Origin of the sequence: Rhizobium sp. S96 (assembly GCF_030382195.1) — a bacterium.
GTDB lineage: Bacteria > Pseudomonadota > Alphaproteobacteria > Rhizobiales > Rhizobiaceae > Rhizobium.
In genome coordinates this window covers 432,056-487,579 of sequence record NZ_JAUDRY010000003.1, presented here as the reverse complement: position 1 = coordinate 487,579, position 55,524 = coordinate 432,056, and the positions used below count along the sequence as shown (strand labels likewise).

54 protein-coding genes and 1 pseudogene (2 of these 55 only partly in view) are annotated in these 55,524 nt (G+C 62.3%); 25 read left to right on the top strand and 30 right to left on the bottom strand.

Features of this window, described 5'->3' with window-relative positions:
• The 3 genes from QTL94_RS03395 to dnaN all read right to left on the bottom strand — a co-directional run.
• Positions 1-90, bottom strand: partial view of a histidine phosphatase family protein gene (locus QTL94_RS03395; protein ID WP_065692473.1) — the start only. 498 nt of this gene lie to the left of the window's left edge; the window shows 90 of its 588 coding nt (coding positions 1-90); the start codon lies at positions 88-90; the stop codon falls past the left edge of the window.
• 1 nt (position 91) lies between these two features.
• Positions 92-685 (bottom strand): phospholipid N-methyltransferase PmtA, encoded by a 594-nt coding sequence (gene pmtA / locus QTL94_RS03390; RefSeq protein WP_065692472.1) that lies wholly within the window; start codon positions 683-685, stop codon positions 92-94.
• A 113-nt stretch (positions 686-798) separates the two neighbouring features.
• On the bottom strand, positions 799-1,917 hold the full coding sequence (gene dnaN, locus QTL94_RS03385; protein WP_065692471.1) for a DNA polymerase III subunit beta: 1,119 nt from the start codon (positions 1,915-1,917) through the stop codon (positions 799-801).
• A 328-nt stretch (positions 1,918-2,245) separates the two neighbouring features.
• Here dnaN and rsmI point away from each other — a divergent pair, with 328 nt between their 5' ends.
• The 9 genes from rsmI to QTL94_RS03340 all read left to right on the top strand — a co-directional run bounded on the left by rsmI (position 2,246) and on the right by QTL94_RS03340 (position 11,282).
• Entirely contained in the window at positions 2,246-3,103 is an 858-nt protein-coding gene (gene rsmI, locus QTL94_RS03380) for a 16S rRNA (cytidine(1402)-2'-O)-methyltransferase (RefSeq protein ID WP_065692495.1), read from the top strand.
• Positions 3,096-3,464, top strand: coding sequence for a YraN family protein (locus QTL94_RS03375; protein WP_065692470.1), 369 nt, complete (start codon positions 3,096-3,098; stop codon positions 3,462-3,464). Before rsmI ends, QTL94_RS03375 begins: the two co-directional genes overlap by 8 nt.
• Before the next feature lie 126 nt (positions 3,465-3,590).
• Entirely contained in the window at positions 3,591-4,889 is a 1,299-nt protein-coding gene (locus QTL94_RS03370) for an extracellular solute-binding protein (RefSeq protein WP_065692469.1), read from the top strand.
• A gap of 81 nt (positions 4,890-4,970) precedes the next feature.
• Positions 4,971-5,948 (top strand): ABC transporter permease subunit, encoded by a 978-nt coding sequence (locus QTL94_RS03365; RefSeq protein WP_289800591.1) that lies wholly within the window; start codon positions 4,971-4,973, stop codon positions 5,946-5,948.
• Positions 5,949-5,961: 13 nt separating this feature from the next.
• Positions 5,962-6,804 (top strand): sn-glycerol-3-phosphate ABC transporter permease UgpE, encoded by an 843-nt coding sequence (gene ugpE / locus QTL94_RS03360; protein WP_289800590.1) that lies wholly within the window; start codon positions 5,962-5,964, stop codon positions 6,802-6,804.
• 11 nt (positions 6,805-6,815) lie between these two features.
• Positions 6,816-7,916 carry an ABC transporter ATP-binding protein gene (locus tag QTL94_RS03355; protein ID WP_289800589.1) on the top strand — a complete coding sequence of 367 codons (1,101 nt, stop codon included), beginning with the start codon at positions 6,816-6,818 and terminating at the stop codon, positions 7,914-7,916.
• Positions 7,917-8,036: 120 nt separating this feature from the next.
• The gene (locus QTL94_RS03350) at positions 8,037-8,528 is read left to right on the top strand and encodes a cupin domain-containing protein (RefSeq protein WP_502944102.1); all 492 of its coding nucleotides are present in this window, start codon (positions 8,037-8,039) and stop codon (positions 8,526-8,528) included.
• A 95-nt stretch (positions 8,529-8,623) separates the two neighbouring features.
• On the top strand, positions 8,624-9,571 hold the full coding sequence (gene gshB, locus QTL94_RS03345) for a glutathione synthase (RefSeq protein ID WP_065692464.1): 948 nt from the start codon (positions 8,624-8,626) through the stop codon (positions 9,569-9,571).
• A gap of 178 nt (positions 9,572-9,749) precedes the next feature.
• Positions 9,750-11,282 (top strand): YifB family Mg chelatase-like AAA ATPase, encoded by a 1,533-nt coding sequence (locus tag QTL94_RS03340; protein ID WP_289800587.1) that lies wholly within the window; start codon positions 9,750-9,752, stop codon positions 11,280-11,282.
• A 53-nt stretch (positions 11,283-11,335) separates the two neighbouring features.
• Here the strand turns inward: QTL94_RS03340 and cysK are convergent, their stop codons facing one another.
• A complete protein-coding gene (gene cysK, locus QTL94_RS03335) occupies positions 11,336-12,298 on the bottom strand; it encodes a cysteine synthase A (RefSeq protein WP_065689216.1) in 963 nt (320 codons plus the stop codon).
• 133 nt (positions 12,299-12,431) lie between these two features.
• On the bottom strand, positions 12,432-13,049 hold the full coding sequence (locus QTL94_RS03330; RefSeq protein ID WP_289800586.1) for a LysE family translocator: 618 nt from the start codon (positions 13,047-13,049) through the stop codon (positions 12,432-12,434).
• 200 nt (positions 13,050-13,249) lie between these two features.
• On the opposite strand from QTL94_RS03330, the gene QTL94_RS03325 reads away from it, so the two are divergent.
• Positions 13,250-13,768 (top strand): Dps family protein, encoded by a 519-nt coding sequence (locus QTL94_RS03325; protein ID WP_065689218.1) that lies wholly within the window; start codon positions 13,250-13,252, stop codon positions 13,766-13,768.
• Between the two features lie 3 nt (positions 13,769-13,771).
• Here QTL94_RS03325 and QTL94_RS03320 read toward each other — a convergent pair whose 3' ends face one another.
• Positions 13,772-14,668, bottom strand: a complete 897-nt coding sequence (locus QTL94_RS03320) for a DMT family transporter (RefSeq protein ID WP_289800585.1) — start codon at positions 14,666-14,668, stop codon at positions 13,772-13,774.
• Positions 14,669-14,779: 111 nt separating this feature from the next.
• Between QTL94_RS03320 and QTL94_RS03315 the strand changes: the two genes are divergently transcribed.
• Positions 14,780-15,235, top strand: a complete 456-nt coding sequence (locus QTL94_RS03315; RefSeq protein ID WP_065689220.1) for an Lrp/AsnC family transcriptional regulator — start codon at positions 14,780-14,782, stop codon at positions 15,233-15,235.
• On the opposite strand, the gene QTL94_RS03310 is transcribed toward QTL94_RS03315, so the two are convergent.
• Together QTL94_RS03310 and dut are read right to left on the bottom strand one after the other, a co-directional pair.
• Positions 15,232-16,131: a GNAT family N-acetyltransferase gene (locus tag QTL94_RS03310; RefSeq protein ID WP_289800584.1), complete on the bottom strand. Its 900-nt coding sequence runs from the start codon at positions 16,129-16,131 to the stop codon at positions 15,232-15,234. The two genes, QTL94_RS03315 and QTL94_RS03310, sit on opposite strands and share 4 nt — an antisense overlap.
• Entirely contained in the window at positions 16,131-16,601 is a 471-nt protein-coding gene (gene dut, locus QTL94_RS03305; RefSeq protein WP_289800583.1) for a dUTP diphosphatase, read from the bottom strand. The genes QTL94_RS03310 and dut overlap by 1 nt, the downstream gene beginning before the upstream one ends.
• 90 nt (positions 16,602-16,691) lie before the next feature.
• On the opposite strand from dut, the gene QTL94_RS03300 reads away from it, so the two are divergent.
• Positions 16,692-18,275, top strand: coding sequence for a peptide chain release factor 3 (locus tag QTL94_RS03300; protein WP_289800582.1), 1,584 nt, complete (start codon positions 16,692-16,694; stop codon positions 18,273-18,275).
• A 56-nt stretch (positions 18,276-18,331) separates the two neighbouring features.
• The gene (tsaA, locus tag QTL94_RS03295) at positions 18,332-18,856 is read left to right on the top strand and encodes a tRNA (N6-threonylcarbamoyladenosine(37)-N6)-methyltransferase TrmO (protein WP_289800581.1); all 525 of its coding nucleotides are present in this window, start codon (positions 18,332-18,334) and stop codon (positions 18,854-18,856) included.
• On the opposite strand, the gene QTL94_RS03290 is transcribed toward tsaA, so the two are convergent.
• From QTL94_RS03290 to QTL94_RS03280, 3 genes are read right to left on the bottom strand one after another with little or no spacing between them, the layout of a single operon-like run.
• The gene (locus QTL94_RS03290; RefSeq protein WP_289800580.1) at positions 18,857-19,066 is read right to left on the bottom strand and encodes a TOBE domain-containing protein; all 210 of its coding nucleotides are present in this window, start codon (positions 19,064-19,066) and stop codon (positions 18,857-18,859) included.
• Positions 19,067-19,123: 57 nt separating this feature from the next.
• Positions 19,124-20,638: a choline-sulfatase gene (gene betC / locus QTL94_RS03285; RefSeq protein WP_289800579.1), complete on the bottom strand. Its 1,515-nt coding sequence runs from the start codon at positions 20,636-20,638 to the stop codon at positions 19,124-19,126.
• 21 nt (positions 20,639-20,659) lie between these two features.
• Positions 20,660-21,610: a choline ABC transporter substrate-binding protein gene (locus QTL94_RS03280; protein ID WP_289800578.1), complete on the bottom strand. Its 951-nt coding sequence runs from the start codon at positions 21,608-21,610 to the stop codon at positions 20,660-20,662.
• A 98-nt stretch (positions 21,611-21,708) separates the two neighbouring features.
• Here QTL94_RS03280 and QTL94_RS03275 point away from each other — a divergent pair, with 98 nt between their 5' ends.
• On the top strand, positions 21,709-22,614 hold the full coding sequence (locus QTL94_RS03275; protein ID WP_289800577.1) for a choline sulfate utilization transcriptional regulator: 906 nt from the start codon (positions 21,709-21,711) through the stop codon (positions 22,612-22,614).
• A gap of 7 nt (positions 22,615-22,621) precedes the next feature.
• On the opposite strand, the gene otsA is transcribed toward QTL94_RS03275, so the two are convergent.
• From otsA to QTL94_RS03245, 6 genes are all read right to left on the bottom strand, one after another.
• On the bottom strand, positions 22,622-23,998 hold the full coding sequence (gene otsA, locus QTL94_RS03270) for an alpha,alpha-trehalose-phosphate synthase (UDP-forming) (RefSeq protein WP_289800576.1): 1,377 nt from the start codon (positions 23,996-23,998) through the stop codon (positions 22,622-22,624).
• 46 nt (positions 23,999-24,044) lie between these two features.
• The gene (gene otsB / locus QTL94_RS03265) at positions 24,045-24,842 is read right to left on the bottom strand and encodes a trehalose-phosphatase (RefSeq protein ID WP_289800575.1); all 798 of its coding nucleotides are present in this window, start codon (positions 24,840-24,842) and stop codon (positions 24,045-24,047) included.
• A 59-nt stretch (positions 24,843-24,901) separates the two neighbouring features.
• Complete coding sequence (locus QTL94_RS03260; RefSeq protein WP_289800574.1) at positions 24,902-26,419, bottom strand: S10 family peptidase; 1,518 nt, start codon at positions 26,417-26,419, stop codon at positions 24,902-24,904.
• Between the two features lie 82 nt (positions 26,420-26,501).
• Positions 26,502-27,791: a CynX/NimT family MFS transporter gene (locus tag QTL94_RS03255; RefSeq protein ID WP_289800573.1), complete on the bottom strand. Its 1,290-nt coding sequence runs from the start codon at positions 27,789-27,791 to the stop codon at positions 26,502-26,504.
• Positions 27,788-28,465, bottom strand: coding sequence for a FadR/GntR family transcriptional regulator (locus tag QTL94_RS03250; RefSeq protein WP_289800572.1), 678 nt, complete (start codon positions 28,463-28,465; stop codon positions 27,788-27,790). The genes QTL94_RS03255 and QTL94_RS03250 overlap by 4 nt, the downstream gene beginning before the upstream one ends.
• Positions 28,466-28,965: 500 nt before the next feature.
• Positions 28,966-29,877, bottom strand: a complete 912-nt coding sequence (locus QTL94_RS03245; RefSeq protein WP_289800571.1) for a pirin family protein — start codon at positions 29,875-29,877, stop codon at positions 28,966-28,968.
• 262 nt (positions 29,878-30,139) lie between these two features.
• On the opposite strand from QTL94_RS03245, the gene QTL94_RS03240 reads away from it, so the two are divergent.
• A complete protein-coding gene (locus QTL94_RS03240; protein WP_289800570.1) occupies positions 30,140-30,949 on the top strand; it encodes a class II glutamine amidotransferase in 810 nt (269 codons plus the stop codon).
• Here the strand turns inward: QTL94_RS03240 and coaBC are convergent.
• Entirely contained in the window at positions 30,939-32,147 is a 1,209-nt protein-coding gene (gene coaBC / locus QTL94_RS03235; RefSeq protein WP_289800569.1) for a bifunctional phosphopantothenoylcysteine decarboxylase/phosphopantothenate--cysteine ligase CoaBC, read from the bottom strand. The two genes, QTL94_RS03240 and coaBC, sit on opposite strands and share 11 nt — an antisense overlap.
• Positions 32,148-32,272: 125 nt before the next feature.
• Here coaBC and QTL94_RS03230 point away from each other — a divergent pair, with 125 nt between their 5' ends.
• Together QTL94_RS03230 and QTL94_RS03225 are read left to right on the top strand one after the other, a co-directional pair.
• The gene (locus QTL94_RS03230) at positions 32,273-32,680 is read left to right on the top strand and encodes a hypothetical protein (RefSeq protein WP_289800568.1); all 408 of its coding nucleotides are present in this window, start codon (positions 32,273-32,275) and stop codon (positions 32,678-32,680) included.
• 65 nt (positions 32,681-32,745) lie between these two features.
• Entirely contained in the window at positions 32,746-34,116 is a 1,371-nt protein-coding gene (locus QTL94_RS03225) for a PepSY-associated TM helix domain-containing protein (RefSeq protein ID WP_289800567.1), read from the top strand.
• 96 nt (positions 34,117-34,212) lie between these two features.
• Here QTL94_RS03225 and QTL94_RS03220 read toward each other — a convergent pair whose 3' ends face one another.
• Positions 34,213-34,962: an SDR family oxidoreductase gene (locus QTL94_RS03220; protein WP_289800566.1), complete on the bottom strand. Its 750-nt coding sequence runs from the start codon at positions 34,960-34,962 to the stop codon at positions 34,213-34,215.
• 105 nt (positions 34,963-35,067) lie between these two features.
• A complete protein-coding gene (locus tag QTL94_RS03215; protein WP_289800565.1) occupies positions 35,068-35,832 on the bottom strand; it encodes an SDR family oxidoreductase in 765 nt (254 codons plus the stop codon).
• Positions 35,833-35,955: 123 nt separating this feature from the next.
• Between QTL94_RS03215 and QTL94_RS03210 the strand changes: the two genes are divergently transcribed.
• Positions 35,956-36,861 carry a LysR family transcriptional regulator gene (locus tag QTL94_RS03210; RefSeq protein ID WP_289800564.1) on the top strand — a complete coding sequence of 302 codons (906 nt, stop codon included), beginning with the start codon at positions 35,956-35,958 and terminating at the stop codon, positions 36,859-36,861.
• On the opposite strand, the gene QTL94_RS03205 is transcribed toward QTL94_RS03210, so the two are convergent.
• Positions 36,862-37,734 (bottom strand): LysR family transcriptional regulator, encoded by an 873-nt coding sequence (locus tag QTL94_RS03205; RefSeq protein WP_289800563.1) that lies wholly within the window; start codon positions 37,732-37,734, stop codon positions 36,862-36,864.
• A gap of 95 nt (positions 37,735-37,829) precedes the next feature.
• On the opposite strand from QTL94_RS03205, the gene QTL94_RS03200 reads away from it, so the two are divergent.
• Both QTL94_RS03200 and QTL94_RS03195 read left to right on the top strand, forming a co-directional pair.
• Positions 37,830-39,113, top strand: a complete 1,284-nt coding sequence (locus QTL94_RS03200; RefSeq protein WP_289800562.1) for an MFS transporter — start codon at positions 37,830-37,832, stop codon at positions 39,111-39,113.
• A gap of 9 nt (positions 39,114-39,122) precedes the next feature.
• Complete coding sequence (locus tag QTL94_RS03195; RefSeq protein ID WP_289800561.1) at positions 39,123-39,509, top strand: VOC family protein; 387 nt, start codon at positions 39,123-39,125, stop codon at positions 39,507-39,509.
• Between the two features lie 17 nt (positions 39,510-39,526).
• Here QTL94_RS03195 and QTL94_RS03190 read toward each other — a convergent pair whose 3' ends face one another.
• Positions 39,527-40,507 (bottom strand): DMT family transporter, encoded by a 981-nt coding sequence (locus tag QTL94_RS03190; protein WP_289800560.1) that lies wholly within the window; start codon positions 40,505-40,507, stop codon positions 39,527-39,529.
• Positions 40,508-40,606: 99 nt separating this feature from the next.
• On the opposite strand from QTL94_RS03190, the pseudogene QTL94_RS03185 reads away from it, so the two are divergent.
• Positions 40,607-41,032, top strand: a pseudogene (locus QTL94_RS03185) (ester cyclase).
• On the opposite strand, the gene ertB reads toward QTL94_RS03185, so the two are convergent.
• The 8 genes from ertB to ubiE all read right to left on the bottom strand — a co-directional run bounded on the left by ertB (position 41,019) and on the right by ubiE (position 51,144).
• Entirely contained in the window at positions 41,019-42,680 is a 1,662-nt protein-coding gene (gene ertB / locus QTL94_RS03180) for a thiourocanate hydratase (RefSeq protein WP_289800559.1), read from the bottom strand. The pseudogene QTL94_RS03185 and the gene ertB sit on opposite strands and share 14 nt — an antisense overlap.
• Before the next feature lie 13 nt (positions 42,681-42,693).
• A complete protein-coding gene (locus QTL94_RS03175) occupies positions 42,694-43,245 on the bottom strand; it encodes an Imm42 family immunity protein (protein WP_289800558.1) in 552 nt (183 codons plus the stop codon).
• Positions 43,232-44,338, bottom strand: coding sequence for a thiohydantoin desulfurase (gene ertC / locus QTL94_RS03170; protein WP_289800557.1), 1,107 nt, complete (start codon positions 44,336-44,338; stop codon positions 43,232-43,234). The genes QTL94_RS03175 and ertC overlap by 14 nt, the downstream gene beginning before the upstream one ends.
• Positions 44,339-44,396: 58 nt before the next feature.
• A complete protein-coding gene (locus QTL94_RS03165; RefSeq protein WP_289800556.1) occupies positions 44,397-45,644 on the bottom strand; it encodes a Zn-dependent hydrolase in 1,248 nt (415 codons plus the stop codon).
• On the bottom strand, positions 45,641-47,023 hold the full coding sequence (ertD, locus tag QTL94_RS03160) for a hydantoin-5-propionate amidohydrolase (protein ID WP_289800555.1): 1,383 nt from the start codon (positions 47,021-47,023) through the stop codon (positions 45,641-45,643). Before ertD ends, QTL94_RS03165 begins: the two co-directional genes overlap by 4 nt.
• Positions 47,024-47,052: 29 nt before the next feature.
• The gene (locus tag QTL94_RS03155) at positions 47,053-48,636 is read right to left on the bottom strand and encodes an aromatic amino acid lyase (RefSeq protein ID WP_065689248.1); all 1,584 of its coding nucleotides are present in this window, start codon (positions 48,634-48,636) and stop codon (positions 47,053-47,055) included.
• A gap of 94 nt (positions 48,637-48,730) precedes the next feature.
• Positions 48,731-50,305, bottom strand: a complete 1,575-nt coding sequence (ubiB, locus tag QTL94_RS03150; RefSeq protein ID WP_289800554.1) for a 2-polyprenylphenol 6-hydroxylase — start codon at positions 50,303-50,305, stop codon at positions 48,731-48,733.
• A 62-nt stretch (positions 50,306-50,367) separates the two neighbouring features.
• Positions 50,368-51,144 (bottom strand): bifunctional demethylmenaquinone methyltransferase/2-methoxy-6-polyprenyl-1,4-benzoquinol methylase UbiE, encoded by a 777-nt coding sequence (gene ubiE, locus QTL94_RS03145; RefSeq protein ID WP_289800553.1) that lies wholly within the window; start codon positions 51,142-51,144, stop codon positions 50,368-50,370.
• A gap of 150 nt (positions 51,145-51,294) precedes the next feature.
• Here ubiE and mutM point away from each other — a divergent pair, with 150 nt between their 5' ends.
• From mutM to dnaA, 4 genes are all read left to right on the top strand, one after another.
• Complete coding sequence (gene mutM / locus QTL94_RS03140) at positions 51,295-52,185, top strand: bifunctional DNA-formamidopyrimidine glycosylase/DNA-(apurinic or apyrimidinic site) lyase (protein WP_289800552.1); 891 nt, start codon at positions 51,295-51,297, stop codon at positions 52,183-52,185.
• A 23-nt stretch (positions 52,186-52,208) separates the two neighbouring features.
• On the top strand, positions 52,209-52,982 hold the full coding sequence (locus QTL94_RS03135) for an enoyl-CoA hydratase (RefSeq protein WP_289800551.1): 774 nt from the start codon (positions 52,209-52,211) through the stop codon (positions 52,980-52,982).
• 185 nt (positions 52,983-53,167) lie between these two features.
• Complete coding sequence (rpsT, locus tag QTL94_RS03130; RefSeq protein WP_065689253.1) at positions 53,168-53,446, top strand: 30S ribosomal protein S20; 279 nt, start codon at positions 53,168-53,170, stop codon at positions 53,444-53,446.
• An 826-nt stretch (positions 53,447-54,272) separates the two neighbouring features.
• A protein-coding gene (gene dnaA / locus QTL94_RS03125; protein WP_289800550.1) for a chromosomal replication initiator protein DnaA crosses the window boundary here: on the top strand, positions 54,273-55,524 show its 5' portion. 299 nt of this gene lie beyond the right edge of the window; only the first 1,252 of its 1,551 coding nucleotides appear in the window; its start codon is at positions 54,273-54,275; the stop codon falls past the right edge of the window.

The following is a 55,524-nucleotide window of genomic DNA, read 5'->3' as shown; positions in this document are numbered from 1 at the left end:
CGCGGCGCCCAGATCCGACAGTCCCCATTTTGGCACGGGAACGTCGGGATCGATCTTTACTTGCGGATGGGTGATGTAGAGGCCGAACACCTCAGCCGCGCCGGTAGATCCAGAGCTGAGCCGGCGGAATGTTGCGCACGATGAAGTCGAAATGCTGGATATGGTAGCGATCCGGACGTGCGATGATCGGCGATACCGGGCCGTAGGAGATCTGTACCACGGGGCGCCCCGCCGGCAGGCGGTCGAGCAGGCTTTCCAGCATGGCGATGCGCGCCTGCATTGGAAAGTTCAGGAGGGGCACGGCCGACACGACGGAATCGAAGGTCTGGCCTTCCATGTGAGCCAGCGTCTTGTCGAGATTGAAGGCGTCGCCGTTGATGAAGTTCACGCCGGGGTAGAGGCGCATCAGGTGTTCGTAGAAGTCCGTCGAATACTCGATGGCGACGAGGTTTTCAGGCTTCACGCCGCGTCCGAGAATGGCCTTCGTGATCGCGCCGGTGCCGGGACCGAGTTCGAGAACCGGCAGGCCGGAATGCGGGTTGACGACGCTGGCCATCTTGCGCGCGGTGATGGAAGAAGTGGGGACGATGGAGCCGACCGTCTTCGGTCCCTGCATCATTCCTTTGAAGAAGCGGATCTCTTCGTCGAACTTCTTTCCCAGCCGTTCCTTCAGGCGCAATGCCATGCCGTCCTCCTTGATTCAACAAACACCCCCGCACCTAATTGCAGGCAGTCGACGTGAAAAACAAGCCCAAACGTCGCAATCGGCAAAGTTTGTGAAGCAAATGCGACGTCGTCCTAGACGCGCATCGGCATCAGCACGTAGAGCGCATCGTCGCCGGCCGTGTCGCGAATGAGCGTCGGCGAACCGGCGTCCGCGAGCAGGAAGATTGCCTCGTCGCCGGAAAGCTGGGCGGTGATGTCGAGCAGATATTTGGCGTTGAAGCCGATTTCCATGGCGTCGGTATCGTATCCGACGGCGACTTCTTCCGTGGCACTACCGGAATCAGGGTTGTTGACCGTCAGCAGCAGCTGGCCGTCCGACAGGGCGAGTTTCACGGCGCGGCCACGCTCGGACGAAATCGTCGAAACGCGGTCGACGGCCTGCGCGAAGCTCGTGCAATCGACGCGCATTTCCTTGTCGTTGCCGGTCGGGATGACGCGCTGATAATCCGGGAAGGTGCCGTCGATCAGCTTCGAGGTCATGACGATCGAACCAATGGAAAGGCGGATCTTGGCGTCGGACACTTCGACGGTGACCATGGCCTCCGGGTTGTCGACCAGTTTCTGCAGTTCGCCGACCGTCTTGCGCGGAATGATGATGCCGGGCATGCCTTCCGAACCCGACGGCGCCTTGACGTCGGCGCGGGCGAGGCGGTGACCGTCGGTCGCCACGGCGCGCAGCTTCAGGTCGCCCTCGCTTTCGATCGTATGGAAGAAGATGCCGTTCAGGTAATAGCGGGTTTCCTCGGTCGAGATCGCAAACTGCGTGCGATCGATCAACATCTTCAGGTCGGTCGCCTTGAGCTTGAACGTGTGGCTGAACGTGCCGGCGGTCAGATCCGGGAAGTCGGATTCCGGCAGGCACTGCAGTGAGAATTTCGAGCGGCCGGACTGCACGCTCATCGACCCGCCATCGGTGCTCGTCGCCAGCAGAACCTCGGAACCGTCAGGCAGCTTGCGCACGATGTCGTAAAGAAGGTGGGCGGGAACCGTCGTTGCGCCGGCTTGCTCGACATTGGCGGGCGTCGCTTCCGTCACTTCCAGATCGAGGTCGGTCGCCTTCATGTCGAGGTTCTGGCCGTCAGCACGCAGCAGGATGTTGGACAGGATCGGGATCGTGTTGCGGCGTTCGACCACGCGGTGCACGTGGTTCAGCGACTTCAAAAGGTTGGACCGCTCAATAGTAATACGCATGGGATGCTACCGCTTTCGACCGTTACTGTCCGGGCGCGCGCCGCGCGCCTGAAGAATGCCTTTGCCCAAACATGGGACCGGAGGAGTGGACGGGCAAAATGGCAGAATTTTGCGGCCGAATGCAAGAGGTGCGAACGCGCCGGTTGCTGCATTTGCGGTTTTCCCCGCAGATGCTCACAGAAATCGCCACCCCTTGCGGGGCGGCTGCCCCTTGCCGAAGAGTGGGGCCTCGCCCATAAAGGCCGGAAGCCAGAAAGGGCAACAGATCTTGAGCAATGACGACGCGACGATAGAGGGCGGCAGGCAGCGCAGCTTCCGCCTGCATAACATGGCCGTTCCCGCCCGGCCGCAGGAGCCTGGACTTTATCTTGTCGCGACGCCGATCGGAAATCTGGGCGATATCACGCTGCGCGCGCTGGAGACGCTGGCCGGTGCCGATGTACTGGCCTGCGAAGATACCCGCGTCACCCGGGTTCTCCTCGATCGCTACGGCATCCAGAACCGGCCTTACGCCTACCACGAGCACAACGCCGACGAGGCGGGGCCGAGATTGCTGGCGGCACTCGAGGCCGGGAAGTCGGTGGCACTCGTTTCCGACGCGGGAACCCCTCTGGTCTCCGATCCCGGCTACCGCCTGGCGCAGTCGGCGATCGAGGCGGGCTATCGCGTCGTGCCCATTCCGGGCGCCTCGGCACCGCTTGCCGCCCTGGTCGGTTCCGGCCTTCCCAACGATGCGTTCCTGTTCGCCGGCTTCCTGCCGACCAAGGACAAGGCACGCCGGGACCGTCTGGCGGCGTTTGTTGCGGTCCCCGCGACGCTGATGTTCTTTGAATCGCCGCACCGCATCGCCGCCACGCTGGTTGCTGCCGCCGATGTTCTGGGCGGCGACCGGGCGGCCTCGGTTTGTCGCGAACTGACCAAGAGCTTCGAGGAGTTTCGTCGCGGCACCCTGGCCGAGCTCGCGGCGCATTATGCCGAGGTCGATAACGTCAAGGGCGAGATCGTCCTAGTCATTGGCCCGCCGCCGGAGAGGCCAGTCGAGCAGGCCGATGTCGATACCATTCTTGCGGACCTCGCGGGGACGATGCCGACGGCAAAGGCCGCCGCGGAGGCGGCTAGGCTGACCGGGCTGCCGCGCAAGGAGCTCTATCAGCGGTTGCTCGACATGAAGGGCAGCGATGGTTGAAGGGGGCGCCGCCAGCAATCGCCGCAGGGCGCTTCGTCGGGGTCATGTCTCCGAATATCTGGCTGCTCTCTTTCTCATGCTCAAGGGCTACCGCATCGTCGCGCTCCGCTACCGCACGAAGCTCGGCGAGATCGATATCATTGCACGCAAGCGCAACGTTGCGGTTTTCGTCGAGGTGAAGGCGAGGCGGGACGAGGCGAGCGCCGTCGATGCGGTGTCGTATACAGCGCAAAATCGCATCAGGGCGGCGAGTGACCTGTGGTTGGCGCGCCAGCGCGATTTCGCTGTGTTGTCCCAGCGTTATGACATCATAGCCATCATTCCCGGCCGGCTGCCGCGCCATTTTCCGGATGCGTTCTGATTATTTTTGCAAGCGCGTGCAAAAAGACGCCGCTTTAACGTGGCTGTCACAAAACCATTAAGGGGTCGTCACATAAGGCCTCTATTGCACTCCTCGCGCCCAATAACGGGTGGAGAGGGATTAGCCATGTTCAAGAAATTTACGATGGCGGCCGTGGCCGTGAGCTTCTCGGCCTCGTCGTCTTTTGCCGCGACCAATATCACTTGGTGGCACGGCATGGGCGGCCGCAACGGCGAAGTCATCAACGAAGTCGCACAGAAGTTCAACGCATCGCAGACGAGCTGCGCCATCACGCCGGTCTCCAAGGGATCGTATGAAGAAGCGCTCGCAGCCGGCATCGCCGCTTTCCGCTCGGGTGAGCAGCCGAACATCCTGCAGGTTTTCGATGCGGGTGCAGCCACGATCATCAACGCCAAGGGCGCTGTCATTCCGGCTGAAGACCTGATCAACAACGCCGGCTACAAGTTCGACCGCAACGCCTTCATCCCGGGCGTTCGCTACCTCTACGCCGCTGCTGACGGCAAGTTCGTCGGCATGCCGTTCAACTCCTCCGCTCCGATCATGTACACCAATCCGGAAGCGCTGAAGAAGGCTGGCGTCGAAGCCCCGAAGACCTGGGAAGAGTTCGAGGCGATCGCGCCGAAGCTCAAGGAAGCCGGCTATATCCCGCTCGTCCAGACGCAGCTGACCTGGGAGTTCACCGAGAACTTCTTCTCGCGCAACAACATCCAGTTCGCCACCAACAACAACGGCTACGACAGCATCGTCGACACCAAGCTCAAGGTCACCGACCCGAATCTCATCATGATGTTCGAGAAGCTGAAGGCCTGGAAGGATGAAGGCTACTTCGCCTATTACGGCGCCGGCTGGAACGACAATCAGAAGCCCTTCGAAGAAGGCAAGGTTGCTCTGTGGATCGGTTCCTCGGGCTCCTTCGGCGGCCTGAAGAAGACGGCAACCATGCCGTTTTCGGCAACCTTTCTGCCTTATTGGAACTCGATCAGCGGCGCTGGCAAGAACACCTTCATCGGCGGTGCTGCCCTCTTCGCGATGGCCGGAAAGCCGGAAGCCGAGAATAAGTGCGTTGCCGACTTCTTCCAGTTCCTGACCTCGCCTGAGATCCAGAAGTTTTACCACCAGGCAACCGGCTACGTCGCCATCACCGAAGCAGCCTACGATCTCGCCAAGAAGGAAGGCTACTACGAGAAGGAGCCTGTCGCCGAAGTCGGTATCAAGCAGCTGAAGCTCGAAGGCGGCGAATGGTCCAAGGGCTATCGCCTCGGCTTCTACCCGCAGATCCGCTCGATCATGGAGCGCGAATACAACCGCATCTTCGCTGGTGAAACCACCGTCAAGGACGCTTTCGACACCATCGAGAAGGAAGGCAACGAACTTCTCGCCCGCTTCGCGAAGACGGCTGGCTGATCCAAGCCACGTCGACCATGACAGTCAACATGGACCTCCCTTCTCCGGAAGGGAGGTCCTATCAGCGATAGAGGACCGCGCGTGGCCTATACACCTTCTCAACCTCGCCTCGGCCGGTTCATTCCGGGCTTAGCGGCAAGCGCCAGGAAACCGGCAGCCGCCGCCGAACCGTCAGGCGCCAAGCGCGTCCAGTTCTCGCCCTCGCTCATCCCCTATCTGTTCCTGGCGCCGCAGCTCGCGGTGATCTTCATTTTCTTCTACTGGCCGTCGGTACAGGCGGTGCAGTCGTCCTTCTACATCGAGGACCCCTTCGGCTTCGGCGCGACCTTTGTCGGCTTCGCCAACTATACGGACGCGATCTTCAGCCCCGAATATCTTGGTATCGCCAAGTTCACGGTCGTCTTCACTGGTCTGGTGACTTTCTTCTCGCTGGCGCTCGGTCTGCTGCTGGCGGTCAAGGCTGATGCCGTCATCCGCGGCAGTTCCGCCTACAAGACGCTGCTGATCTCCGTGTACGCGATCGCCCCGCCGGTCGCCGGCCTCATCGGCATGATGTTCTTCGACCTGCACATCGGCCCCTTCGTCAAGCTGGCGGCCTGGTTCGGTTGGGACATGCAGGTCGGTCTCAATTACTACGACACGGCTTTTGCGCTGATCGTCGTCGCGGTCTGGAAGCAGATCCCCTACAATTTCATCTTCTTCCTGTCTGGCCTGCAGGGCGTGCCGGTCTCCGTGCGCGAGGCCGCTACCATCGACTGCCGCTCGGGCTTCCGCCGGTTCTGGACGGTGACGCTGCCGTTGCTGGCGCCGACCGCCTTCTTCCTGCTGATCATCAACATCACCTACGCGCTGTTCGACACCTTCGGCGTTATCGATGTCATGGTGAAGGACAAGCCTGCCAACAATCCGATCACCCTTGTCTACAAGGTCTACATGGACGGCTTCCGCGGCAACGATATCGGCGGCTCGTCCGCGCAGTCGGTGATCCTGATGATTGTCGTCTTCGTCCTCACCATCATCCAGTTCCGCTTCATCGAGAAGCGCATCCACTACACGTGATCGGGAAAGGCCAATGTACAAGACGAAACCTCTCGATCACCTGATCCTCATCCTCGGCGCGCTGTTTTTGATCCTGCCCGTGATCGTCGCCTTCATGACCTCGACTCACGAAGCGGCCGAAATCCACACCAAGGGCCTGATGATCACGCCCGGCGACAATTTCGTCGGCACCTACGAGAAGGTCCTCACCCAGAAGGGCGGCTTTACCGGCGAGATTACCGGCCTCAACATGGTGTTGAACTCGCTGATCCTCGGTGTCGGCTTTGCCGTCGGCAAGATCGTGCTGTCGATGATGGCGGCCTACGCCATCGTCTACTTCCGCTTCCGGTTCGCGACGCTCGCCTTCTGGATCATCTTCACGACGCTGCTGTTGCCGCTCGAAGTGCGCATCATGCCGTCCTATGAAGTCATGAGCAAACTCGGACTGCTGAACTCATACACCGGCCTCATCGTGCCGCTGCTCGCCTCGGCGACCGGCACCTTCTATTTCCGCCAGTTCTTCAAGTCGGTTCCCGAGGAACTGCTGGAGGCCGCCCGTATCGATGGCGCCGGGCCGTTCAAGTTCTTCGTCGATATTCTGATCCCGCTGTCGCGCACCATGATGGCGGCGATCTTCATCATCATGTTCGTCTATGGCTGGAACCAGTATCTCTGGCCTATGCTGATGACGACCGACGAGAGCTTCTTCACGCTCATGCGCGGCATCAAGTCGATCCTGCAGGTCTGGGTCGGTTCGCAAATTCCCGATTACAACGAAGCCTTTGCACTCGCCGTGCTGGCCATGCTGCCGCCGGTGCTGATCGTCGTGATTTTCCAGAGATGGTTCATCAAGGGCCTCACCGAGAGCGACAAGTAAGGAAGAAAAACATGGCACGGATCGAAATCTCGAAGGTCTGCAAGGATTATCATGGCGGCGTCCGCGCCGTGAACGGCGTCGATATCTCGATCGCCGATGGCGAGTTCATCGTCCTCGTCGGCCCGTCCGGCTGCGGCAAGTCCACGCTGCTGCGCATGGTGGCGGGGCTTGAGGAGATCTCCGACGGCACCGTTATTATCGGCGACCGCGAGGTAAACCGCGTCGACCCCGCCGATCGCGACATCGCCATGGTCTTCCAGAACTATGCGCTCTACCCGCACATGACGGTGCGCGAGAACCTGGAGTACGGCTTGAAGAACCGCAAGACGCCGAAGTCCGAGATCGACGCGCGCGTTGCCGAAGCCGCCCGCATGCTGCAGCTCGAGCCCTATCTCGACCGCCGCCCGCGCGCGCTGTCAGGTGGTCAGCGCCAGCGCGTTGCCATGGGCCGCGCCATCGTCCGCAAGCCGGCTGCCTTCCTGTTCGACGAGCCGTTGTCGAACCTCGATGCCAAGCTGCGTGTTTCCATGCGCGGCGAAATCAAGCGCCTGCAGCGCCGCCTCGGCACCACCTCGCTCTACGTCACCCACGATCAGCTGGAAGCGATGACGCTCGCCGATCGCCTCGTGGTGCTGAGCCATGGCGAGATCGAGCAAATCGGCACGCCGCTCGAGGTGTATCATCGCCCGACCTCCACTTTCGTCGCGAGCTTCATCGGCTCGCCGGCCATGAACCTGCTCAAGGGCGAACTGCACGGCGACAAGCTGGCGCTTGGGCCGAACCTGATCGATCTGGCCGGCAATGCCCCCACATCCGGCCCGGTAACGGTCGGAATCCGCGCCGAGGACCTGCGGCTGGCCGAGCCGTCGGAACATGCCCTGGAGCTGACTGCGGATTACATCGAAGAGCTCGGTTCGCAGCGCCTTGTCCACGGCCTTCTCGGAGATCAACCGTTGACGGCAATCCTCTCACCGGAGACACAGCTGTCCTCTGAGCTTCGCCTCTTCGTTCAGCCGCAAAAGCTGCACTTCTTTGCTCATGATACCGGCAAGCGCATCGATGCCGAGATAGCCCGTCAATCCGTCGCAGCGGTGGGCCTGGCACACGTCTAACTAGTACAATGGTATATATCTCTAATTTTAACGGCTGAACGCACCGCGCCTTTACAACTCTCTGCTATCCCGGCACCATCGCTCATGGCGGTGACGGGGGTTTTTATGGGTTTGCACATGATGCTGGCGAGCATGGTCGCAATGGCCGCGCGCGTCGTACCTTTTTCCATGCCAATCCAGGCGTCGGGAAAGTCCTTTGTGGCGGCATCGGGAGAGCGTCTCTCCATGCGGTCCACGCCGATCAATCCGGAATGGATCACGAAGGGCGAGCCGCAGGCGCGCACGGCGGAGCATTCTCGCAGCCACGATGACGCGGCCCTGACCGCGATCTGGGACTGCACGGCAGGGGAGTTCCGCTGGTTCTTCGGTTGGGACGAAACGGTGATGATCCTGGAAGGTGAGGTTCATATCGTTGCCGAGGATGGCGCCGAGCGCACGCTCAGCGCTGGCGACGTTGCGTTCTTCGCAGCCGGCACGTGGGCGCACTGGCGGGTCGACACCTACGTTCGCAAGGTGGCGTTCCTACGCAAGCCGTTTCCTAAGCCCGTGGCGCTGGCTTATCGTCTGCGAAACCTTATTCGCAACAACGGTCCGCAGGGCCTGGCGGCCTAAAAACCCACGCGCTTGCCGGCCAAAGCCATGGATTGGCCGTTGCGTTCAGGGGTTCGGCAGCCTACATCTGTCCCGCACGAGCTAAGGGACGAAAAATGGCCAAGATCAAGAACGTAGCGGTCCAGATGGACCATGTCGCCGGCATCAATATTGCAGGCGATTCCACCTTCGCCATGAGCCTCGAGGCGCAGAGCCGTGGCTATCAGCTTTTTCATTATACGCCGGATCGCCTGAGCTTCCTCGATGGCAAGCTCTATGCGTCGGTTGAGCCGATGACGCTGCGCGACGTCAAGGGAGACCACTTCGATCTCGGCGCGCCGGAGCGCGTCGATCTCTCGACCATGGATGTCATCCTGCTTCGCCAGGACCCGCCCTTCGACATGTCCTACATTACCTCCACCCACCTACTGGAACGCATTCACCCGAAAACGCTGGTGGTGAACGATCCGGCATGGGTCCGCAACTCGCCGGAAAAGATCTTCGTCACCGAGTTCGCCGACCTGATGCCGAAGACGCTGATCACCAAGGATCCGGCCGAGATCCGCCGCTTCCGCGATGAGATGGGCGACATCATCCTCAAGCCGCTCTATGGCAATGGTGGCGCCGGTGTCTTCCATTCGACCAAGGACGATCGCAATCTTTCGTCGCTGCTCGAAATGTTCGGCCAGCTCTTCCGTGAACCCTTCATCGCCCAGCAGTACCTGCCGGACGTCCGCAAGGGCGACAAGCGTATCCTGCTCGTCGATGGCGAGCCTGTCGGCGCCATCAACCGCGTGCCCGCCGAGCATGACAGCCGCTCCAACATGCATGTCGGCGGTCGCGCCGAGGCGACGGAACTGACCGAGCGCGAAAAGGAAATCTGCCGGCGCATCGGTCCCGCGCTGCGCGAGCGCGGTTTCCTGTTCGTCGGCATCGACGTCATCGGTGACTACATGACCGAAATCAACGTCACGTCGCCGACCGGCATTCGCGAAGTTCGCAAGTTCGGCGGCGCCGATGTCGCCAGCCTTCTGTGGGATGCGATCGAACGCAAGCGGTCGTAACCGCGATTTCTTCCCTTTGTTCCAGCCCTGCAACCCGCTGCAACCTGATTGCAGCGGGGACGTGAATTTGTTCCTTTATTGTTCTTGTTCCATTCTGATTTCTATGCCAGATTGCAATCCGCGACGATGATAGGTCGCCAAATGAGGTGTAAACGGTTGCGCCACAGGGGATCGGGGCATGGTCGCACGCGTCAGTACGGTTGCATTCCAGGGCATTGAAGGCGTTCCGGTCGAGGTCCAGGTGATGGTTGCACCCGGCAAGGTCGTGACGCAGATCGTCGGCTTGCCCGATAAGGCGGTTGCAGAAAGCCGCGAGCGGGTGCACGCGGCACTGCACGCCTCAGGATTGGCGTTGCCGGCCAAGAGGATCACGGTCAATCTCGCGCCGGCCGACTTGCCGAAGGAGGGGTCGCATTTCGACCTACCGATCGCGCTCGGCCTGATGGCGGCACTTGGGGCGATCCCGGCCGACGCACTCGCCGGCTACGTCGTCATCGGTGAACTTAATCTCGATGGCACGATTGCCCCTGTGGCCGGGGCGCTGCCGGCAGCCATCGGCGCCAACGCCATCGGCAAGGGGCTGATCTGCCCGGCCGAAAGCGGTCCGGAAGCGGCATGGGCAGGCGCCGATATCGATATTCTGGCGCCGCGCAGCCTAATTGCGCTCGCCAATCATTTTCGCGGCACGCAAGTCCTGTCGCGCCCGGAACCATCGATCCGGACGAATGCAGCCAATCTGCCCGACCTCGCCGATATCAAGGGTCAGGAGAGCGCCAAGCGCGCGCTGGAAGTCGCAGCCGCCGGCGGACATAACCTCTTGATGGTCGGCCCGCCCGGCTCGGGCAAGTCGATGCTGGCCGCCCGCCTGCCGTCGATCCTGCCGCCGCTGTCAGCCGCGGAGCTTCTTGAAGTGTCGATGGTGCATTCGATCGCTGGCCAACTATCCGGCGGCAAGCTCTCCGATCGCCGGCCGTTTCGCACGCCGCATCATTCGGCGACGATGGCGGCACTGGTCGGCGGCGGATTTCGTGCAAGGCCGGGGGAGGCGTCGCTGGCGCATCACGGCGTGCTGTTCCTCGATGAGTTTCCGGAGTTCTCGCCACAGGTGCTCGATGCTCTGCGCCAACCGCTCGAAAGCGGCGAGTGCATCATTGCGCGGGCCAATCACCGGGTCTCCTATCCCGCCAGCATCCAGCTCGTTGCCGCCATGAACCCCTGCCGCTGCGGTATGGCGGGCGAGCCCGGGCACAGCTGCGCCCGCGGTCCACGCTGCATGTCCGATTATCAGGCCCGGATTTCCGGTCCGCTGATGGACCGCATCGATATTCGCATCGACGTTCCGGCCGTTTCCGCCGTCGATCTTCTTCGACCGATGCCGGCGGAGAAGAGCGCCGACGTCGCGCGTCGCGTTGCTCGTGCGCGGGATATCCAGCGCGATCGGTTTGCCGCCGCCGGGTCTTCCGACACCGGCACCAATGCACGCTGCTCGACGGCGATGATCGAGACTTATGCGGCTCCCGATCCAGGCGGGCTGCAATTGCTTCGTGATGCCGCCGAGCGAATGAAGTTCTCGGCGCGTGGCTATCACCGTGTTCTCAAGGTGGCGCGAACGCTGGCCGATCTCGACGGTCAGGAGACGGTTGGCCGGATCCATCTGGCGGAGGCCATCTCCTATCGCATGGCCGGCGAGCGGCTGACGGCGGTGGCCTGACAACGCAAAAGGGGCACCGAAGTGCCCCTAGACTGAAGAGAAATGACGGCAGCTTAGCCGCCGAGGCCTTCGAACAGCGCCGTCGAAAGATAGCGCTCGGCAAAGGACGGGATGATCACGACGATGTTCTTGCCGGCATTTTCGTCGCGGCTGCCGACCTTGATGGCGGCCGTCAACGCAGCACCGGAGGAGATGCCGACCGGTACACCCTCAAGCCTTGCGACATGCCGGGCCGTCTCAAGCGCTTCGGCACTGCTGACGGTCACGATCTCGTCGTAGATGTGCGTATCGAGGATCGCGGGTGCGAATCCGGCGCCAATGCCCTGTATCTTGTGAGGACCCGGCTGGCCGCCCGAAAGAACAGGCGATTCCGCCGGCTCGACGGCGATCACCTTGACGCTCGGCTTCTTGGACTTCAGGACCTGGCCGGCGCCCGTGATCGTGCCGCCGGTGCCGATGCCGGAAACCAGGATATCGACCGTGCCGTCGGTATCGTTCCAGATTTCCTCGGCCGTCGTCTTGCGGTGAATTTCCGGGTTGGCAGGATTTTCGAACTGCTGCGGGATGATGGCGTCCGGCAGTGTCGCGGCCAGTTCCTCGGCCTTGGCGATCGCGCCCTTCATGCCCTTCGGACCTTCGGTCAGCACCAGCTCGGCGCCGAGCAGCGCCAGCATCTTGCGACGCTCGATCGACATCGTTTCCGGCATGGTGAGGATCAGCTTGTAGCCCTTGGCGGCTGCCGCGAAGGCAAGGGCGATGCCGGTGTTGCCGGAGGTCGGCTCGATCAGCGTCGTCTTGCCGGGAGAAATCTTGCCTTGCGCCTCCAGCGACTCGATCATCGCGACGCCGATGCGGTCCTTGACCGAGGCGATCGGATTGAAGAATTCAAGCTTCGCCAGCAGGTTCGCCTTGACGCCCTTCTCCTTGGCCAGTTTGTCGAGCCTGACGATCGGCGTATCGCCGATGGTATCGGTAATTGACGCGTAAATGCGGCCACGGCCCGGTTTCTTCGACATGATCAACTCCCGTTATGAACTGTGTCCTGACAATAGGGTCAAAGCGGGGTGGAGACCAGAGCGGCTTCATCCACGCAGCATTGGCTTCAGAGAAAATATCCTTTGAAAACCAAGCTTTGCCGCACGAAATTTTTCAGGCAGCGCGTGTGGCGATGAAGGCTGCAGTGCCCGCCAGAATGCTGGCCGCCACCCGGTTCAAAAGCTGCAGTGCGCGCGGCTGCTTCAGCAGCGTGCGGGCGTGCGAGGCAAGCATCATGTAGGGTATCAGCACCACCAGAAGAACCGCTGACGTCGTCACCAGCAGGATCCCGTATTCGCGAAGTCCGATGCTGTTGATGTCGATGAGGGTCGGCACGAGAGCCACGTAGAAGAGCATGGTCTTCGGGTTGCCGAGCGTCACCAGCAGACCCGACAGGAAGCTCATTCCGATGCTGCTGGATTTTTTGGCCGTGATGTTCTGCGGCAAGAGGCCAGCCGTCCACAGCTTGTAGGCGATATAGCCGAGGTAGAGCGCACCTGCGATCTTGATGACGATGAAGACCTCGGTGAAGGTCTGCGCCACGAAGGCAAGCCCGAGGATAACAGCCGTCAGATAGGTCATGTCGCCGAGCACGAGGCCGAGACCCATGAAGAAGGTTTCGCGAAAGCTCGAGCCGAGCGCACGGGCGACAATCGCCGTGATGCCGGGTCCTGGAATGACGGCTGCGATGAATAGCGCCGCCGCGTAGGCGAAGAGGGCGGTAATCGACATGCTGGCCTCCAACTTTGTCGCCTTCTACGCTCGTCCTCGCCGCGTTTCAAGCGCCGCGGGGGCGGTCGCGCTATTGACGCGAGCCCGCCCGCTTCTAGATCTCAGGCAGTGGCGGGCTGTCCACCTTGGCTCTCCCACCGCGTCAAGAATTCGTTCTGGCACCTCGCAACCGATCGCCTGTCTGGCGAAGGAGAAGTTTGATGAGTCCCACTGCAGTCGAAAAGCGCAGAATGGCGCCACTTGCCACCCCAACCGACCTCAAGGGCAACGCCATTCAGGACATTTCCGGTGCCCTGGCCGCATTGCTTGCCGATGTCTTTGCGCTCTACATGAAGACCAAGAATTTCCACTGGCACATGTCCGGTCCGCATTTCCGCGATTACCATCTGCTGCTTGACGAGCAGAGCGAGCAGATTTTCGCAATGACGGATGCTGTTGCCGAGCGTGCCCGCAAGATCGGCGGCACCACGCTGCGCTCGATCGGCCATATCGGACGGCTGCAGCGGATCAACGACAATGATGCGGACTATGTGACGCCGGAAGACATGCTGGCCGAACTGCGCGACGATAACAAGCAGCTCATTTCGCTGCTGCGCGAGACCCACGATGTCTGCTCAGAGCACAATGACGTTGCCACCACGAGCCTCCTCGAGAACTGGATCGATGAGGCTGAGCGCCGCCATTGGTTCCTGTTCGAAATGACGCGGCAGGCCAAGTAACAGTCAGCTTGCGCGGGCGCCCAGCAATCGCATGGGCGTCCAGCCGAGGTTCATGCCCGCAGCCGCAAGCAGGATGATTGCCGCGCCGGCGATCTGCAGCGGCTGCAGCGCGTGACCGAAGGTCAGCCGATCGACGAGGATGGCCGCGATCGGATAGATGAAGGAAAGCGCGCCGGTGAGATGGATCGGCAGCTTCTGGATGGCCCCATAAAGCAGCACATACATCAGCCCTGTATGAACGACACCCATGGTGGCGAGGAGCAGCCACGTCTGCGCGTTCGCCGGTTGGCTGGAGAAGTCGGTCATCGGCAGCAGCATGACGACGCCGGTGGCAACCTGGATCAAGGCAATGAGATGCGGTGGCGTTCCCTTGAGCCACTTGGCCGCAAGAGCGGCGAGCGCGTAGAAGAAGGCGGCGGCAAGCGCCATGGCAATGCCGAGCGCGTAGCCATTGTCCGTTCCTTCGATGTTCGGCTTGGCTTCAACGATCGCGATCATGCCGGCGAAGGCAAGCGTCAGCCAGAACAGCTTCGTAGCGGTGATCTTTTCCCCGAGGAACAGCGCGCCGAGCCCAAGTAGCATGAATGGCTGGGTGTTGTAGACGGTCGTTGCGACCGAAATCGATGCGTGTTTGTAGGACGCGAACAGCAGCAACCAGTTGAGGACGATGGCAACCCCACCGAAAACCGCGATCGCGAAGGATCGCAGGCTGAGCATGCCCGGCCGCAGCAGACCCATCGCGGCGCAGACGACAAACAGGCTGATGGCGCCGAACAGGCAGCGCCAGAAAACGACGCTGCTCACGGGCTGACCGGAGACAACCACGAACCACCCGATCGTCCCTGAAATCAGCATGGCCGCGGTCATTTGCACGGTGCCGCTGCGGATATCCTTCTGCATTGTTGCCTCCATTGCCAGGAAGCAAATCATATTGTCGCAGGTCGCCGCATTATATAGGGTTGATGAGGTTCGGTTTGGCTTTGACCTAATATCGTTAGGAGTTCTGCGATTTTGCCTAACAATGATCTCGATGCCATCGACCAGAGGATTCTCGATGCCCTTGCCGGCAACGCGCGGATGTCGCTGAAAGAACTGGCCCAGGCCGCCGGCCTTTCGTCGCCGAGCGCGGCAGAGCGTCTGCGCCGTCTCGAAGAGCGCGGCGTGATCGCCGCCTTCACGATCGATATCGATGCGGCCGCCGTCGGTTATCCGCTGCAGGCAATCATTCGCGTGCGTCCGCTTCCCGGCCAGTTGCATGTCGTGGAGCGGATCATTCAGGAAACGCCGGAATTCGTGGAGTGTGACAAGGTGACGGGCGACGATTGCTTCATCGCCCGGCTTGTCGTCCGTTCCATGGCCCAGCTGGACACGATCTTGGACAGGGTGGCCGAAAAGGCCGAGACCAGCACCTCGATGGTCAAGGCGTCGCCGGTCAAGCGTCGTCTGCCGCCGTTGTCAGGCGTCTAGAAATCAGCCATCGGCGAGAGCATTGCCGGCATGTCGACTGCTATCGGCGTGGAGGATCGGATCATGACGCACGTTGCGCCATCCAGCGGCTTCGGCTCGCCGGTCCAGCCCAGCTTGTCCGGCCGGAACAGCACCTCGGCAACCGCAGGCTGAAGATCCAGCCCTCCGAGAATGGCAGCGAGCGAGGGGATGGCGGCTGCCACGACATCCAGCAGAATGAAGCGCTCGTCTCCATCCGCCTTCCAGGCGACCAAGGCGTTGTGGTCATCGAGCCAGCTTAGCTGAACGTCCGGATCGAATTGCGTATTGATCAGGAACATGGCCGCGCTCTGGCAAACGGCGAGGCTATCCGACACCGGCGTGCGCGCCCTCAGAGCGTCTTGCAGCAGGCGAAGGTCGGCCGGTTCCCACGGATCAAGACGTCGCGCCGGCGCAGTCCTTGGCGCTGGCGCCGGTGCAGGCCCAGTGAAGTTGTGAAGCGACAGAGAACGAAAGCCGTAGGGCTCGTAAAGCGCGGGCTTGTCCGTATAGAGGACGATCGCCTCGAAGCCTTTTGCCTCGCACCATTCAAGCGCCTTCAGGGTGACATCGCGATAGAGGCCACGTCCGCGCCAGGGCGGCCGAACGGCGCCGGATTGGAAAGCGGCAGCCCGCACCAGGCGGCCATTGATCATCATCGGCATCGAAAAGGCCGCGAGGTTGGCGGCTAGCGTGCCATCCGCGTCGAACCACCCGAACGGCATGCAGGACGGATCGGGCCCGCCAAGCCGCTGAAGCGGATCGATATCGATGCCGAACGTATCCTGAAGCAGGGCAACGAATGCCGACCACGCCTTGTCGTCGGCAAAATAGTCCTGCCGGAAGGTGAGGCCGGAGCTGTCGGTCGCCTTTTCCATCACACGCCGGTGGAGCCGAAACCGCCGGCGCCACGCGCCGTCGTGCTGGCCTCGGTGATTTCGGCGACGCGCGCCTGCGTCACCGGCGCGATCACCATCTGGGCGATCCGCATGCCGCGGGTGATCTCGAACGGCTCCTCGCCGAGATTGATGAGCAGCACTTTCACTTCGCCGCGATAATCGCTGTCGATCGTGCCTGGTGTGTTGAGGCAGGTAATGCCGTTCTTGAAGGCGAGGCCGGAGCGCGGGCGGATCTGGCCCTCGAATCCATCAGGAATCTCGAAGATCAGCCCCGTCGGCACCAGCGCGCGCTTGCCTGATGCAAGCACCATCGGCGCACCGTCGTCGACGGCGGCGCGCAGGTCCATGCCGGCGGCACCCTTGGTTTCATAGGCGGGCAGCTCGATGCCTTCGCCATGGGGCAGACGCAGGAGATTGAGGGTCGGGCGGGTATCGGTGTGAATGGTCATGCGCCATTACTTTGCCCCCGCAAGGCCAAGGTCAATTGCAAAGCGGCGCCTAAATCGCTAGATACGCCGCAACTCCACAGGATTCATAGCATGGCCGAAAGTCTCGCCGAGGCGGTTTCCCGCCGCCGCACATTCGCTATTATCGCCCACCCGGACGCGGGCAAGACGACGCTGACCGAAAAGCTGCTGCTGTTCGGCGGCGCCATTCAGCTCGCCGGTGAAGTCAAGGCGAAGAAGGATCGCATCCAGACCCGGTCGGACTGGATGAAGATCGAGCGCGAGCGCGGCATCTCGGTCGTCACCTCGGTGATGACCTTCGAGTACGAAGGCAATGTCTTCAACATTCTCGACACGCCCGGCCACGAAGACTTCGCCGACGACACCTACCGCACGCTGACGGCGGTGGATGCGGCCGTCATGGTCATCGACGCCGCCAAGGGTATCGAGCCCAGAACGCTGAAGCTCTTCGAAGTCTGCCGCATGCGCGACATCCCGATCATCACCTTCATCAACAAGATGGACCGCGAGAGCCGCGATCCCTTCGAGATCCTGGATGAGGTCGAGGAAAAGCTGGCGCTCGATACCGCCCCGGTCACCTGGCCGATCGGCCGCTCCAAGACCTTCTGCGGCTCCTATCATCTCGCCGACAACACCGTGCGCGGTTCCGATACGGAAGTGACGCCCACCAAGGTCAACGGCCCGCAGGCGGTCGCCGACCGGCTGCCGGAAAACGAGCGCTCGGCCTTCGTCGAGGAGACGGAGCTGGCGATCGAAGCCTGCCGCCCCTTCGACCGCAAGGCCTTCCTCGAAGGTCACCTGACGCCTGTCTTCTTCGGCTCGGCGCTTCGCAATTTCGGTGTCCGCGATCTCATCAACGCGCTCGGCGAGTTCGCGCCGCCGCCGCGCGACCAGGTCGCCGATATCAGAACCGTGCATGCTGCCGAAGACAAGATGACGGCCTTCGTCTTCAAGATCCAGGCCAACATGGACCCCAACCACCGCGACCGCATCGCCTTCGCCCGCATCTGCTCCGGCAAGCTGGAGCGCGGCATGAAGGCGCGTCTCGCCCGCACCGGCAAACAGCTCGGCCTCACCGCGCCGCAGTTCTTCTTCGCCTCGCAGCGCCAGCTGGCCGACACCGCCTTTGCCGGCGACGTCGTCGGCATCCCGAACCACGGGACGTTGCGCATCGGCGATACGCTGACGGAAGGCGAGGCGCTGGTGTTCCAGGGCGTGCCGAACTTCTCGCCGGAAATCCTGCGCCGCGTGCGCCTGGAAGACGCGATGAAGGCGAAGAAGCTCAAGGAAGCGCTGCAGCAGATGGCCGAAGAGGGCGTCGTCCAGCTCTTCTCACCGGAAGATGGTTCGCCGGCTATCGTTGGCGTCGTTGGCGCGCTGCAGCTCGACGTTCTGAAGGAGCGCCTGTCGGCCGAATATACGCTGCCGGTCTCGTTCGAAATGTCGCGCTTCTCCGTCTGCCGCTGGATCTCGTCCGACCAGCCGGCCGAGCTCGACAAGTTCCTGAACGTCAAGCGCGGCGACATCGCCCGCGACCTCGACGGCGACCCGGTTTTCCTGGCGCAGGACAGCTTCTCGCTGCGCTACGAATCCGAACGCTTCCCCGCGATCAAGATGGTTGCCATCAAGGAATATCACGTCGCCAAGGCGGCGTGATATTTCATCGGCTATAACGCCATGCCATACTGCTTCCCGCAAACGGGGAGCGCAGCATGGTCAGGGAAAACGAAATCCGGAAAAACGAAGTGGCGGTCAATGTGCCGCCGCCCGCCGATGCCGGCCTGATCTTCATCGGCCGCATCCTGACGCCCTGGACCTCGCGCATGGAAACGCCGCGCCAGGGGCGCCACGACGGGCCGATCTGCCGGATCGAGATATTCGAGCCCTGGGCGCAGGCGCTGCAGGGTGTCGAGGCCTTCGAGCGGCTGGAAATCCTCTATTGGCTGGATCGCTCCCGCCGCGACCTCGTGCTGCAGAGCCCGGCCAATTCGGGCAAGGTGCACGGCACCTTCTCGCTCCGCTCCCCCGTCCGTCCCAATCCGATCGGCACGTCCATCGTCAAACTGGAAGCCGTGGAGGGATCGACGCTTCTGGTGCGCGGCATGGATTGCCTCGACGGCACGCCGCTGCTCGACCTGAAGCCGGATCGCACCCTATTCAAGCCAGTCGCGCCGCCGCAGCCCGGCGATTTCCAGACCGGCGACGACGGAACGGCGCATTATTGCCAGAAGGCATGATCAGTCGACGGCGACCATCACGTCTGAAGCCTTGACCACGGCATAAGCCTCGGAGCCGACGGCCAAGCCGAGTTCCTTTACCGCCTCGTTTGTGATCGACGCCGTCACGATTGAGCCGCCGCCGATATCGATACGCACATGCGCCGTCGTGGCGCCGAGCGTGATCTCGACGACCTTACCCTTCAGGCGGTTGCGAGCGCTGATTTTCATGATTTTTCTCCCTGTTGCGATGGCGAAACCTAACCATTCGCCATCGCAACGGCAATCTCATTCGCCGCGTGGATAGCGCTGGTTTTCCTCCAGCACGTTGAGATCCATGTGGTTGCGCATGTAGCGCTCCGAGGCGCGCTGCAGCGGCTGGTAGTCCCACGGGTAATAGGCGCCGTTGCGCAGCGCCTCGTAGACCACCCAGCGTCGCGCCTGACTTTCGCGCACAGCGGCGTCGAAGGTCTCGAGGTTCCAGCGCTTTTCCGCCTGCGCGGTCAGATGCGCCAGCGTGTCCGCATAGGCGGGGTCGGTGGCGAGGTTCGTCAGCTCCTTCGGGTCCGCCTCAAGGTCGAACAGCATCGGCGCGTCTTCGTTGCAAAGCGTCAGCTTGAACTTGCCGTCGCGAAGGCCGACCAGCGGCGCGATCGAGCCCTCGGCCGCATATTCCATCGGCACCGGCCCGCGCGTTCCCGTTCCCTTGGCAAGCGGCGTCAGATCCTCGCCGTCGGTCCATGGCTTCAGCTTGGTGATGTCGATGCCGGCAAGCGACGCCAGCGTCGGCGTCACGTCCAGCGTCGAGACCGGCTGGCTGATGAGCTTCGGCTCCCAGCCGGGTGCGGCAATTGCCAGCGGTACCCGCGCCGAACCGTCGAAGAAGCACATCTTGAACCACAGTCCCCGCTCACCCAGCATGTCGCCGTGGTCGGAAACGAAGAGGATGACGGTATCCTCGGCCATTCGCCCGCGCTCGAGAACGTCGAGCAGCTCGCCGACCTTCTCGTCGATATAGGAAATATTGGCGAAGTAGCCGCGCCGCGCATTGCGCACCTGCTCGCGCGTGATCTCGAAGGCATCGTAGTCGCAGGCCTTCAACAGCCGTTGCGAATGTGCGTCCTGCTCCTCGAACGGGATTGTGCCGACCTCTGGGTCGAGGTGAGGGCAATCCTCATAGAGATCCCAGAACTTGCGGCGCGCCACATAGGGGTCGTGCGGATGCGTGAAGCTCACCGTCAGGCACCAGGGCCGGTCGTCCTGCCGGCGCGAGAGATCGTAGAGCTTGCGGGTCGCATTGTAGGCAACCTCGTCGTCATATTCCATCTGGTTGGTGATTTCGGCCACGCCCGCGCCCGTTACCGAGCCGAGATTGTGGTACCACCAGTCGATGCGCTCGCCGGGCTTGGAATAGTCGGGCGTCCAGCCGAAATCGGCCGGATAGATATCGGTCGTCAGCCGTTCCTCGAAGCCGTGCAGCTGGTCGGGACCGACGAAGTGCATCTTGCCTGAGAGCGCTGTGTGATAGCCGGCCGCGCGCAGGTGATGCGCGAAGGTCGGGATATCGGAAGCGAATTCGGCGGCGTTGTCGTAGACGCGGGTGCGGCTTGGAAGCTGCCCGGACATGAAGGAAGCCCGCGCCGGCGCGCAGAGCGGGCTTGCCGTATAGGTGTTGGCAAAGCGCACGGAGCGCTTCGCCAGGGCTTTCAGATGCGGCGCGTGAAGAAACTCGGCCGGCCCGTCGGGAAACAGCGTCCCGTTATACTGGTCGACCATCAGGATGAGAAAGTTCGGGCGCGCCATGTCAGTCAGGTCCTTGAGGTATTAGAGGCCGAGAGAGCCTTTTACTGCGTCGGCAGCTGGCTTTCCGTCAAGCGTGGTGACACCGGAGAGCCACGGATCGATTGCCTTCGGATTGGCCTTCAGCCACGCCGTTGCCGCGGCCTTCGGGTCCTCGCCGCCGAGGATGGAGCCCATCAGCGAGTTCTCCATGCCGATCTCGAACGTCAGGTTCTTCATCAGTGCCGCCGCGTTCGGGCACTTCTCCGACCATCCGGTGCGCGCCAGCGTGTAGACCTCAGCGCCGCCAAAATTCGGTCCGAAATAGGCGTCGCCGCCGGAGAGATAGGAGATCGAGAATTTCTCGTTCATCGGGTGCGGCGCCCAGGCCAGGAACACCACCGCGCCCTTGTCCTTCGAGGCGCGATCGACCTGCGCCAGCATTGCCTGCTCGCCGGATTCAACGAGCTTCCAGTCCTTCAGGCCGAAGTCGTTGGCGTCGATCATCTTCTGAATGTTCGAATTGGCAGGAGCACCCGGCTCGATGCCATAGATCTTGTGGTCGAATTCGTCCGCATGCTTCTGCAGATCGGCGAAGTCCTTCACGCCCTTGTCCGCAACATAGGTCTGGACCGCGAGCGTGAACTTCGCGCCTTCGAGGTTCTTGTTCATGACTTCGATCGCCTTGGCGGCAGTCAGGTCGTCGATGAAGGCCTTCTGCGCCGGCATCCAGTTGCCGAGAAACACGTCGATCTCACCGTTCTTCATCGACTGGTAGCCGATCGGCACGGACAGGGTTTTCACGTCGGGCTCATAGCCGAGCGCCGTCAGGATGACTGACGTAACGCCGTTGGTGGCGGTGATGTCGGTCCAGCCTGGATCGGACATGCGGATCACCTTGCACGATGCGTCGTCGGCGGCAGCGGCCGATCCCACGGCAAGAACGGAGAGCATAACGCCGGCGGCCAGACGGCGGACTGCAGAAATTCCTGTCATCGCATTTCCCCTTTTTGTCATTTGATGGCTTTATTGAACAACACGAGTGTTGGCATTGTGAAGGCAGCTTTTTTCGATAGTTACCCAAAGGATTTTTTATGGCAGAGCGGGCCGTCGACCTGGGATGGATGCGGATATTCGCCGAGATCGGCAGGGTGGGCAGCCTGTCTTCGGCGGCGAGCACGCTCGGCCTGACGCAGCCGGCGGTCAGTTATCAGATCCGCAGGCTCGAGGAGCAGATGGGGGTCGCGCTCCTGACGAGACAGCATCGCGGCGTCGAACTCACCCCGGCGGGACAGCGGCTGTTCGATATCGTGGCCAGAAGCGTCGGCGAGATCGACGAGCTTGCCCGCAGGCTGCGCAGCGAAGTCGAGCGACCATCGATAAGACTCCATACGGACTATGCCTTCTCGGCGCTCTGGCTGATTCCGAGAATGCACGCCTTCCGCCTGCTCTATCCCGACATGGACATCCAGATCGTCGCGACGCAACGCATGGAACGCGAACGGTCCGAACAGAGCGATGTCGCCGTCGTGTTCGGGACGCGCGCCGAATTCGGGGCGCGGGCAAAGCTGCTGTTGCCGGAAAAGGTCGCGCCGGTCTGCAGCAAGGGCTTTCTCGATCGCAACGGTCCTTTCAGGGAGCTGGCCGATCTCGCGCGCGGCCGTCTCATCCATCTCGACACGGCCGCTCCGTCTCCCTGGTTCGATTGGCGGAGCTATTTTGCGCAGATAGGTATCAATCGCGAGCCGCACGCGGGGCAGGGTGACCTGAGCTTCAATACTTACTCGCTGGTCGTGCAGGCCGCCCTTGGCGAGCAGGGGCTGGCGCTCGGCTGGATGGGGCTTGTCGATCCTCTGCTGGCCTCCGGCATTCTGGCGATCGCGGGTCCATCGCTGGAGGCCCCCGATCGCGGCTACTGGCTGTTGCAGCCAAAAGCACGCAGCCCGCAAAGCGATCAGCTCGGCGCCTGGCTTCTCAGTGAGGCAGGCATCGGCCGATAGCGCGCCGTCAGGCGGCGAGGTCCTGCAGGAAATCGTCGCACCAGCGCGATACGTCGTGCTCCAGCAAGTAGTCCATCATCCGTTGCCAGCGCTCCTGGCGCTCTTCCAGCGGCATGTTCAGGGCACGCGCCAGTGCATTCGATGTACCCACGACGTCATAGGGGTTTACCAGCAGCGCGCCCTTCAGTTCGCGTGCGGCCCCGGCAAAACGCGACAGCACCAGCACGCCGGGATCGTCAGGATCCTGTGCGGCGACATATTCCTTCGCGACGAGATTCATGCCGTCACGAAGCGGCGTGACCAGCCCGACCTTCGCAAGCCTGTAGAGACCCGCCAGGATCGGCCGGCTGAGCGAGCGGTTGATATAGCGGATCGGCACCCAGTCCACCGTCCCGAGCGCCCCGTTCACGCGTCCCGCCTGTTCCGCGACCGTGCGCTGCATCTGCTCGTATTCCGGCACTTCGGAGCGGGATTTCGGTGTGACCTGCAGATAGGTCACCCGGCGTTGGTGGGCCGGGTTGCCGAGCACGAAATGTTCGAAAGCATCGATGCGTTGCGTCAGGCCCTTGGAATAATCCAGCCGGTCGACACCGATGATGAGGTCGCGGCCCTCGATGCTCTTTCGGGCCTTGTGCACCATGCTGTGGCCGACCGCCTTTTGCGCGAACTGCGCGAAGGCCGCGGTTTCGATACCGATACCATAAGCGCCGCCCTTGAAAACCCTCTCGCCTGCGGTGAAGCGCCCATCACCGAGGGCATCGCCCAAGTCTTCGCGACGCAGGCAGCCCGCAAAGTTCTCCAGGTCGTGATCCGTCTGGAAGCCGACGAGGTCATATGCCGCAAGGCTGCGCATGATCTCTTCGTGAACCGGCATGGCGGCCAGCACGTCTGCCGGTGGCCAGGGAATGTGATGGAAGAAGCCGATGCGATTCTTGATGCCCATCTGGCGAAGTTCGGCGGCGAGTGGAATGAGGTGATAGTCGTGGATCCAGATCGTGTCGTCCGGCTCGAGCAACGGCGCCAACCGATGCGCGAAGAAGCGATTGACGCGGAAATAGCCGGCCATCTCCTTGCGTCCGTATTCGGCCAGATCTAGCCGGTAGTGGCAGATCGGCCAGAGCACGCGGTTGGCGAAACCGAAATAATACTCGTCGACGTCCTTCTCGGTCAGGTCAGTCAGGGCGAAGGTGATTTTTCCCTGCTCTTGCACGGAAAGTGGCCCCGGCTCGTTGTCGCCGCTGGATTTTCCCGACCAGCCCATCCAGATTCCGCCACGCTCCTGCAGGGCAGCCAGCAACGCTACGGCAAGTCCGCCGGCGGAGGCTGCTGCGCCGCCCTTTTCAGGGACGGGGACACGGTTGGAAACGACGACGAGACGGCTCACGTAAAATTCCTTTCAGCGCGGAGGGGCGGCAATGCGGTATCGCTGATCAAACGGTGATCTGCGCGATCAGTTCCCGCAGTGCGGCAGAATTGGGCAACGTTGCGGTGGCGGCGGTGGCGGCCAGCGGCGTGCCGATGCGGATCGAGTGGCCGCCATGGCGGTTGGCGGCATGAAACATCGCTTCATCGGTGATGTCGTCACCGATGGTGATCGGGGATCTACCAGCGAAGGGCGCGCGGGAAAGCAGAGCCTCGACGGCCTGTCCCTTGTCGGCGCTGGCGGGGCGGATTTCGAGAACCATCTTGCCGCGCTGCAGGGTCCAGTTATCCCCGGCCCTTGCCAGGAACGTTTCCATCAGGGGCTCGAGCTCGGCCCGGCTTTCCGGGGCAAGACGATAGTGGGCGGCGACGGCGGGGCCCTTGTCTTCGACCAGGACACCATCAAGGTGGCGCGTGGCTTCGTTGAGATCGGCCTTCAACTGTTCGAAAGCCGTCGTGCTTCGCGCCGCTTCAACCTGCCCATCGGGCGCGCGCAGTTCGGCACCATGAAGCCCGGCGATCGGAAACCGGTAGGGTGTAAAGAGCTGATCCGCATAGGCCAGCGCGCGCCCCGTCACCAGCGCAAGAGCGCCACCCAGCTTGCGTGACAGCAGGTCCAGTTGCGAGGGCAGCGCTGCGGGCACGACGATGCCGTCGGGGGTCTCGGCCAGGTCGAGCAGCGTTCCGTCAATGTCGAGAAACAGCGCGTAGTCATCGGGAGACGACCGAAGAATGCGCATCAACAATACCTGCCCGGAAACCTGTGGCGGTTTTCGGGTGTTCGATGGCGGCTTTGGGTAGGACATGGGGACTATCTATGGCGATGATCGCTCATGACAACCCCCGGTCGGGCAGTTGACCAGGATCAATCGGCCGGCGACGCCGGCGGGCGCACCCCATAGAAAGCCTTCGCATCGGCCGTAAACGCTGCGCGTTGCTCGGCGCGCGTATAGAACATGTGGCCGCCGCGATAGACATTGAGCGCCACCCGTCCGTCAACCAGTGCGGGCGGCAGATGGTCGATCACATAGCGGCTGACACCATATGGCGTCACGAGATCGCTGTAGCCGTGCGCGATCAGCAGGTGGAAGGCAGGATTGGACGCGAGCATCTCGCGAATGTCGTCGGTGACGCTGGCCTGGAGACGCGAACCACCGCCGCGTCCGCCCCATTCCCACTGCCGGTTGACGTCGCTGTCTAGCAGCGAATAGGTCATCTCCGTCTTGAAGCCGAGCTCGTTGCGAGCATAGTCGGCGAATGCGCCGCCATAGGCCCGCGTGAAGCCGTCGAGGATGGCATCGTCACCCCGCTCGTAGGCTGACTCGGGATAGGGGTCCGGCGTTGTAAAGGCGGCGTCATAGGGGCTCGCCACGCGGTCGTCCTGTCCGTCGGTGGTCTTGCGGTAGGCATTACCGAGGAAGCCGCGGTTCTTTTCGACCACATCTTGCGGAATGCCGGTCATGCCGGCCACCTTGGCGTAGAACGCCTTGGCCGTCTCACCGCTTGGCGGTGCACCTGCCAGAGTCGTCAGATAGTCTCCGAGCGCAAAGCGTTCTGCCTCCCGCTGCTTTGCGTCATCGAAGGCGTTGCGCCGGTCCATCTCCGCAGCAGCCAGCGACGGAAGCTCTAGCGCCGCGCCCAGCGCGAACTGGTCGGCGTTGAACATCAGCTGACCCTCAAGCAGAGGAGAAAGCATGATGGCACCCGACACGATGATCCCCTGGCTGTCCTTGAGGGCACCCGCCACCTTGGCGGCGCGGAAGCCTCCGTAGCTTTCACCGAGCAGATATTTCGGCGATGCCGACCGGTTGTTATGGGCCACGTAAAGCGCGATGGCCTTGGCAACGCTCTCTGCATCCGAGTTGACGCTATAGTATTTCGATGCGTCGTCGGCCTTTGCCGTCCGGCTCCAGCCGGTGCCAATCGGATCGATGAGAACGAGGTCCGTGAAATCAAGCCAGCTTTGCGGATTGTCGACCAGTCTTGCATTGGCGCCGTCATCACCCTTCGGGCCGAAATCGAGTATGCGCGGGCCGACGAGGCCAAGATGAAGGAAAGCGGATGCCGCGCCCGGTCCGCCATTGAAGGCAAACGTCAGCGGTCGATCAGGCCCACCATCTTTCTTGACATAGGCCGTGTAAAAGATCGAACCGGTCTGCACGCCATCCTGGCCGAAAAGATCAAGCGTTCCGGCCGTTGCCGTATAGGCAATGGTCTTGTCGCCGATCGTCAATTGGTGCTCCGTCACCGAATCCGATGGCAGGAGCGCCAGTACCCCCCTGCGGGATGCGCCTTGGGTCGGATCGCTGCTTTGAGCGTTCGAAAGGGCGGGCGCGATCGCAGCGAAAAGGGCGACGAGCAGGATGGCGGATCGAAAACGCAACGGTCTTCCTCCCGTTGGATGGACGTGATCGGTCGAACCTAGCATCCCCGGCGGAGAAAGCGGGATCAAGAGATGGTGATCTTCAACCCGCTTTTTCGATGGTGCGCGCCTCGACGTAGCGCGCGCGTCCGGCACTCCAGCCGTTGATCGCCGCGCCGGCGCCGAGCACGACAAAGAGAACCGCGCACCACGCAAAGCTCCCCGTCCACCCGCGAATGAGGCCGACGACCAGCGGGCCGATGGCCGCAAGCAGATAACCCACGCACTGCGCCATGCCGGAGAGGTGCGCCGCGACATGTGCATCCCGCGAGCGCAAGACGATCGCCGTCATCGCCACCGCGATAAGGCCACCCTGACCGATGCCCTGCAGGACCGCCCAGATCCAGACCGTGGAAAGCGGAGCAAACAGCAGGCCAAGCAGGGCAACGACCGCGATCACGCAGAGCGAAGCGTTGATGACGCGCTGGTCCTTGCCTCTGACCGCGATCTGCGGCGCGACGAGGCAGGAGGCGGCTTGGATCATGACCGATGCCGAAACGATGGCGCCGGCGGTGACGCCATCCAGCCCGCGTTCGCGCAGGATCGGCACGAGCCAGCCGAATACACAATAGGCGAGCGCCGATTGCAGACCCATGAAAAGCGTGACCTGCCAGGCAAGACGATCTCGCCACAGGCCGACAACCGAATAGCCGCTGCGCCTGACCTGCGATGTCGTCGAGAGAACCTGCGGCAGCCAGATCAATCCCACAATCAGGGCCGGCAGTGCCCAGGCGGACAGCGCACCCGCCATTGAGCCGCCAAGCGCCCGCTCGAGCGGAAGCGTCAATCCGGCGGCGCTCGCCGCTCCGGCACAAAGCGCCATCGTGTAGAAACCGGTCATCAGCGCTGCCCGGTCAGCAAAGTCGCGCTTGACCAAACCCGGCAGCAGCACATTGCCGACGGCTATGCAGGCGCCGGCGATTGCCGTTCCGAGGAAAAGCAAAGGTACCGATGACGTACCGCGCAGTGCCGTTCCGAGAGCAAGCAGGAACAGCACGCCGAGAAGCGTGCGCTCGGAACCGAAACGCTGCGCAAGCCGCGGTGCAAAAGGCGAAAAGGCACCGAGGCAAACCACCGGCAGCGTCGTCAGCAAACTGGCGCCAAGCGTTGACAAGCCCAGTTCAGAGCGGATTTCTGGAAGCAGCGCCGATGCGCTGGAGAAGACAGGCCGCAGGTTGAATGCAATCAGGACAAGGCTTGCTCCGAGCACGAGCCGTCCGGCAGGGCTCGTGGAGGGCGGCACCGGTTGCGGCGTGCTGTCGGCTTCGGCATCGATCAGCTGCTCGTCTGCAAGGTCATAAGCGGGGGTCGTGTCATGCAAAGGCGTGGTCATGAAAGAAGCATCCGGTCGAGTGCGCTGATAACGGGAGCCATGAAACGGCGCACCGCCGCATCGGCCTTGTCGGGATCGCCCGTCGCGATGGCGTCGACGATATCGGTGTGCGCCTGCATGTCGGGTTCGGGAATATCCTCCCCAAGCGTCGCTTCGATGGTCTCGGCAATCGAGGTGGAGAAAAACGCATAGATCTCGATCATCGCGCGATTGCCGGAAGCGGCAATGATTGCCTGATGGAACGCAAGATCACGCTTGACGAAGGCGGACTTGTCGCCGCCTTCGAAGTTTCCGCGTTGCGCCAGTAGCCCGCGCAGTCCGGCGACCGTGTCGGGCGCCTGCCGGAGGGCGGCGAGCCGCGCCGCTTCGACATCGAGCGCGCAGCGTGCCTCAAACAGGTCGCGCAGGCTCGCCCGTCGCGCCATGGTCAGCGGCAGGACCGCGTCGGTCGTCGACAGCACATATGTTCCGGAACCCTGCCGGGTCTCCAGAAGCCCTTGGGAAACGAGCACGCGCACCGCCTCGCGGATGGTGCCGCGGCTGACGGAAAGCATGGCGGAGAGCGTGGCTTCGTTGGGCAGCTTGTCGCCGATGGCCCAGCGTTTCGCCAGGATCTCGGCACGGATCGCTTTGATCGCCGTTTCGGCGAGATTGGTTTTTGCGAGTGGTTGCATCGGCGTTTCATCAAGTCATCAGATGACTTTACGAATAATCCGAATGAGGACCGTGGTCAATCGGTCAGGCAAAGCAGGGATGGTGGAGGAATAAGGATGGTAGAAATGGAAAAGGGCCGCCCGAGGCGACCCTTCCATGAGCTTTGGCCTGTAACGTGGCCGGACCGCTTTGGCGATCCAAGGAAGGCTGGGTTCAGAGCGAGGGCTGCCTCGCTTTCTTCACCTCTTCCATGCCTGTTACGAGGTCCGAAATCTCATTAGACATTGGATCACCTTCCTTTCGTTCTGTTGTCGATAAGTAAAAGGTAGGCTGATTCGTCGCAGATGCAAGATGTAATCCCGACGGGTGGCGCTCCGTATTTGCGGGAGGTCGGCGTTGTATTTTCCGACGATCGGAATCAACGAGGTTTTACAATGACTTTTACAAGGTCAGGACGAGAGTGACGCCCCGCGAGCGTCACTCTCGCTTCCTGTGGAAAGGCAGCCATTCGTAAGCCGGGTTAGTGTGCCGCCTTGATGAAGGTGCCGTTCTGCAGCTCTTGCATCGCCTGCATGATCTCTTCTCGCGAGTTCATGACGATCGGTCCGTGCCACGCGACTGGCTCCTCGATCGGCTTTCCCGAGACCAGCAGGAACCGGATGCCTTCGTCGCCCGCCTGTACCGTCACCTCGTCGCCGGTATCGAAAACAACCAGCGTCCGGTTGCCGGACATGTCGCGGATGTTCAGTTCCTCGCCGTTCACCTCCTTCTCGACACGCACGCCAAATGGCTTGGAGGCGTCGCGGAAGGTTCCGGAACCGGCAAAGATATAGGCGAATGCGTTGCGGTAGGTATCGACCGGCAGGCGCTTCTTCTTGCCAGGCGGAACCGAAACGTCGAGATAGATCGGCTCGGCGGCGACGCCGTCCACAGGACCGGCCTTGCCCCAGAAGTTGCCACAGATGACGCGAACGGCCGTCCCGTCGTCATCGACGACCACGGGGATATCAGCGGATTTGACATCCTGATAGCGCGGCGCCGTCATCTTCAGCGACGATGGGAGATTGGCCCAGAGCTGAAAGCCGTGCATGCGGCCGGCGAAATCGCCTTTCGGCATTTCCTGGTGCATGATGCCGCTGCCCGCGGTCATCCACTGGATATCGCCGGCGCCCAGCAGTCCACGATTGCCGAGGCTATCACCGTGTTCAACGGTACCGGCCAGCACATAGGTGATGGTCTCGATGCCGCGATGCGGATGCCAGGGGAACCCGCGGATATACTCCGCCGGATTATCGTTGCGAAAATCGTCCATCATCAGGAATGGATCGGTCAATGACGGATCGCCGAAGCCGAAGACGCGGTGCAGCTTGACGCCGGCGCCCTCCATGGTCGGTGTGGCAGTGCTCAAATGCTTTACGGGACGGATCGACATAATCATCCTCTCGGTGGTTCTACTTGCCGGCAAATATAGCGACGTTGGCGAGGGCCGCGAAGTCCGGCGCCGGTAGAACGCACTGTTCACAAAAGGAATTGCTGCATCGCGGAATTTGATCGCAGCCGGCGTCAGAAAATTGTCATGTTCCGCTTGCAAGCCGTCTTTGTGTTTAGTTCTTATTAACCATCGGATTCGACAATCGTCGTTGCGTTTCAGCATTCTCCCGCCGCGGGCACGGCGGGCTCCGGAGTGAAAGAGCATGTGTCGCTGGGCAGCCTATCGTGGAGACCCCCTCTATCTTGAGGAGCTGGTGTCTTCGCCTGCGCATTCCCTGATCGAACAATCCCATTGCGCAACACGCGCCAAGACGGCGACCAATGGCGACGGTTTCGGCATCGCCTGGTATGGCGACCGTCCGGAGCCGGGACGCTACCGCGATACGCTTCCGGCGTGGTCGGACTGCAATCTGAAGAGCCTTGCGCGGCAGATCCGCTCGCCGCTTTTTCTCGCCCATGTGCGCGCTGCCACGGGCGGCGGCACCCGGCGCGACAACTGTCATCCCTTCGCCTTCGGCAACTGGTCATTCATGCACAATGGCCAGATCGCCGGGTTCGAGCGCTTGCGCCGGGCGATGGAAGCCATGCTCGACGACGAGTTGTTCAACGCGCGCGGCGGCACGACCGATTCCGAACTGATGTTCCTGCTCGCCCTTCAATTCGGCTTGCGCCAGACACCGATCGCGGCGATGGCCGAGATGATCGGCTTTGTCGAAGGGCTTGCCGAGAAGATCCTCGGCTCGGCATTGGTGCGCTATACGGCCGCTTTTTCTGACGGAAAGTCGCTTTATGCGATCCGCTATGCCACGGACCGCAAGGCTCCGACGCTCTATGCTTCGCCTTTGGGCAAGGGATTCTGCCTTGTCTCCGAGCCGCTCAACGATGACGTCGACGCTTGGGCGGAGATACCGGATGGCAGCGCCGTGACGCTCAGCGAGACCGGTCTGGACATTGCGCCGTTCTGCCTGAACGAAAGGGCAGCCGGCCGGCAGCGAATAGCCGCTACGGCTTGAACTGTTTGGCGATCAGCGTGGCCAGCCTGTGTGCCACCTCGTCCTTGGCGAGATCCGGCCATTGCTCGATGCCGTCGCGGCCGACGATCTTCACCTGATTGCGAACCCCGCCCATGATGCCGGTGGCCGGCGAGACGTCGTTGGCAACGATGAAGTCCGCCCCCTTGCGTTCAAGCTTCGCCCTCGCATTGCTCTCGACATTCTGGGTTTCCGCCGCGAAGCCGACGACCACCTTTGGCCGCATGGTGTGGTGTCCGACCGTCTTCAGGATGTCGGGGTTCTCAGTCAGCGCCAGCGTCGGAATGGATTCGCCAGGATGCTTCTTGATCTTCTGGCCGGAGGCGGACGCGACGCGCCAGTCCGCAACGGCCGCGACCATGACGGCAATGTCGGCCGGAAGTGCCGCAAGCACGGCGTCGCGCATCTCTTCCGCGCGCTCGACGTGGATCGCTCGGACGCCGATCGGGTCCGCGATGGAGACAGGGCCAGATACGAGCGTGACTTCGGCGCCTAGCTTCGCCAGCGCGGCAGCGATCGCGTGGCCCTGACGGCCGGAGGAGCGGTTGGCTATGTAGCGGACGGGATCGATCGGCTCATGCGTCGGCCCGGAGGTGACGATCGCCTTGCGGCCGGCCAGCGGCTTCGGGCTGTCGTCGAACATAGCCTCGGCCGCGGCAACAATGTCGAGCGGTTCTGCCATTCGTCCGATGCCGGCCTCCCGGCTCTCGGCCATCTCTCCTGCCATCGGTCCGACAAAGCGGATACCGTCGTCACGGAGAGTCCTGACGTTTCGCTTCGTTGCGACGTGCGCCCACATGTGCGGGTTCATGGCGGGTGCCACGAGAACGGGTCGGTCGGTTGCCAGCAGAATGGTCGAGGCGAGGTCGTCGGCAAGCCCGGCGGCCATCTTCGCCAGCAGATCGGCGGTAGCCGGTGCGATGAGCACCAGATCGCAATCGCGCGCCAGCCTGATATGGCCGACGTCCTGCTCGTCCTGCCGCGAGAAAAGATCGGTAAAGACGTGATCGGCAGCGAGCGCCCCGACGGCAAGCGGCGTTACGAACTCCTGCGCGCCCTTGGTCATCACGGGGCGGACGGCCGCACCGCGCTCGCGAAGCCGCCGGATCAGGTCGAGGCTCTTATAGGCGGCAATGCCGCCCGAGATGATGAGAAGGATGCGTTTGCCGCTGAAAACCATGGTCTCGCCCGTCGCACAAGTAACCGACTTCGACCCTAAGCCTTTGGCGAATAATAAGCAATCGGCAGGGGCAGGTCTTATCGGTCGCAGTGACAAGCCCGTGTGATTGTGACATGGACGATCGCATGAGCAGGATTCGGCGCCTATTGCGGGACAGGGGAACGGCCAGCGCCATTGCGCTGCTGATCGGCTGTCTGCTGCTTGTGCAAGGCCTGCTTTCCGGCACCGCGCAGGGCGCGATGGCCGCCTCGGCCGTCGATCCTTTCCAGATCATCTGCTCTGCAGCCGCCGATGGCTCGATCGGCGAAGTCGGGCATGGCGGTGCGCCGGTCAAGAAGCTTCCCGAGTGCCCATGCGGCATATTGTGCCGGCTGGCTTCGGCTGCGATGCCGGCCATCGTCAGCGGGCAGGGCGATCTGCTTCGGATCGTGGTCGCAACCACCGTCGATATTGTCGTCCCGCACGAAACGCCCGCTCCGCCGATATTGCGGGGTCTCATCGCAGAGCCTCGCGCGCCTCCCCAGTCCGCCTGACGTCATCTTTCTCGGGACGCCGTGTCTTCGCGCGTCCACAAGACCTTTCACGTTAGGAACAATTCATGTCCGATCTGACCATCGGTCGGGAGAGCGCCGGCGCTGCCGCGCGCTCTGCATCCGACGTCTACCGCGCCGTCTGGCGCTGGCACTTCTATGCGGGGCTCATGGTCCTGCCTTTCATGATCACACTCGCGATCACCGGCGCGCTCTATCTCTTCAAGGACGAGATCGACGCGGCCGTCTATTCCGACTTCAAACAGGTCGAGCTTCAGGAGAATGTTGGAAGGACAGCACCGTCCGCCATGGTGGCCGCCGCCCTTGCCGCGCATCCGGGAACCGCGGTCAAGTTTACCGATCCGCCTTCGCCAATCTCCTCGGCCGAGATCACGGTGAGCACCGAGAGCGAGGGAAAGCTTGCCGTCTATGTCAACCCTTACACCGGCGAGGTGCTCGGCGCCTTGCCGGACCGCGGGACCATCATGTGGACGATCCGCTACCTGCACAGCCTCAAATATTTCGGTTCATTCGCCCGGGCTTTGATTGAAATCGCCGCCGGCTGGTCGATCCTTCTCGTGGGAACCGGCATCTATCTCTGGTGGCCGCGCAGGCAGACGGGCGGGGTGCTCAGCGTTCGTGGCACTCCGAAGCGACGCGTCTTCTGGCGCGATACCCATGCGGTGACCGGCCTCTTCGTCGGCTTCTTCATCGTCTTCCTGGCGATCACCGGTATGCCTTGGTCCGGTGTGTGGGGTGACAAGGTCAACGAGTGGGCGAACGGCAGCAACTTCGGCTACCCGGCCGGCGTGCGCGTGGCTGTTCCGATGTCCGGCGATCACCTCGACCATGTGGCCAAGACCTCCTGGTCTCTGGAGCAGGCCCAAATCCCGCAATCGACCAGCCATCGGCATGGAGCGACACCGATCAGCCTCGATGAGGCGGTCGCCACTTTTGACCGGCTCGGCCTCCATCGCGGCTATGCCGTCAATATTCCGGGTGATGCGATGGGCGTCTACACCGGTTCGGTCTATCCGGATGACCTGTCGCAGCAACGCGTCGTGCATCTGGACCAATATTCGGGCCAGCCGCTCCTCGACATGAGCTTTGCCGACTACGGCCCGCTCGGCAAATGGCTCGAATGGGGGATCAACGTCCACATGGGGCAAGAGTTCGGGTTGGTAAACCAGCTCGTCTTGCTTGCCGCCTGCATGGGTATCGTGATGCTGGCGGCCTCCGCGGCTGTCATGTGGTGGAAGCGCCGCCCGGCCGGGTCGCTGGGCGTGCCGCCCATGCCCTCCGACCGGCGCGTGTTCAGGGGCCTGCTTGCAATACTGCTCGTCGGCGGCGTGGTGTTCCCCCTGGTCGGGGTATCTCTGGTCGCCATGCTGGCGCTGGACTGGCTCTATCTCAAAGCCAGGAAGACGCGCCCCGCTTGATCGCCGCTCCGTTCCGCCGGTAGCGATGGAAAAAAGGAAAGGCCGCGGAGGAGAGGAACCGCGGCCTTTCTCGTGCTGCCTCTGGGATCCCAAATCTCAGAGGTTGCTCATCCCGCCGTCGATGATGAGTTCGCTGCCGACGATGTAAGCGGCCTCGTCCGAGGCGAGGAAGATGATCGTCTTGGCCACTTCACCTGCATCGCCGAACCGGCCGACGGGGATCTGCGTCTGGATGTGGCTGGCCATTGCCTTGGAGTCCGCTTCGGACATCCCCAGCTTGCCGTAGAGCGGCGTGGCGATTGGGCCGGGGCTGACGGCGTTGACGCGAATGCCGCGGCCGATGAGTTCGCCCGAGAGCGTCTTGGCAAGCGTAAGCAGTGCGCCCTTGGTCAGCGAATAGACGCTGGAGTTCGGCATGCCGATATGCGCGTTGATCGAGGTGTTGAGGACGATCGAGGCCTGCTTGGAAAAGACCGGCAGCAACGCCTGTATGAGGAAGAACGGGCCCTTCACGTTGATCGCTATCGACTTGTCGAAGGCGGCTTCGCTCCACTGTTCCAGCGGGCCGAATTCGGCAATGCCGGCATTGACGAACAGAATGTCGAGCTGGCCGAAGGCGTCCTTGATCGCATTGGCCACGACCTGCTGGCCGGCGGCGTTGCCTGCATCCGCCTGAATGACTAGGACCTTGTCGCCAAGCTCGGCGCGGGCGGCCTCAACGCTCTTGGCGCTGCTGCCGGTGATAGCGACGCGCGCACCTTCGGCGATGAATTGGCGGGCTGTCTCCAGGCCGATGCCGCTGGTGCCGCCGGTAATGAGGGCTGTCTTGTTCTGCAGGCGTGTCATTGTCTCGTTTCCTTTGATCTTTGAAAAATGCGATAACAATCTGTCTGTGAAAATCCGCTCGTCGCCGGAAGGTTATCCATCACGAGCGGATCATCGGGCAAGGGGTCAGGTGCGGGTGATCGAGGCACCACCATCGACCAACGAGGCCGTGCCGGTCACGAAGCTCGCATCGTCCGAGGCGAGGTAGAGAACCGAGCGGGCAAGTTCGTCAGGCGCTGCAACGCGCTTCAGCGCATGCAGATTGGTGATGAAGCTCTGCTTGCCCTCGGTGTCGTTCATCTCGCGGTACATGTCGGTGTCGACAGCCCCCGGCAACACGGCGTTGACGCGGACGTTCTTCTGGCCGAACTCGGCGGCGAGCGCCTGTGTCAGGCCGATCAGGCCGGATTTGCTGGCGGCATAGGCGGCAACGCCGGGGAAGGCGAAGCTGTAGCCGACGAAGGTGGAGGTGAAGATCACCGAGCCGCCGCCGTTCTTCTCCATCTGGCCGATCTGGTGCTTGGCAGCCAGGAAGGATGCCGTCAGGTTGATGGCGAGTGCGTCGCTGAATCCGGCTTCCGAAACACCCGTGCTCGGGCCAGCCTCACCAAGCGTGCCGGCATTGTTGAAGGCAATGTCGAGCTTGCCGTAGCGATCGACGGCCGTGGAGACCAGCGCCTTGTGATAGTCTTCCGAGCGCACGTCGCCGGCAACGGCAACGGCGTTCCCGCCGGCTGCCTTGATCTCTTCGACGAGGCTGTCGAGTTCTGCCTGGCGGCGTGCGCCGACCACGACCTTTGCGCCTTCCGATGCAAAGAGCTTGGCCGTTGCGCGGCCGATGCCAGAGCTTGCGCCGGTAACGATTGCGACTTTTCCATTCAAGCGGTTCATTGTTCCATCTCCGTTGTTGGTTGAGGGGACGTTCGCGCCCCGTTCGATGAGTGGAAGATGGCATTTTTCTTTTGTTCGGATTAGTCTCCAGATAGCGGAACTCGAATTCGGAAATGCCGAACGATGATCAAGATTGAGGGGATAACTGCTTTCGTCGCCGTGGTGGAATCCGGCTCCGTCAGCGAGGCGGCAAGGCGCTTGCGTTTGTCGAAATCAGTCGTGAGCGAAAGGCTTGCCGAGCTGGAGAAATCGCTCGGGGGGATCCTGCTTCATCGCACGACCCGCAAGCTCACCCTGACCGAGGATGGCAGCGCCTTCCTGCAGCGCGCGTCCCGGATCGTTCGGGAGATCGAGGACGCATCCGCCGAGATGGCCGAACGGCGGGGCACGCTCTCAGGACCGTTGCGGATTGCGGCCCCGGTCACCTTCGGGCGCATGCATCTGGGCCCGGCCCTCTATCCGTTCTTGGCCGAGCATCCGGAGATCGAGCTGGTGCTGGATATCGATGATCGCCGCGTCGATGTTTCCTCCGAAGGCTATGACGCCGTCGTTCGCCACGGTCCGATCGTTGATTCCCGGCTGGTCGTTTGGAAGCTCAGCCGCAGCCGCCGGCTTCTATGCGCTTCGCCGGACTATCTGAAACGCCACGGAATGCCGAAGACGCTCGCCGATCTCGATGGTCATAAGGGGATCTTCTACACCAACCGTGGTGTTGCCGACTGGCGTTTCCAGACGCCGGATGGCGCCATCGTTGTCCGTGCGAGCCAGGCGCTTGGCATGAACAACGGCGACATGATCCGCGATGCCGCGGCCGCGGGTCTGGGAATCGCGCTTCTGCCGGCCTTCATCGCCGGGCCGGCGATCAGCGCCGGACATCTGCAAGAGGTCGATGTCGGCTACCGACCGGAAGCCGAGTTCATCTACATGGCGCATCCGGAGGGCCGCAATCCTTCCGCCAAGCTGCGGGCAGTCGCCGATCATCTGCGCAAGACCTTCGGCGATCCGCCTTATTGGGACCCGGCCGGCTGATCAGATCAGGCTCATCAGGTTGGCGGCAACACGCGAGCGTTGGGCTTTAAGCATCGCAAGGCCGAGACGGGCCACCAGCGGCGGTCCCTCGATCGGCCGATAGGCGACACCGTCGAGCGCCAGATGCGCGATCGATGCGGGTACGATCGATACGCCAAGATCCGCCGCGACCAGATTGACCACCGAGGGAATCTGCGGCGCCTCCTGCGTCACCACGAGTTCGAAACCGGCGTCCCGGCAGCCGCGCACGATATCGTCATAGAGGCTGAGACCGACCGTGCGCGGAAAGAGAATGAAAGGTTCGCCGGCGAGCGCGGCGATCGGAACCGTCTTGAACGCAGCAAGCGGATGGTGCGCCGGCAGCGCGATCAGCATCGGCTCGTCCGCCAGCCGCTTCAGCCGTACATCCTTCGGATCTTCCAGGCCCGGGCGGATGAAGGCGACGTCGATCTCTTCGCGCATCAGCTTTTCCATCAGCCAGTTGCTGTTCATCTCCGTCAGCGACAGGCTGACGTCAGGCCATTGGCTGCGAAAGCGGCGGATCGTGCCGCTGACAGCCGTGTTGAATGCCGACGACGCCGTAAAGCCCAGCGCCAGCCGCCCGGTCTCACCGCGCGTCGCACGCTGCGCGGCAAGCTTGGCCTTTTCGGCAGCGGCAATGGCCGCCCTGCCTTCCGGCAGGAAAGCGGAGCCCGCTTCCGTCAGCTCGGCGCCATGCGGCACCCGGTGAAACAGCGCCGCTCCGATCTCATTCTCAAGATCCCGGATCTGCTGGCTGAGCGGCGGCTGGCCGATGCCGAGCTTGGCCGCGGCGCGGGTGAAATTGCCTTCCTCTGCTACAGCCAGGAAATAGCGGATGTGACGCAGCTCCATAGGTATCTCCAAAACGTATCAAGAATGGCACTTTCATATATTGGACAAATGATGATGCCTTGGCTAGATCAAAAGGCGTGAAAGGTTGGTCCCCCATGCCACGCGCCGCAAAAAAGCAGCCAGACGTCTCCGAATTTCAATCCCGTCCAAATCTCAAGGTCGTCGAGACCGCAGTGGTCGAACCGCAGGAAAAGCAGTTCCTCCTGCGCGGAACTCCGGCCTATAGACGCGCCAGCATCGCGCTCTTCCTCTCCGGCTTCGCCACCTTTTCGCTGCTCTACTGCGTCCAGCCCCTGATGCCTGTTTTCGCCGAGCATTTCGCGATCAGTCCTGCGGCCAGTTCGCTGTCGCTGTCGCTCTCGACCGGCTTCCTCGCCTTCGCCATCTTCTGCGCCGCCGCCGTCTCCGAAAGCTTCGGCCGCCGCAGCCTGATGTTTGCCTCGCTGCTCGGAGCCGCGATCTGCACGATCGCCTGCGCGCTGGTTCCAAGCTGGCACGCTCTGCTGGTCATCCGGGCACTTGAAGGCCTGTTGCTCGGAGGTGTGCCCGCCGTCGCCATGGCCTATCTCTCGGAGGAAATCGATCCGCGCGGCCTTGGGGCCTCGATGGGCCTTTATATCGCGGGCAATGCTTTCGGGGGCATGGCCGGCCGCGTCGTCACCGGCACGCTGGCCGAATTCTTCTCCTGGCGCGTAGCGCTTGGCGCTCTTGGCATGCTTGGCCTTGCCGCGGCGATCGGCTTCTTCCTGCTGCTGCCCGCATCGCGCAACTTTACGCCGCGCAAAGGGTTCGATGCGCGCTTTCACTTGAGGGCGTGGGTTGGCCACATCAGCAATCCAGCACTTCCGCTGCTTTTCGCCATCGGCTTTCTCGCCATGGGCACCTTCGTCACGGTCTACAACTACATCGGCTTCCGGCTCGTGCAGGCGCCTTATAACCTCAACCAGACCGAACTCGGCCTGATCTTTACGGTCTATCTCTTCGGCATCGCCGCCTCGTGGATTGCCGGCATGCTCGGAGATCGTATCGGCCACTTCATCGTTCTGCCCGCCGGCATCGCTGTTGCGGCAGCGGGCGTCGCCACAACTTTGTCCGCTTCCCTGCCGCTGATCATCCTCGGCATCGTGTTGCTCACCTCGGGCTTCTTCATTGCCCACTCGGTGGCGAGCGCACTGGTCGGTCGCCTTGCGCGCGGCACCAAGGGCCACGCGTCGTCGCTCTACCTGCTGTCCTATTACATCGGCTCGTCCGTGGCCGGTTCGGCCGGCGGCTATTTCTGGGGTGCGGATGGTTGGAATGCCGTTGTGGTCTTTACGCTTATCATGCTGGCTCTGGGCATGATTGCCGCCCTCGTTGCTGCACGGCTGGCAAGGCGGTAGGGTTTGGCGATGATCACCATCGATCGCCTTGACCACCTTGTCCTCACCGTCGCCGACATCGATGCGACCTGCGCTTTCTATGCGCGGGTGCTTGGCATGACGATCGAAACCTTCGGGGAGGGGCGCAAGGCGCTCAGGTTCGGCAATCAGAAGATCAACCTTCATCAGGCCGGTCGGGAGTTCGAGCCGAAGGCAAGACAACCGATGTCCGGTTCGGCCGACCTGTGCTTCATTGCCTCGACACTGCTGGAGCAGGTCGTTGTGCATCTCCAGGCGGAGGGCGTGGTGATAGAGGAGGGGCCGGTCAGGCGAACTGGCGCGAACGGTCCGATCCGCTCCGTCTATTTGCGCGACCCGGACGGCAACCTGATCGAAGTGTCGAATCCGGAAAGCTGAGCCCAGCCCGACGAGGGTTAGACGTTCTTCAGCGTGCGTCGAGGCTCTCTGCCGCGCATACCGCTCCAGAGATACCAGAAGACAGCGAAGAGAATGATCACGCCGCCGACGATTGTCGGAACGGACGGCGTCTCCGAAAAGAGCAGCCACACCCATAGCGGCCCGAGCACGACATCGAGCAGGCCGATCAGCCCTGCTTCTCCCGACGGAATGTAGCGGCCACCGGTCATGAACAGCAGGTAGGCGATCCCCGAGGTTGTCGAGCCGAACACCGCGAGCGTGATGATATCAGTCAGGCTCGGCAGGTCGTGGGACATCAGCGGAAGGCAGAGCAGCACGCAGAAACCCGATCCGAGCGCGTTGACCGGCGCCAGCCGAAGCGCCGGGTAGCGCCGCGCCGCGACGAGAAGGATGCTGAACGTCAAGGTCATCAGGAAGGCCAGCGCATTGCCCGCAATGTCATCGGGCCTTGCCCCGAAACCGGCAACGATGAGAACCCCGACGAAAGCTATCAGGCTCGCGACCAGAACGCGCTTGCTGATCGCTTCCTTCAGCCAGAGATAGGAAATGCCGGCGGCGACGAATGGAACGGTGGCGTAGATCGCCAGAACGTTGGCCACTGTGGTCAGCTTCAGCGCGCCGACATAGCCATACATCGAAATGGCGGCCATCAGCCCGAAGAGCGGGTAGAAGTAAAAGGGCACCTTGCCGGGCAGTGCGCTGATCCGGTGCTTCGCCAGGACGATGATCGATAGCGTCAGCCCGCCGAAAAAGGAACGCCACCCGAGCACCGTCCAGATATCGAGGTCGAGCGCGCGGACGAAAAGACCCGCCGTGCTCCACATGATGGTCGCGATAACGACGAGGAGCATACCGTAGGTGCGTGGCTGCATGATGGGTCCGTTCTGTACGCCGATGCTTCGGTCCGTGATCTGATACCTATCAGATGTGCAGAGTGGAAGACTCACTTCCTGCGCCACATGATGGCGCGGTTTCATTCGTCTATCCTCAAACCCTGACAGGGTAGGGCGCCAGGCTTGCCGCCGCGGCGCGCCTCGCTAGATAGCCCTGCAGCCCTTCAACAGACTGGGTAACCCATGTCAACATCCACCCTTGCCGAGATCTACCGAGGCTATATCGATTGCCTGAACAATCAGGACTGGCCGAACCTCGCGCGCTTCGTTGACGATGAGGTCCGCTAAAATGGTGAGCATGTCGGACTGTCTGGCTATCGAGACATGCTCGTTGGCGATTTCGAGGCGATCCCCGATCTGTCCTTCACCATCGATTTCATCGTGACCGACTTCCCCAGATTGGGAAGTCGCTTGCTGTTCGATTGCACGCCCAAAGGCATCCTGTTCGGCTTGCCGGTCAACGGCAGGCGGGTCGCCTTCACCGAGAACGTCTTCTACGAATTTCGCGAAGGCCGGATCGTTGAAGTCTGGTCGGTCATCGACAAGACCGCGATCGAGGCACAGCTTAGCCGCAGAGACCGGCGTTACCGTCCACCTATCCCAGCCTGATGTAGGGAACATCCTTCTTCGCCACTTCGTCCAGCGCCTCGTCGTAGCCCGCGTCGGCATAGCGCATGACGCCGAGCGCCGTGTCGTTTGTCAGCGCATGATCGAGCCGCTCGTCGGCATCATCGGTGCCATCGGCGACAACCGTCACGCCGCAACTCGTCATGTAGCCGGCATAGCCGCCACCGCCGGAGTGGACGACCACGAGATCGGCCATCGACGAGCAGAGCATCATGGCATCGATCAGCGGCCAGTCGGCGATGGCGTCGGACCCGTCCTTCATCCGCTCCGTCATGATGTTCGGATGCGCCATGGCGCCGGCATCGAGATGATCACGCGAGAAGGCAACGGGCCCCTTGAGCTCTCCGTTCGCCACCAGCTGGTTGACGCGCCGCGCCAGCGCCGTTCGTTCGCCGTGACCGAGCCAGGCGATGCGCGCCGGCAGCCCCTCGAAGGGCACATGCTCGCGGGCCAGCCGGATCCAGTTGGTGATGATCTTGTTGTCGGGGAACATCTCGAGCAGCAGGTCGTCGATGCGGGCGATATCGCTCTCCTCACCGGACAGTGCCATCCAGCGGAAGGGGCCGATTGCCCGGGCAAACAGCGGCCGAAGATAGGCCTCCGTAAAGATCGGAATGTCGAAGGCATTGGCGACGCCGCCCTCCTTCGCTTGCGTGCGGATCAGGTTGCCGTTGTCGAAGACCTCGGAACCCTTCTTCTGGAAATCCAGCATGGCCGTAACGTGCTGGACGATCGAGGCGCGGCTTGCCGCCATCAGCTGCCCTTGGCCGTCGTCGCGCAATTCCTTCACCTGGGCAAGGCTCATGCCCTTCGGCACGTAGCCGTAGACGAGGTCATGCGCCGAGGTCTGATCCGTGACGATATCGGGTACGATGCCGCGCCGCGCGATCTCCGGATAGACCTCCGCCGCATTGCCGACCAGCCCGACGGACAGCGCCCGCTTCTCCTTCACCGCCGCGTCGATCATCTCCAGCGCCGTGTCGAGATCCGGTGCGATCTCCTGCAGATAGCCGATCTCCTGGCGCTTCTTGGCCCGTTCGGCGTCGATATCGACGCAAAGGATGGCAGCACCCGCCATGCGCCCCGCCAGCGGCTGCGCGCCGCCCATGCCGCCCAGGCCAGCGGTCAGTACGAAGCGTCCATGGAGGTCGCCGCCGAAGCGTCGTTCGGCGATGCGCATGAAGATCTCGTAGGTGCCCTGGATAACGCCCTGGCTGCCGATATACTGCCAGGCGCCGGCCGTCAGCCCGCCCCAGCAGATCAGCCCCTTGCGCTGGAGTTCGTAGAACACCTCGGCCTTTGCCCATTGTCCGACGATATTGCAGTTCGCCATGATCACCAGTGGCGCCTTGGCATGCGTCTTCACCAGCCCGATCGGCTTGCCGGACTGGATCAGCAGCGTCTGGTCTTCCTCCATTTCAGTCAGCGCCTTGACGATGCCCTTGTGTGCGGCCCAGTTTCGCGCCGCCTTGCCGAGAGCGGCATAGACCACGAGATTGTCGGGATCCTCGCCCACCGAGAGGACGTTCTCGAGCAAGCGGAGCAATGCCTCCTGCCGCCAGCCCTTGGCCCGCAGCTCCGGCCCGCCGGGGATCGGAAATTTCGGATGACGTGGATTGGCCTTCGGCATGGAATTTCCTTTCTTAGTGCGGATGGAGGACGGATTGGCGTTGCATGTCGAAAGCGCTCAACCATGCACGTAGAACGTCTTGAAATTCCACGAGCCTCACCGGCTGCTCGCTCAAATCCGCGACTTGGTAATCATCGTTCATGAACGCAACCAGTCGGATACAGTCGTGGAACGCCAAAATGAGAATGTGACTGCCATCGTCGAATTCCCGGTCGAAATTCGGCCATTCACATCGTGGGGATAGGAAAAGTTCCGCTGTTTGATCGCGCTCATCGTCGCGGATGTTCTCGGGGCAGTCGCGATAGAACGCATCAAGATAGAGCTCTGCTAGGTTAGCGGCTGACATCCCGGCCAAGATTGGATTGGTCGGCTCGATAGGGTTCTGGAGAAGTGTCTTCACGCCATCCACTGCGTTGCCAAAAGTCGTCGCATCTGGCGCGCGAACACCATACCCCTTGCCGCCGACATGAACGACGAATAGGCCGAGCGCCAAGAAATGCTGGTCGGGATAAGCGGTCGAAATCTCGAACTCGAGAGCGAACCGCTCCGGGTCACCGACGATCATTGGTGCCGGCCAGCGCATATTTCGCGATCTCGATCCCCATCGCCTTCTCCACCGGCGGATAAACCGTCGGGTCGAGAACGCTTGCGGAGAGTGGAATGATGCCCATCGGCACATGCAGGATGAACACGTGCATGCCGCCCTTGAGCTGGCCGACGCTGAGCGGTTCCCCGTCAGGGGAGAGCGTGGTGATGACAGAGGGGAAGGTCGCGACGCGCTTGCCCTCGGTGTCATCGACCGCCATGTATTCGTTCATCACATGCATGGTCACGGCCTTGTCGCCGGAACCGACGACGATCGTGCCGATGTCGAAGGCCTCCTTGGTGTAGACGACGTCCTTCCTGGTGATGATCCCTTCTGCAAGGATGTGCCCGCCGGTCGTCCTGCAAATCGCGTCGATCACCGCGGAGCCGCCCATCCGCTCGGCGGCAATGATCGCCTCGCCAAGCGTCAATGCCATCGAGATGCCGCCGAGAGCCGCATGGGTGCGCACATAGGAGGCGCGCAGCGGATTGCGGCAGCTGGCGATGAAGCCGCCAGATTGGTCCGAAGCGGCGCGCAGGATCGGCGAGACCTTGGCGGTGGCGCCCTTGACGACCAGCTCGATGTAGCGGTTTTCGGCGCGGTTGCCGCCCACGGCCGTCTGGATCATCGGTTCCGGTGAACCGGCCATGCCGATCGATCCCATGTCGCCGGTCGGATGCGCCCGGATATCGCCGACCGCATCGACGACCTTGGTTCCGAGGATCGCGGAGGGAAGCCAGCCGTTCAGCGTCGAGGACTTTCCGTTCTGGCCGATGATCAGGCCGGAGAGCCTTTCGCCGAGCGCCTCCTGAAGCAGCTGCACGGCCTTCACATAGTCGATGCCCTGCATTTCCCAGGGTGTGGTAGAGGCGGGTGCGCCGATGGCCGCGGCCGTCGCGATCCAGTCGTCGTCCTTCAGTTCGTCGATCGAAACCAGCTCGGGCTTTCCGACATTGACGGCGGCATAGCCGAGCATGCGCCCGTGGTCCGCCCAACCGCCGCCGCCGGCGGCATAGACGGACCCGCCCTTGACGGCCGCCTCGACGTCTTTCTCAACGAGTATGCGTCCCATTCACCCTCTCCTGGCTTCCCGATCCACGAGGCGTCGCGGCCCCGGTCGGTGGTGCAATTCAGATCTGCTTGTCCATCTCGCGCACCGCCTCGAACAGCACGGCGGCGCCAAGCGCGATATCGTCATTTTCAGCCCATTCATCGGCGGAATGGCTGCGTCCCTCCTTGCAGGGCACGAAGATCATGGCCGCCGGCGCTACCTTGGCGATCCAGGCCGTGTCATGCCCCGCGCCCGACGCCATCCGCCGATGCCGGGCGCCAACCGTTTCGCAGGCGCCTTCCAGCGTCTTCAGCAGGCCGGCATCGCCGGGCGTCGGAAAATTGTCGGAGACGCGAACCGGGCTCTTGATCGAAACGCCGTGGGTGATCGCAAGCTTGATGACATGGGCATCCAGCCATTCACAGAAGACTTCCATGTCGTTGCGGATCTCGGCCCGGCCGTCGATGAGGAGAACGGCCTTCGACGGCACCACGTTCGCCGCGTTCGGCTCGATCCGGAACTCTCCGACGGTCGCCGCGAAATGTCCTGGCCGTTTGGCCCGCTCCGCCGCGGCGCGCTGGATGTCGAGGACGAGTTGAGATGCGGCGACCAGCGCGTCCGCGCGGTTGTCCATCGGTGTGGTGCCGGCGTGGTCCGCGCGCCCCTCGACGGTGATCTCGATCCGCGTGATCCCGGCGATCGCGGTGACGATGCCGATATCCTTCTTCTCGTTTTCGAGGACCGGCCCCTGCTCGATATGCAGTTCAAGAAACCCCTTGATGTCAGGTCGCTGCTGCGAAAGCAGTGTCGAAGGGTCGCCGCCAACCTCGCCGATGGCGGTCGCAAGGTCGCGCCCGTCGGTCTCGCGAGAAAGCCAGGTTTCCGGCAGTTGCCCGGTCATGCCACGGCTGCCGATGCAGGAAACGCCGAAGATGCTGACCTCCTCGGCCAGGAAGTCGACGATCTCCAGATCGTGATCGAGCTGTATGCCTTGGTCGCTCAGGGCACGCGCCACCTCAAGCGCTGCAATCACCCCGGCGATCCCGTCGAAACGCCCGCCGTCTGGAACGGTATCCGAGTGCGACCCGACCATAATCGTTCCCGAGCCGGGCCTCTTGCCCGCCCGTCTGCCGATCAGGTTGCCCGCTGCATCGATCCGGGTCTCCAGTCCTGCCGCTTTCATCCGTGCGTCGATATAGGCTCGGCCCTCGAGAAACAGCGGCGAGAAGGCGCGACGCGTCCAGGGATGGCCGGGCTCCGTGATATCGGCCAGGGCCTGAATGTCCTCTGCGATCCTGTTCGCATTCACCGGCAGGTTGCGGCTCATGCGGTTTCTCCGGCAATGATCTGTCGCGGCAACGGGCGTACAAAACGCCCCGTGCCCGGCTCCGACGTGACTGTCGAACCCTTGGCGATCTGCCTGCCGCGCAGGTAGGTCGCGGTCACTGTCCAGGGAAGCCGGATGCCGTTGTATGGGCTCCAGCCGACGACGTTATTACCGCTGGCCGCCGCGTCGTAGACACTTTCGCGGGGCTCCAGCACGACGATGTCTGCATCCCTGCCGGGGGTCAGAGCGCCCTTCACATGGTCGAGCCGGAAGTGCTTCGCAGGGTTCGCCGCCATCAGCTTTGCCGCCCATGTCAGCGGAATGCCGCGTTCCGTCGCCCCCTTGACGAACAGCGGAACCATGACCTCCAGCCCGGGGACGCCCGAGGCGTTCGCCAGCATGTCGGGATTGGTCTTGCGGTTTTCCGACCAGCTCACATGATCGGTCGAAACCAGCCAGACGTTGCCTTCGGCCACCTTGCGCCACAGCGTCTCGACTTCGGCGCGCGGGCGGATCGGCGGGTTGATTTTCGCCTTGCCGCCCAGCCGCTTCACGTCGTTTTCCTCGTCGAGCGTCAGATAGTGAATGCAGCACTCCACCGTCGCCTCGAAGCCGTCGCGGCGGTAGGCGCGTGCGATGTCGTAGCCGCGCCCGAGCGAGCAGTGAACGACATGAGAAGGGCATCCCGTATTCGCGCCGGTCTCGAAGATCGTGTGCATGGCGAGAAGCTCGGTGATCGGCGGGCGCGACAGGCCGTGCGCACGGTAGTCGGTGATCCCGCTCGCCTTCACCTTCTCGATATAGGAACGCACCGCCTCATCGTCCTCGTTATGGACGCCGGCCGTCAGGCCGGTCGGCGCGATCGCTGCGAAACAGGCGTCGAGGAGCGCGGGCGGAATGCGCGGGAAACGCTTCGGATCGGTGCCGAAGGTCGAAAACTTGAAAGCCGCGACACCGGCGTCGACCATCTCGCGAATGCGCGCCGATCCTTCCTCGGGATCGACCGTGCCGTAAAGCGCGAAGTCGACGCGGGCCTGCGGGCTCGCGTGGTCGACCTTCTTCTTCACGGCTTCTGCCGAGCAGACCAGATTGCCCTCGTCATAGGGCATGTCGACGATCGTCGTCACGCCACCGGCGGCGGCCGAACGCGTCGACCAGATGAAGTCTTCCTGGTCCTTCTGTGAGAGCGAATGCACTTGCGCATCGATCGCTCCGGGCAGGATCAGCGCCTTGCCGAGCAGATGCCGTTCGCTGGCTGCCGGCGGAACACCGACGCCGACTTCCGCGATCTTGCCATCGCGAACCGCGACATATCCTTGGTCGAGAATACGCTCCGGCAGCACGACCGTGCCCTGAAGAACGAGATCGAAATCAGCCATGCCGCAAATCTCCGTGTAGGCTCAAGGGTTCAAATGGTGGCCGTTTCCCGTGTCAGCCTCTGCTCGATGCGTTCGAGCGAACCAAGTGCAAAGAAGTCGTCGAACGCTGCGATCGGCACCTGCTCGATCAGCCTGGAAACGAATGCGTCCGAGCCAAGTTCCTCCTCGATCGCCTCGACCTCCGCGGACAGCGGCCGATCGACCGTATAGAAATCGGCATGCTTGCGGACGACCTCGTAGATCATCCCGGCAACGCCTTCGGGCCGGTCGCCAAGAATGTCGGCGGCCTGCGCGGCAAGCAGTGCTTCCAGCGCAGCTAGGCGCTTCAGCGCACGCATCTGCCGCTCGAACCGTTCGATGACCAATGGCAGGAAGGCGGCCTCGTCTTCAAGACCGGCGGCAACAACCAGCGACTGGGCCGAAACGGGGTTCGACATCGACAGCACGCGCGAGAAGATCTCGCCGGCGAGCTTGATGATCGGGCCGAAACCGGTCGCGATCCGACCCGGCGGCACGAGGTTGACGGGCAGGTCCCGACGCTGCCCGTTGCCGAGCAGGACGCAGCGGTTGAAGGCGTTGCGCGCGGCGTGCGCCATGCAAAGTGCCGCGGATTCGAGCAGGATCGTCACGTCGAGCGGCAGCGAGCCGCCGGAGGTCATCACGCGACCCTCGACGACGACGGGGTTGTCGTCCGAGCGCCCGGTCGCTGCGAGAATCTTGTGGCCCGTCGTCAGCAGGTTCTCGATCACCGCCCCAAAGACCTGCGCCACCATCCGCAGGCTGAGTGGATCTTGCACATGCGTGGTAACGGGCCATTCCCAGGCATCCGACGCATTGCAGAGCCATGCGCCGATCAACGCCTCGCGGGCCGTACCGACGTGGCGCACGGCCTTCCAGGGATCGCGCGATGCACCCAGGGCACCCGAGGCCATCATCCCGGTGGCGAGAAGCACGCGGATGGAAGCAGCCGCGTTGCGCGTCGCGTCGGCTGCGGCCGCAAAGGACACGGCGTTGACGCTCAAGGAGGCAAGGCTATCGCGCGGCGCCATGGCGACCGGCTTCAATCCGGCCGCTGCGAATGCGTCGGCGGCCTGCATGCGCTTGCCGCGATAGACGGCTTCGCCCACCCCGGTCAGGACGGCGCCGATCTGGCCCATGAGACCGATATCGGCACAGCCGATCGAGCCCGTTCGCCTGACGACCGGGATCACATCCGCCTCGAGCATGCGCATATAGGCATCCACCAGTTCCGGTGTGCAGCCGACTTGTCCGGTCAGGGCGGTGTTGATGCGGATTGCCATCGCATTGCGGACGATCTCGCAGGAAAATGGCGTGCCGGTTCCAAAGTGATGGGCTCGCACCAGGCCGAGATTGAAGGCGTCCAGATCCTCAGGAGACCATTCGACGTCCTTCATCGCGCCGACGCCGGTGGTCGCGCCATAGACCGGCGTTCCGGCCGCAATCGCCTCTTCGACGATTGCGCGGGCGATCTCCACGCGTGCCATGCCGGTTGCGGAAACGGAAAGCGCAGCCTTGCCCGAGCCGATCCTCACCATCTCGGCAAAGCCGAAGGGCTGTCCCGAAAGTTCGATGCCGGGGCGTTCGTGCTTCATCTGCAATATCTCCTTGAGAACGAGATTATGCGGCTGACCTATCCGATGGGATATCCCAAATGTCGAACACAGCATGCATTTGCATGCTGCTGAACTAGCTTACCACCCAGGCAATATAGAGAAGCGTCAAGGCAATAATCCAGAGCGCCAGCCGCCCCGAACGGCTGTGGCGTGCCTCGGCCTTACCGATCGCTTCTGCCGTTTCCGCGTCGAAGCGAACGCCGTTCTCGCTCATGTGAAGCAGCTGGTGATGAAATTTCTCGGTCTTGGCGGCAATCTCCGGCGCGGCCTCTGCAAGCTTGACCGCAGCCTTCAGTCCATCCTTCAGATCGGTGACGATCCGCTTCGGGCCGAGATTGTTGCGGATCCATTCGCCGACAACCGGCTCGGACGCTTTCCACATGTTGAAGCGCGGATTCAGGATGCGCGACACGCCTTCGACGACCACCATCGTCTTCTGCAGCATCACCAGTTCCGGCCGCGTTTCCATGTCGAACAGTTCCGTGACCTCGAACAGGAGCGTCAGCAGCTTGCCCATAGAGATCGTTTCCGCCGGCTGGCCGTGGATCGGCTCGCCGATCGCGCGGATCGCCTGCGCGAAGCTCTCGACATTATGATGGCCGGGCACGTAGCCGGCTTCGAAGTGCACCTCAGCGACACGGATATAATCGCGGGTGATGAAGCCGTAGAGGATCTCGGCGAGGAAGCGTCGCTCCTTCTTGCCGAGCCGCCCGACGATCCCCATGTCGACCGCCACGATCATGCCCTGGGCGTCGACGAAGAGATTGCCGGGATGCATGTCGGCATGGAAGAAGCCGTCTCGCAGCGTATGGCGCAGGAACGACTGGATCAGCGTGTCGGCAAGGGCATTGAGGTCATGGCCGGCCGCGCGCAGGCCGTCGACGTCCGACATCTTGACGCCGTCGATCCACTCCATGGTGATGACGTCACGCCCGGTGCGCTCCCAATCCACGGTCGGCACCCGGAAGCCGGGATCCTTTTGCGTATTCTCGGCAATCTCCGAAAGCGCCGCAGCCTCGAGCCGGAGGTCCATTTCGACCTTGGTCGTCTGCTCCAGGGTCTTCGTCACCTCGACTGGGCGAAGGCGCCGGCTGGAGGGCATGAAGCGCTCCTGCATGTGCGCAACGAGATACATCGCCTCGATATCGTGGGTGAAGCGCTGGCGAACACCGGGGCGAACGACCTTGACGGCGACCTTCTTGCGGCCGGCGGTCGTGTCGACCTCAGCCGGGTGCACCTGTGCAATGGACGCTGCCGCGATCGGATCGCCGAAGCTGGCATAGAGCTCTTCGATCGGCCGCCCGAGCGAACCTTCGATGCTGCTGCGCGCCGCGCCCTGCGGGAAGAAGGCCATTCGGTCCTGAAGCTGCGAGAGATCGTCCGCGAACTCCACGCCGACGACATCAGGACGCGTGGCGAGAAACTGGCCGATCTTCACATAGGACGGGCCCAGCCGTTCGACGGCCTTGGCCAGCCGGTCGCTGCGCTTCTGCGATCTGCTGCGATTGCGGGCGAAGAGGCCGGCAAAGGACTTGGCGGCGCCGACGATCGGCGGAAGGTCATCGGACGGCAGTGCCGAAATGACGCCTTCGCGCACCAGGATCCAGCCGACGCGCGAAAGCCGGAAATATGCTCCAAGTGTACTCATGATATCCGGGATTCTCCGGCGATGCTGGCTGAAAGCCGTTTAGTGCTCCGTGGTGCCATGCCTCAGAGCTTCCAGCCGGAGTGCAGAGCGGCGATGCCGCCGGTGTAGTTGGTAAAGCTCACGCGCGAAAAGCCCGCAGTGCGGATCATGTCTGCGAAGTTCTCTTGATTGGGGAACTTGCGGATGGATTCGACGAGATACTGGTAGGGCTCGGCATCGCCGGTGATTGCCTTGCCGAACTTCGGAATGGCGTTGAACGACCAGGTTTCATAGACGCGGTCCAGCAGCGGCATGTCGACCTCAGAGAACTCCAGCACCAGCAGGCGGCCGCCGCGCTTCAGGACGCGATAGGCTTCGCTGAGAGCCACGTCGATGCGCGGCACGTTGCGGATGCCGAAGGCGATCGTATAGGCGTCGAAGCTGTTGGCCTCGAACGGCAGGTCTTCGGCGTTGGCCTCGACGAAGGTCAGGTTGTCGGAAAGCTTGCGCTTGGCGGCGCGCTCCGCGCCGACGCCGAGCATTGAGCCGTTGATGTCGAGTACGGTCGCATGCGCGTTGCGCCCGGACGCCTCGACAATACGAAAGGCGATGTCACCCGTGCCGCCGGCGACGTCGAGAACCTTGTAGCCCGGCTCCTTGCGCGGGTTCAGCGATGCGATCATCGCGTCCTTCCAGACACGATGCATACCGACCGACATCACGTCGTTCATGATGTCGTAGCGCTTGGCGACCTTGTGGAAGACCTCGTTGACGAGGCCCTGCTTCTCACCGTCCGCAACCTCGCGGAAGCCGTATGATGTTTCCATGCCGCCTTCGGCGGAGGTACGGCTTTCTGACATCGAACAACTCCAATCTCTGAAATCAGCGCGGCGACCATAGCGAAAGCAAGCCGGCGGCGCTATCTGTGGGCCACGGTCCGATCCGCGGCACCTTGGCGCTATAGCGCACAACGCCGACGGTTGAAACATGTTAGATATAGATGGGTTAAGATGCCGGAATTGCCAGAAGTCGAGACCGTCAGGCGCGGACTGGCGCCGACCATGGAAGGTGCGCGCATCGCAAGGCTGGAGCTGCGCCGCAAGGATCTGCGCTTCCCGTTTCCCGAAGGGCTCGAAGCCCGCGCGACAGGCCGCAGGATCATCGCGCTCGGGCGCCGCGCCAAATATCTGCTGATCGATCTCGACGACGGCACCACCATCATCTCGCATCTCGGCATGTCCGGATCCTTCCGCATCGAGACGGGACCGGTCACCGACGCGCCCGGCGAGTTTCATCACCCTCGCTCGAAGGACGAGAAACACGATCACGCCATCTTTCATCTGGAAGGCCCGGCAGGTCCCAGCCGCGTCATCTATAATGACCCGCGCCGTTTCGGCTTCATGGATATGGCCGAGCGGACGGCGCTCGAGATCAATCCCTTTCTCTTTGGCCTCGGCCCGGAACCAACAGGCAACGAACTCAGCGCCGCTTATCTCGCCAAACGCTTTGCCAACAAGGCGCAGCCGCTGAAGAGCGCGCTGCTCGACCAGAAAAATATTGCCGGCCTCGGGAATATATATGTGTGCGAGGCGCTGTGGCGCTCGCACCTGAAGCCGACGCGGGCGGCCGCCAGCCTTGTGACGAAGACGGGCAGTCCCACCCAGCAGATGGAGCTGCTGGTCTCTTCCATCCGCGATGTCATTGCCGATGCGATCAAGGCTGGCGGTTCGTCGTTGCGCGATCATATCCAGACGGATGGCTCGCTCGGCTATTTCCAGCATTCCTTTTCGGTCTATGACCGCGAAAGTCTACCTTGCCGCACACCGGGCTGCGGCGGTACGGTCGCCCGGATCGTCCAGGCCGGGCGCTCGACCTTCTATTGCCCGGTCTGCCAGAAATAGTCAGTCCGTCCGAGAGGAAGCCCATGTCCTATGAAACGCTGATCGTTGAAACGCGCGGGGCCGTGGGCCTGATCACCTTGAACCGCCCACAAGCCTTGAACGCGCTGAACTCGACCGTGCTGGACGAATTGCTGCGCGCACATGCCGCCTTTCAGGTCGACGACACCATTGGCGCAATCGTATTGGCCGGTTCCGAGCGAGCCTTCGCCGCCGGTGCCGATATTAAAGAGATGCAGCCGCTGGATTATGCCGACGTCTATAGCCGCGATCTGATGAGCGGTTGGGACGACGTCGCCAAGGTCCGCAAGCCGGTCATTGCCGCGGTCAGCGGCTTTGCACTGGGCGGTGGCTGCGAGCTTGCCATGATGTGCGACTTCATCATCGCCTCGGAGACCGCCAAGTTCGGCCAGCCCGAGATCACCCTCGGCATCATTCCGGGCATGGGCGGCTCGCAGCGTCTGACGCGCGCGGTCGGCAAGTCGAAGGCGATGGACCTGATCCTGACCGGCCGCATGATGGATGCGGACGAGGCGGAGCGCGCAGGACTCGTTTCGCGTGTGGTGGCACCCGAGCGGCTGATCGACGAGGCGCTGGAAGCGGCGGCAAAGATCGCCTCGCTATCGCGTCCGTCTGTGCTGATGGCCAAGGAGGCTGTCAACCGCGCGCTGGAGACGACATTGGAGGAAGGGCTGCGTTTTGAGCGCCGTCTTTTCCATAGTCTCTTTGCCACGGACGATCAGAAGGAAGGGATGACAGCCTTTATCGAAAAACGTAAGCCGGCCTTCAAGAACCGGTGAGCCTTGGATAAAGGCGGAGTTTCCTTGAAAATGCGCGTTGACGCCGCTCGGCTTTAGGGTTATATGCCCGCCCAAGGTTCGGGAAGCCACTCCGGTTTTCCGATTATGCTCCCGCATTGCTGTATGAAGTGGCCGCAGGGCCCGCGGTAATGGTGGAGTTTGTTCGAATTCTTAGAGAGGCATCCATGGCCAATACAACTTCGGCGAAAAAAGCGACCCGCAAGATCGCCCGCCGTACCGACGTCAATAAGGCTCGTCGCTCGCGCGTTCGTACTTTCGTTCGCCAGGTCGAAGAGGCACTCGCATCCGGTGATGCTGCCAAGGCAAAGGAAGCTTTCCTCGCCGCGCAGCCGGAACTGGCCCGCGCAGCAAGCAAGGGCGTCCTGCACGCCAACACGGCATCCCGCAAGGTCTCGCGCCTCGCAGCTCGTGTGAAGGCTCTCTCGGTCGCAGCGACCGCGTAATCTTTCGTTAAGAAGCCTATCGTTATGATTAGCCCGGCAACTTTGTCGGGCTTTTTCGATTCCGCGATCTGCCAAGCCTATGGTTAATTCAGCGATGAATTCGTGTCGGGTGGATGACATAAAAAAACGATCAAAAACAATGGCTTGCGTCAGGATGCTCTCAGCCTTCACGACTCAGACCTTCCGTTGCGGCGTCTAAAACGAGTCAAGAAGCTTTTTTCTTTTTTTCTTTTTATGCGTGTCCAAATTACCAGTTTCGGGAATCTCCTTGATTCAAAAGCGATTCTTTTTTGACGGCGGCGTGACGCCCTAAATGTGCCGCCGGAGTCAACCGGCCGCTCTTAATTTTGCGTAAAATTCATCGTTGATCTCCGTCCACGATCCTGCCTAAATGCCGGTCAACAAGGGGCTCGGACATCACCTGTTTAAAGGCTTGGTCTAAGACTGCCACGTCGGCAGGCTGATTGCTTTGTGTCTTTTGTTACGGAGAGCTTTGGCCTCCGGCTTCTCACGCACTGGTACAGTTCGAACTGTGGTTGTGGCGACCGCGGAACGAGGATCTGTGTGCGCTGAGAAGAAGGACGGACGAAGAAGCGCAGGCATGTTGGGGTCGTAGGGACGAGGGACGACCACCGGCACGGGAAGCGAAACGGAAGCTGCATGATGCGGGTTCCCAGCGCCTCTCGCTAGTCGCCTCATGTATTGAGGCAGGCGTTGGAGTGAACCGGTCGATAGTGGTGCATGAGGGCGCCATGATCTGGCCATAGCGGGGAAATAATCGGGCGACGGATTTTAAGGCCGCCCGGTCGAATTGGAAGGCGGCATAATGCACATGAATTCAATGGCGGCGAATGTTTTGGATAACGAGGACAAGACTTCGCAGGCGTTTGGCTCTATTTGCCCGGAAGCGGCGGGGGAAAAGGGAGACATGAAGAATGGCATATTATTTGAGCGCGTTAGCGCACGCCTGAAAGCTCAAGTCGGTCCTGATGTCTATGCAAGCTGGTTTGCCCGGCTGAAATTGCATTCGGTATCCAAAAGCGTCGTGCGTCTCACCGTACCCACGACCTTCCTGAAGTCCTGGATCAACAATCGCTATCTCGATCTGATCACCAGCCTGTTCCAGGCCGAGGACGCTGAAATTCTCAAGGTGGAAATCCTTGTCCGTACCGCGGCGCGCGGTACCGCCAAGCCTGCCGACGAAGCGGTTGCCCAGGAACCGGCCTCCTCGGTTTCGCAGATCCGTCGTCCGGTCGCCCAGCAGGCGGGCCAGGTCGTCCAGAATACTGTTGCAGCTGCGGCTGCAGCGCGCCCGTCCATGTCGGGACAGCCGCTTTTCGGCTCTCCGCTGGACTCGCGGTTCACCTTCGATACCTTCGTTGAGGGCAGCTCGAACCGCGTTGCCCTTGCTGCGGCCAAGACCATTGCCGAAGCCGGCCAGGGCGCTGTGCGCTTCAATCCGCTCTTCGTTCATTCGACTGTCGGCCTCGGCAAGACCCACCTGCTGCAGGCAATCGCCAATGCAGCCGTGCAGAACCCCCGGGCGCTGCGCGTCGTCTATCTGACGGCGGAATACTTCATGTGGCGCTTCGCAACCGCGATCCGCGACAATGATGCATTGACGCTCAAGGACTCGCTGCGCAACATCGACCTTCTGATCATCGACGACATGCAGTTCCTGCAGGGCAAGATGATCCAGCACGAGTTCTGCCATCTCCTGAACATGCTGCTCGACAGCGCCAAGCAGGTCGTCGTTGCTGCCGACCGCGCGCCTTGGGAGCTGGAATCCCTCGATCCTCGCGTCCGTTCGCGTCTGCAGGGTGGTGTGGCGATCGAACTCGATGGACCAGACTACGAGATGCGTCTCGAAATCCTGAAGCGTCGCCTCGACGTGGCACGCACGGAAGATCCGTCTCTGGAGATTTCGCCGGAACTTCTCAACCACGTGGCACGCAGCATCACTGCAAGCGGCCGCGAACTTGAGGGCGCTTTCAACCAGCTGCTGTTCCGTCGTTCCTTCGAGCCGAACCTGTCGATCGAGCGTGTGGACGAGCTGTTGGCTCATCTCGTCGGCTCCG

Excerpts from the sequence above, each read along its gene's own strand:
- pmtA (WP_065692472.1), bottom strand. The coding sequence starts at position 685 with ATGGCATTGCGCCTGAAGGAACGGCTGGGAAAGAAGTTCGACGAAGAG.
- dnaN (WP_065692471.1), bottom strand. The coding sequence starts at position 1,917 with ATGCGTATTACTATTGAGCGGTCCAACCTTTTGAAGTCGCTGAACCAC.
- rsmI (WP_065692495.1), top strand. The coding sequence starts at position 2,246 with ATGGCCGTTCCCGCCCGGCCGCAGGAGCCTGGACTTTATCTTGTCGCG.
- QTL94_RS03375 (WP_065692470.1), top strand. The coding sequence starts at position 3,096 with ATGGTTGAAGGGGGCGCCGCCAGCAATCGCCGCAGGGCGCTTCGTCGG.
- QTL94_RS03370 (WP_065692469.1), top strand. The coding sequence starts at position 3,591 with ATGTTCAAGAAATTTACGATGGCGGCCGTGGCCGTGAGCTTCTCGGCC.
- ugpE (WP_289800590.1), top strand. The coding sequence starts at position 5,962 with ATGTACAAGACGAAACCTCTCGATCACCTGATCCTCATCCTCGGCGCG.
- QTL94_RS03355 (WP_289800589.1), top strand. The coding sequence starts at position 6,816 with ATGGCACGGATCGAAATCTCGAAGGTCTGCAAGGATTATCATGGCGGC.
- QTL94_RS03350 (WP_502944102.1), top strand. The coding sequence starts at position 8,037 with ATGCTGGCGAGCATGGTCGCAATGGCCGCGCGCGTCGTACCTTTTTCC.
- gshB (WP_065692464.1), top strand. The coding sequence starts at position 8,624 with ATGGCCAAGATCAAGAACGTAGCGGTCCAGATGGACCATGTCGCCGGC.
- QTL94_RS03340 (WP_289800587.1), top strand. The coding sequence starts at position 9,750 with ATGGTCGCACGCGTCAGTACGGTTGCATTCCAGGGCATTGAAGGCGTT.
- cysK (WP_065689216.1), bottom strand. The coding sequence starts at position 12,298 with ATGTCGAAGAAACCGGGCCGTGGCCGCATTTACGCGTCAATTACCGAT.
- QTL94_RS03330 (WP_289800586.1), bottom strand. The coding sequence starts at position 13,049 with ATGTCGATTACCGCCCTCTTCGCCTACGCGGCGGCGCTATTCATCGCA.
- QTL94_RS03325 (WP_065689218.1), top strand. The coding sequence starts at position 13,250 with ATGAGTCCCACTGCAGTCGAAAAGCGCAGAATGGCGCCACTTGCCACC.
- QTL94_RS03320 (WP_289800585.1), bottom strand. The coding sequence starts at position 14,668 with ATGCAGAAGGATATCCGCAGCGGCACCGTGCAAATGACCGCGGCCATG.
- QTL94_RS03310 (WP_289800584.1), bottom strand. The coding sequence starts at position 16,131 with ATGGAAAAGGCGACCGACAGCTCCGGCCTCACCTTCCGGCAGGACTAT.
- dut (WP_289800583.1), bottom strand. The coding sequence starts at position 16,601 with ATGACCATTCACACCGATACCCGCCCGACCCTCAATCTCCTGCGTCTG.
- QTL94_RS03300 (WP_289800582.1), top strand. The coding sequence starts at position 16,692 with ATGGCCGAAAGTCTCGCCGAGGCGGTTTCCCGCCGCCGCACATTCGCT.
- tsaA (WP_289800581.1), top strand. The coding sequence starts at position 18,332 with ATGGTCAGGGAAAACGAAATCCGGAAAAACGAAGTGGCGGTCAATGTG.
- QTL94_RS03290 (WP_289800580.1), bottom strand. The coding sequence starts at position 19,066 with ATGAAAATCAGCGCTCGCAACCGCCTGAAGGGTAAGGTCGTCGAGATC.
- betC (WP_289800579.1), bottom strand. The coding sequence starts at position 20,638 with ATGGCGCGCCCGAACTTTCTCATCCTGATGGTCGACCAGTATAACGGG.
- QTL94_RS03280 (WP_289800578.1), bottom strand. The coding sequence starts at position 21,610 with ATGACAGGAATTTCTGCAGTCCGCCGTCTGGCCGCCGGCGTTATGCTC.
- QTL94_RS03275 (WP_289800577.1), top strand. The coding sequence starts at position 21,709 with ATGGCAGAGCGGGCCGTCGACCTGGGATGGATGCGGATATTCGCCGAG.
- otsB (WP_289800575.1), bottom strand. The coding sequence starts at position 24,842 with ATGTCCTACCCAAAGCCGCCATCGAACACCCGAAAACCGCCACAGGTT.
- QTL94_RS03255 (WP_289800573.1), bottom strand. The coding sequence starts at position 27,791 with ATGACCACGCCTTTGCATGACACGACCCCCGCTTATGACCTTGCAGAC.
- QTL94_RS03250 (WP_289800572.1), bottom strand. The coding sequence starts at position 28,465 with ATGCAACCACTCGCAAAAACCAATCTCGCCGAAACGGCGATCAAAGCG.
- QTL94_RS03245 (WP_289800571.1), bottom strand. The coding sequence starts at position 29,877 with ATGTCGATCCGTCCCGTAAAGCATTTGAGCACTGCCACACCGACCATG.
- QTL94_RS03240 (WP_289800570.1), top strand. The coding sequence starts at position 30,140 with ATGTGTCGCTGGGCAGCCTATCGTGGAGACCCCCTCTATCTTGAGGAG.
- coaBC (WP_289800569.1), bottom strand. The coding sequence starts at position 32,147 with ATGGTTTTCAGCGGCAAACGCATCCTTCTCATCATCTCGGGCGGCATT.
- QTL94_RS03230 (WP_289800568.1), top strand. The coding sequence starts at position 32,273 with ATGAGCAGGATTCGGCGCCTATTGCGGGACAGGGGAACGGCCAGCGCC.
- QTL94_RS03225 (WP_289800567.1), top strand. The coding sequence starts at position 32,746 with ATGTCCGATCTGACCATCGGTCGGGAGAGCGCCGGCGCTGCCGCGCGC.
- QTL94_RS03220 (WP_289800566.1), bottom strand. The coding sequence starts at position 34,962 with ATGACACGCCTGCAGAACAAGACAGCCCTCATTACCGGCGGCACCAGC.
- QTL94_RS03215 (WP_289800565.1), bottom strand. The coding sequence starts at position 35,832 with ATGAACCGCTTGAATGGAAAAGTCGCAATCGTTACCGGCGCAAGCTCT.
- QTL94_RS03210 (WP_289800564.1), top strand. The coding sequence starts at position 35,956 with ATGATCAAGATTGAGGGGATAACTGCTTTCGTCGCCGTGGTGGAATCC.
- QTL94_RS03205 (WP_289800563.1), bottom strand. The coding sequence starts at position 37,734 with ATGGAGCTGCGTCACATCCGCTATTTCCTGGCTGTAGCAGAGGAAGGC.
- QTL94_RS03200 (WP_289800562.1), top strand. The coding sequence starts at position 37,830 with ATGCCACGCGCCGCAAAAAAGCAGCCAGACGTCTCCGAATTTCAATCC.
- QTL94_RS03195 (WP_289800561.1), top strand. The coding sequence starts at position 39,123 with ATGATCACCATCGATCGCCTTGACCACCTTGTCCTCACCGTCGCCGAC.
- QTL94_RS03190 (WP_289800560.1), bottom strand. The coding sequence starts at position 40,507 with ATGAAACCGCGCCATCATGTGGCGCAGGAAGTGAGTCTTCCACTCTGC.
- ertB (WP_289800559.1), bottom strand. The coding sequence starts at position 42,680 with ATGCCGAAGGCCAATCCACGTCATCCGAAATTTCCGATCCCCGGCGGG.
- QTL94_RS03175 (WP_289800558.1), bottom strand. The coding sequence starts at position 43,245 with ATGATCGTCGGTGACCCGGAGCGGTTCGCTCTCGAGTTCGAGATTTCG.
- ertC (WP_289800557.1), bottom strand. The coding sequence starts at position 44,338 with ATGGGACGCATACTCGTTGAGAAAGACGTCGAGGCGGCCGTCAAGGGC.
- QTL94_RS03165 (WP_289800556.1), bottom strand. The coding sequence starts at position 45,644 with ATGAGCCGCAACCTGCCGGTGAATGCGAACAGGATCGCAGAGGACATT.
- ertD (WP_289800555.1), bottom strand. The coding sequence starts at position 47,023 with ATGGCTGATTTCGATCTCGTTCTTCAGGGCACGGTCGTGCTGCCGGAG.
- QTL94_RS03155 (WP_065689248.1), bottom strand. The coding sequence starts at position 48,636 with ATGAAGCACGAACGCCCCGGCATCGAACTTTCGGGACAGCCCTTCGGC.
- ubiB (WP_289800554.1), bottom strand. The coding sequence starts at position 50,305 with ATGAGTACACTTGGAGCATATTTCCGGCTTTCGCGCGTCGGCTGGATC.
- ubiE (WP_289800553.1), bottom strand. The coding sequence starts at position 51,144 with ATGTCAGAAAGCCGTACCTCCGCCGAAGGCGGCATGGAAACATCATAC.
- mutM (WP_289800552.1), top strand. The coding sequence starts at position 51,295 with ATGCCGGAATTGCCAGAAGTCGAGACCGTCAGGCGCGGACTGGCGCCG.
- QTL94_RS03135 (WP_289800551.1), top strand. The coding sequence starts at position 52,209 with ATGTCCTATGAAACGCTGATCGTTGAAACGCGCGGGGCCGTGGGCCTG.
- rpsT (WP_065689253.1), top strand. The coding sequence starts at position 53,168 with ATGGCCAATACAACTTCGGCGAAAAAAGCGACCCGCAAGATCGCCCGC.